A 53,882-nucleotide genomic window follows, 5' to 3' on the forward strand; every position below is an offset into this window, starting at 1 on the left:
GCAGGCAGGATGGCGTGACTCCCGGTTTCAATCTGTGAAGCACTTCACAGGGTCCCGGGAAAATTCGGCAGGAATTCTACGAGCAGGCGTCAGAACCGGGCGTCTCAGGATCGGTTGCGACGATGCCGATGGCCGCTGCGGCTGGCATGGGCGCGGTCGCGGATGCTGCGGTTGCGCGGAGCAGGCGCGGCCTGCTCCGAGCTCTGCGTGCTGGCGAAGGACTGGCGCAGGCCATCGATGGAGTCCTTCAGGGTCGAGACCTGATCCGACAGCCGCTTGGTGTCGGCCTGCTGGGCCGCGAGCAGGCGGCGCATGCTCTGCAGTTGCTCCTGCATCATCTGCAACTGATCGATCGATTCCTGCTGGGTGGCCTCCAGGCCCTTGGTCTTCTCCACCAATTGCTCGGATGCCTGCACCGTGCGCGCCTGCAACTGCCGCGTCACCGCGCCGCGCTCGGCCTCCGGCGCGCCGCCATAGGCACGCCACAACATGATGCCGCCGATGCCCGCGACCAGCACCACGAGCGTCGCGGCGGCGAGCGCGATCGGCTGGGCGCCCTTGACGGGGCTCGGGCTGAGCTTCTCGGGGTAGCGTCTGGTGTCGCGCGTCACCGGATTCATCACGAAACCACCCAAATTGAAAAAGCTTCGGATGCTCCTCCCGAAAACTGGGAGAGGCGAAAAACTCGAGCAGAGAACGCTGTCCGCCGAGCCCGCAAATCGTGCATCTGGCGAACGAACCAAGTCGTCAAGGTTTGATTAGGAAATCCGACAAAAGCGAGGCCTGCAAGCCCGAAATCGCGCGGTCGCAGCGGTTCCAGGTCGCGGTCGCGACCAGCCGAAAACTGCGGACGGACAAATGCTTACTGCGTTGCGCTGCAGTTCCGGCAGATCGTGAGCTTCTGCTTGAGGCGAGCCTCGTCGGCGAGGTCGGCCGCCTGTTCCTCCTCCCAGCTCATCCGGTCGCGATAACCAGAGCTCGATTGCGAGGACATCACGTCGACCCGCGAGTCGCCACGGCGCTTGCCGTTTTTGCGCGGCGTGCCGATGTCCGGCTCCGTCACCATCTCGGTGTCGGCGTCGGAGGTGGCGACACGGCCGTCCCAGTCGGCCGCAGCGCTCGTCGGCTGCGCGGTAATCACGGCGGGCGTAGCGACCATCGCCGGCGCGGCTGCAGGTGTGCCGGCCGAGGCCAGCGGTCCCGAGCAGCCGGTGCCGGACATGCAGCAGTTCGCCAGGGTCAGGGCCGCGGCCAGCAAGGTCGCGCTTCGCAGGATCATCATCATGCCGACAACCTAAACCCGACGGTCGAGGGAAAACAAGGTTGGCCGGCCGGTGCCGCGCCCCGCCGGCGACATATCGTCAAAGCAAGGCCAAAAAAAGTTGCGCATCGAGACGGCCTCACGCGAAGCGATGCCGTGCCTCTCACCGTCCGCGACCGGCGGCAAGACGTCTAACTTCAAACTCAGAATTCGATCTGAGGTCGATTTTATTGCGCGCGATGGCGAACGCATGTGGTATTCTATAACCGTTGTTCTGGTCGGCCCGGGGGGGCGCGTGCGTGCGTGATGAGGCACAAGCTTTGGTTGTTAATCTATATTGCCATGGTCATCTTATCGGGCTGCCTGGCAGCTCCGATCGCATATAGCGGCAGGGGTATCTCGATCGTCGGATGCAAGCCGGCGCCGGAGCGTGATCAGTTCATCAGCTCGTGCAGTGCGCGCCGGTTTGGAGACTTCGAGCATGCTGCGTTTTGGTTCGGGATCGAGCGCAGGGCGCTTGCCAACCTGAAGGCAGCCGACGTGGTCTTTACTGGATCGAGCCGCACGATGTTTGCTTTCAGCACGGCTGAAGTGCGGTCGTATTTTGCCGCACGCGGTCTGCGGCAGTTCAATCTCGGATTCAGCTATGAGGACCAGCAGGCGTTCTTCTCTGCGCTTGCAGTGAAGCACCATCTGCGCCCGCGTGTGCTGGTGATTGGCGTCGACCCCTATTTCAACGACCGTGTGAGCGAGCCCGCCCTGGCCGCGATGCATGATCGATGGGAGCTCGGGCGGGCTCTGGTCAAGAAGGGGGAGATGTGGGCCCAGCCAGCCCTATGCAAATTTCGGCTTATCGACTGCGAAATTGCGCCGACGGCCTTCAGATCGTCAGTGGATGGCTATTTTCTCTGGCGGGATTCGCTTATGGCGGATCGCCAGCGCCCGCGGGTTCGTCGGGATCGGTTGCGGGACTTTCAGGTCAATGTGCCGCTCGCGGCGATCGAGGCGAACACCTTCTTGAAGCGAATTGGCATGCCTGCCGACTGTGTCGTCCTGGTCCCGATGCCGACGACCGAAATCTGGCCAAAGCCGGATCCGACCAGCCAACTCGCCGAGACGATCGGAGCCATGTATATCGACGCGGACACCGGCGACGATCTCACCTTCGTCGACGAGGTGCATCTGTCATTTGACAGCGCGAAGCGGTTCTCGTCGGAATTTGTTCGCGCGTTCGACCGGCTGCCGCAGACCTGCTTGACCAATGGTCCATTGCCGGCCGAAGCCTCCGCGCTTCCTGGCAAGTGATGGAGCCGGGACGGTCGGGATCGCCGCGAGCCTCCAGACCGGGGCGCCTCCAGCGGAGCCGCCAACTCCTCGAAAATGCGAGCATAGCGATGGGCTTGCGCCTTGCGCGCGGATTCGAGCAATTGCGCGATCATATCGGTCGGGCCTGGCTCGAGCAGCCGAAGGGACGGATGGATCGGCGAACGAGACCGGGATGGTGCTGCCAAAGCGGTGGAGCTCAAGCGATCTTCGTGAATTCCGGCTGGCTCAAAAAGTTGCGGCCAGGCCTTGGGGGAGGCCTGGCCGCGCGCGAACCGGTCTGGGACGGGGAGGGGTGGGGATGTGACCGGGTCGCGTAACTCGAATTCCTGTTCGCCTCTGTTTCAGCGCTATCTGGCGCTGGCGGTGGCCACTGCCGGGCGACCGTCGCCGAGCGAGACCCACACGTTCGGGTCGCTCTGCGACTGCCGCTTGACGAAGCGGTAGCCGGTTTCGGTCCAGGCGACGACGCTCTCGTTCTGATTGTCGAGCACGTACTCGCCCTTGTCGGTCTTCACGGTGAGGACGGCATGTCCTTCACCCTTCTTGTCGCGCACCACCGTGATCAGCAGCGCCTCGCGGGGCCAGCCGGCATCGATCAGCAGCTTGCGCTTCAACAGCACGTAATCCTCGCAGTCGCCGTAGCCGTCCGTCGGCAGCGACCATTTCTCGACCACGCCCCAATGGTCCATGTCGGTGATCGGCTTGACGTTCTCGTTGACCCAGCGATTGACCTTTAGCAGATCGCGCCAGGCGGTCTGGGACAGCACGATGTCGCGGGGCTGCGACGCGCCGCCGCGGCATTCCTCGGGGGTCTCGGTGCAGAACTCGACCCAGCCGATCGGCGCCCGTGCGGTGTCGCCCAGGCTCGCATAGAGCACCCGGTCATCACCGGCATGCGCCACCCCGCCCATCGCCATCAGGAAGGCTGCGACCGCCCACCCTGTTGCCTGTCCCGTCCGCTTGACCATTTTGGCCCCCCGTTTTCGTTGGGACCATGTGTCTCACAAAGATTTTTCGCTGCCGCTAAATCGCCACGATGGATTTGACGCAAATCCAAGTAAAACAAAGGGCTTATTCGACTTTCACTTGAATCGAATCTAGCTAAAATTTGAATCATTCGCGGTTGAATCGAATGCGCTGCATTAAGCCGGGAACCGCTGCCGTTGCAGGGTCCCGTGCGCTTTTCCCGCCAACCATTAACTGCGCTGGACTGCCTGTGCGATGGCCGAACGCCACACGGCGCCCGTGGTGGCGGACGCCGTGTGCTCCGTGAAGTTGCGGGATTTCAGAGGCTTGCGGCTTTACCGCGCGGTAACGCTGTCTTCGAGCGTTTCGGCGAGCTGGGCGTGCATGAACTCGATCGCGAAGCCGCCTTCGAGATTTCGCACCACGCGCGCCTGGACGCGGCCGAGCATGACCTGCGATTTCAGCGGCGGCCTGGTCTCCGCCGCAATCGCCGCGCCCGACAGCGACATGTCGATGATGCGGCAGGTCATCTTGGTGCCGTCCTCGAGCGTCAGCACCGCGATCGGGTTGCGCGGAATGATACGGTCGTGGCGGCGATCCTCCGGCAGGTTGAGGATGTCGCGGTTGGCGAGCCAGGTCAGCTGCGCGGCGAGCTTGTCGCGCTTGCGCGCGGTGGCGCCGATCGTCATCGCGAAGCCGTTGTCGATGATGCGGGTGATCTTGCCCTCGACGCGGCCGATATGGTCGAGATAGGCGATCACGCGGTCGCCGACATTGCCGATGCCTGGTGCGAGCAGCGCCAGCCCGCCCGGCGACATGTTGATCACCTGGCAGGGAAACTCGCGCCGGTCGGGCAGCATGTAGCGGCCGAGCAGGTGGACCTTGACCCGCTGGAAACGGCGGCGCTCCTCGGCGGCCGGAAGAGAGAGTTTTTTGTTCGGCAACGCCATGTTTCGCCACTCAAAGCCGGCTCTTAGCGTGCCGGATGATCCAGTGTTGAAACTAAGTCCTGCACGGTTAATTCAGCGTTATCGCAGCACCGCAGGCGTTCATCTTGTTCGCGCAAGACGAGCATTGCCGCTGATGACGGCTCTCTCCGTCATTCCGGGCCTTGTCCGGATGATGCGCTCGCAATGACGGGGAGAGAGCTGGGACCCCGACGAGGCTTACGGGATACGGATCTGCAGGACGTCAGCGCAGGCCCTCATACACCATCAGGCCGCGGGCGAGCGCGAGCTTGCGCAGCGCGCGCGGCACGATCGGCTCGACCGGCGGATGGATGTAGCGCCATGACACCATCTCCAGCGGGCCGAGCGCGCCCCTTGGCGTCTCGAACGGGGCGAGCAGGCCGGTCAGGCTGATCGGTTCATGCGCGCGGGTCGCGAACGGCAGCAGCAGCAGCTCGAAATGCGCGGTCGTGCGATCCGGCGCCTGCGCCGTCACGCCGGCGATCGCCGGCAGCGTCTCTTCGCAGACCACCGCCGTGATCTCCTCGATCTCGCGGCGGCTGGCCGGCGCGAACTGCGCCGGAAAGCTCCTGTCCTTGACGTCGCCGCCGAGCAGGGCGCACAGCCGCGTGCCGGCCATGCGGAACGGAAAGCCGCTGTCGGCATCGCAGGACAGGACGAAGATGTCGCCCAGCAGCTCGCGCACGGCCGACGGCTCGAAGTCGCAGCGCTCCGGCGCCTTGGCATGGCCGCGCCTGTCGTTCCAATAGGCGAAGAGCTCGCGATTGGACGGATGTTTCATCTCGGTAACCCCTCGCGCCCTCGACGTCACGGGGGACATTGCTGTCCCGCTTTCGTCCAGGCGCCTCCCTGGTTGATTTTCGCAGGAGGGGTGGTGCAGCGTCCATGCCGATGGTGCGATCGTGCCGGCTTTACCCCGGCCTTCCGCGCGTTAAGGTTAAATTAACGATGAGCTTGGCGGCGTCCCGGCGATCGTTAACAATGCATTCATCAGATCGCGGCCGGACGGTGCAAGGTCCGCCGCGATACGGTGAGGTACACGCAGGCGGCGTCAAACAAGTCTGGTCGTCGCGACGGGGCGGGGGTGGGGACAACAACCCGGGCGCTCCGGACGCGGCAAAGGCCGGCAAGTCTCGGAGGGAGGGTCTTCTCAGGACCCTCCCTCGTTCTTTTGGCGGATCCGTCGCCCTTTCGCCTCCGCTGCCTCCGCCCCACACATCAACTCTGCCGCCGTGCGCTTGCGCAGGCCGGCCAAAGCCGCCTATCTGACGGATCTGTTCCTCTCGTCGAAGGCGTGCGTTCCGTTGGATTCCTCCTCGTCAGACCTCACGCAGGATCCGCCGCTCCAGCAGGCGCGGGAGCCGATCCTCAATCTGCCGGGCGCACTGACCGCCTACATCCTGCTGATCGCGGTGATCCATCTGCGCGTGCTGCTGCCGGACGAGTGGAACGCAGGGATCATCGACCTGTTCGCCTTTGTCCCGAAACGATACGACCAGACCCTGATGGACGGGGCGTTTCCCGGCGGCACGCCGGCAAAGATCTGGACCTTTTTCAGCTACTCGCTGCTGCACGCCAATCTGGCGCATATCGGCTTCAACGTGCTGTGGCTGCTGCCGTTCGGCAGCGCGCTCGCGCGCCGCTTCGGAGCGCTCAGGTTCTATCTGTTCCTGGCGGTGACGGCGGCGGCCGGTGCGCTGGCTCATCTGCTCACCCATGAGCACGCGCTGGCGCCGATGATCGGCGCCTCGGCCTCCGTGTCCGGCACCATGGCGGCGGCGATGCGCTTTGCCTTCGTGAGCGGCAGCTTCCTGTCGTTCACCCGCGGCGATGCCGATGCGGCGGCCAGGGTGCCTGCGCTGTCGCTGACGCGTGCGCTGCGCAATCCGCGGGTGCTCGGCTTCCTGGCGGTGTGGTTCGGCGTCAACATCGTGTTCGGCATCGGCGGCATCACGCCCGGCGCCGAGGGCGCCGATGTCGCATGGCAGGCTCATATCGGCGGATTCATCGCCGGACTGATCCTGTTTGCGCTGTTCGATCCCATCCCGCATGTGCGTGACGATGCTGCGCCTGCGTTGCCGTCCGACGCGGCCGACCATTAGTTGCCGCGATCCTGCGCTTGCGAGCGCGGGTGATTTCATTCATCATTTGCGTCCACCACAACCGGGACACGATTCCGGGCGAACGAAAGCAGGCCCTTTTGTGCCATGCGGCAGGCCTGCGAAGGGCGTTGCAACCACAACGCGATCCGCTGCGTTGGATCAGACGCGGTCGAGCCGGATGCGTTGGATCGGTTGCGCTGCCAGACTGTTGATTGAAGACTCGCTTGACTGACGATCGCTGGAAGCATCGGCCGCAACGACGCCTCGTTCAAGAAGGCGCACCGGCCTTTCAAGGAGACGAGCAATGACAGTACGTGCGATCCTCGACATCAAGGGCCACCAGGTCGAGAGCGTCGAGTCCCAGACCACACTCGCCGAGGCTGCCAAGCGGCTCGCCGAGCGCAAGATCGGCGCGGTGCTGGTGATGTCGGGCAGCCGGATGGAGGGCATCCTCTCGGAACGCGACATCGTCCGCGCGCTCGGCGAGCGCGGCGCCGCGGCGCTGACCGAGCCGGTGTCGAACGTGATGACGCGGCGGGTGGTGAGCTGCAAGCCGGCGGATACGGTCGCCTCGATCATGGAGATGATGACCAACGGCAAGTTCCGCCATCTGCCGGTGATCGAGGGGGGCGGCGTGGTCGGCCTGATCTCGATCGGCGACGTCGTGAAGTGGCGCGTCCAGGAATACGAGACCGAGCAGGAAGCGCTCCGCCAGTATATCAAGACGGCGTAGTCGCTCCGCCGCCGGTCGGCGTGACTGCGCCGATCGCCTCCTGGATTGAATCCAGCGCACGTTCGGCCGCCCTTGTGCCGAACGCGATGAGGTCGGCCGCGCGATGGAAGTCGAACCAGCCGATCTGGCCGACGCGCGGCGAGATCAGCAGGTCCGGCGGATCGCCGGCGAGGCGCGCACGGGTGATGCGGTCCTGCATGATGTTGAAGGCGTCGACCATCACCGACGAGATGCCCGGCCGGCCGCCTTCGCCGAAGAACTGCCGTTTCACCGCGCGCTCCGGCGAGAACAGCCTGCGGAAGCGCCGCTTCGGCGGTGTGCTTTCCATCACCGTCTCCGGCACCTGGACCGGCTGGCCATGCGCGTAGATCGTCGTCGAATGCGTGAACACGTCGCTCGACAGGTTGGCGGCGATCACGATCTCGGCGCCGAGCGCCCGCGCCGCCGACACCGGCACCGGATTGACCATCGCGCCGTCGACCAGCCAGCGGTCGCCGATCAGGACCGGCGCGAAGATGCCGGGCAGGGCATAGGAGGCGCGCATCGCATCGACCAGGCTGCCATGGGTCAGCCAGATCTCGTGCCCTGTGCGAATCTCGGTTGCCACCGTCGCGACCTTCATCGGCAGCTCCTCGATGGTGACGCGGCCGAGCGATGCTTCGAGCTGGGCGGCGAGCTTCTCGCCGCCGATCAGGCCGGAGCCATTGAGGCGGATGTCGAGATAGCCGAGGATGTTGCGCATCTGCAGGCTGCGCGCCCATTCCTCCAGGGTATCGAGCTGGCCGGCCGCATAGGCGCCGCCGACCACGGCGCCGATCGAGGTGCCGACCACGACGTCGGGCACGATGCCGTGGGCCATCAGGGTCCGGATGACGCCGATATGGGCAAAGCCGCGCGCCGCGCCGCCACCCAGCGCCAGCCCGATCACCGGCTTGCGGATCGTCCCGAGACCGACATCGGAACCTTCGGTTCCGCTCGCACGGCGTCCTTTCAGAATATCCAGCACCGAGATCTCCACGCCTACGCATACTGTGTGCAACGAGTCGGCAACGGACTCATGACGCATGACAGCCTAGCACCAGCCTACCAGAAGCATCCTTTATGCCGGGTCGACGGGAGTGCCGGATGCCGCTGATTTGAACGCTCCGCCGGGCAGACTGCGCGCCGCGGGCGCTCAGGCGCCGGAGAATGCGACCAAGTCGCGCGCCGTTCGCGCGGTTCCTCAGGGACGGTAGAGTAGAGGCTTGAATTTGCCGCGTTTTCGGTCAAAAGCAGGACGATGACGACAGGTCGCGGGTTCACCAGATTCCGGCGCAGCGGGCGGCTATGGCTTGTGCTCGCCTTGTCGTGCCCGCTGACCGGTTTCGTGATGTCGCCGGCCGCGGCGCAACTGTTCGGCGACCGGCCACCGCCGGTTCCGCCGGCCTCGGTGCCCGATCCCGGCGCGGCGGTCAGCCTGGCGCCCCCCTCCGGCCCCGCCGCCGGGCCCATTCCGCCGCCGGCCCCGCAGGCGCTGCCGGGACCCCCGGTCGCCGCGATCCCCCCCGGCGCGCCGGCCGCGATCCCGCCGGTGGCCGCTCCGCCTGCCGCGCTTCCCAATCAGGGCGTGCTGTCGCTGTCGGCGCGGTTCGGCAAGGACCTGCCGAACATCAATGGCGGTCTGGTCTGGCGCGTGTTCGCCGACCGGCCGGACGAATCTGGCGCCTTCAAGATGCTGCGCGAGGATCGCGGCCCGACGCCGAACATCGTGCTGCCGCCCGGCACCTATGTCGTGCATGTCGCGCTCGGCCTCGTCAGCGCGGTCAGGTCGGTGAACCTGAAGACGGAGACCGATCGCGAATCCTTCGTGCTGCCGGCCGGCGGCCTGCGCCTCGAGGGCAGGGTCGGCACCAGCAAGATCCCGCAGAACCAGATCTCGTTCGCCATCTACAAGGGCAGCCAGTTCGACGGCCGCGAGCGGGCGCCGCTGGTGCCGAACGTCGCCGCCGGCGACATGCTGATGCTGCCGGAGGGCACCTATTACATCGTCTCCAACTATGGCGACGCGAACTCGGTGGTGCGCTCCGACATCCGCGTCCAGGCCGGCAAGCTCACCGACGTCACGGTGACGCACCGTGCCGCGGTCATCACCTTGAAGCTCGTCTCCGACAAGGGCGGCGAGGCGCTCGCCAACACCGCCTGGTCGGTCATCAACCCCGGCGGCGACGTGATCAAGGAATCGATCGGCGCCTTCCCCAAGGTCGTGCTGTCCGAAGGCGACTACCGCGCCATCGCCAAGAACGAAGGCAAGGTGTTCGAGCGCTCCTTCAGCGTCGTCAACGGCGTCGACGGCGAGGTCGAGGTGCTGGCGCGGTAGGACGCGCGAAAGCCTGCAGGGGCAAACCGACTCTCCCCGCTATTGATGAGAACCCATCTCCGGGGAGAGCCGCATGCAGATATCCGACATCATCCGCCATGCCATCGCGATCGGTGAGCGTAAGGGATGGATCACGTTCGACGAGCTGAATGAGATCTGTCCAGGCAACACCGTCGCATCCGAGGACATCGAGCGGCTCATGGAGGCGCTCAGCGACGCAGGCATTCGTCTGGAGCAGGAGTGATGCGAGCGCAGAGTTTTTGCAGGATCGCGTTCCACCAACGGTGTCGTCCCGGCGAACGCCGGGACCCATACCGCGGATGCTATCGGGGGACGTAGCTGTCAGCGGCCCGCCTCGCCGCGGCCGGTGGCTATGGGTCCCCGCTCAAGGCCGGGACGACGGGGTGATCGTCGAAGCAGTGGTGCGCGACACGACTCGCTAAACTCGCGACGTCTGCCCGTCGAGTTACTTTGTCGCATGAGCCGTAGGGTGGGCAAAGCAGCCGCCGTAGGCGGCAGCGTGCCCACCGTCGATCCGCGCACGCAACAGGAAGATGGTGGGCACGGCGTCAACTGCGATCGTATGCGTGGAGAGGTCACGGCAGCGCCCTTTGCCCACCCTACGGCTTTCTGCCAACCGAACTCATTATTTTGCCCGTCGGGTTACTTTGTCGCAGTTATTAGTCCTTGCGCCGTCGGGCAAATCAGGTGGATCTTTCCGCGCATCCCGCCTCGAGATGAGGGGCGTATCGCGGTCGTCACGAGACGCGAGGCGGGGAGCGGTGGGCGTGGTGGATTGCAGCGCGGGGTTGCTCGCGCCGACGAACGATCCGCTGCGCACGGTCAAGTCGCGCGGTCCTGATATCCCGATGCTGATATCAACTCACGTCGAAGCTCTGGCTTCACGTGGGGATGGTGGCCAGAAAGCCCGGCGCACCAGGGAGAACGCGAAGCAGCCGTTAAAGCCATCGCGCAGGGAGGGCCGGGTTTCCGGCTGACCTGTGGTACCTGCCGCCTGCATTTTTTTCGCAGGCGGGCCACGGGCCTCAGTCGAGGTCCGGCTCTCCCTGCGCCCTCTGTTTGAAGAGGGCGGTTCGATCAGCAAAACTCGGGCAGATCGTGTCGCGAGATCGCGCAGTCACATCCGCATCCGTGCCGTATCTCCCTCTCGTTGGGACAGCGGCGATGAACGTGAAGCGACGCTGTCACAGTCGCTAATGCGCGATAACCATGGAACCACTTAAAACTGTCACAATCGCTGCGCGCCATGCGCGAAGCCAATGCATTTACAGCTCGTTAAAGCCGCGTCTGCTTCAGATACCGCCGGGACCGACAGGGTGGGCGATCGAGTGGGAATGATGAGTGCCGCGACGACCAAGGCGTTGACAACGATCAGCAGCGATCTCTTTGACGACATCCCGGTGCTCAGGCGCAAATGGCAGGCCGCGTTGAAGCCGGGGCAGCGCCTGCCGCGCTACGAGGACGTCATGCTGGGCAGCCTCGGCCGTCTCGCCGATCACATCGCGGTGCTCAACAACGAGGACGGCGGCCTGCAGATTTCGCGCAGCGGCCGCTACGTCCAGCAATGGCTGCAGGACGAACGCTGGGACGTCGCGGTCGAGGCCGTGTCGCCGGATTGCGCCACCGTGCTGGTGGAGGCCGCCAATTGCGCGCTCGCCAGCGGCCAGCCCTATCTCGCTTGTGCGCATTGCGTGCGCGACGGCATGGTCCGCAGCTATGATGTCCTGGCGTTGCCGACCAATTCGCGGTGGGGCAGCACGCTGGTCGGGACCTACGTCAACGAGCGTGCCACGCAGTACAATCTGCTCGACGCGATCTTCTCGACGACCGATGACGGCGTCGTCTCGCTCGCGACCATCCGCGACAGCGTCGGCATGCCCTGCGATTTCCAGGTTGTCCATCACAATCGCGCGGCCGCCGACCTGCTCAGGCTGCCGTCGGCGACGCTGCAATGGCATCGGCTGAAGCAGGGCGGCAACATGTTGTGTACGCCCGAGGTGATGGCGCGGCTGTTCGACGTGGTCACGCACGGGCGAAGCGACCAGTTCGAGCTCGACAGCGAAGCGCGCAGTCTCAGGCTCGGCGCCCACGCCTTCGGCGACATCATCTCATTGACCATTGCCGATGTGACCGCGCTGAAGCGGCGCGAGGCCTCGTTCCGGCTGCTGTTCGACGCCAATCCGGTGCCGATGTGCATCCTCGACGCCAAGACCGCGCAGATCCTCAACGTCAACGACGCGATGGTCGGGCACTATGGCTACGGCCGGGCCGATCTCCTGTGCATGAACGTCTGGGATCTCTGGCCGCCGGGCGAATGGGAAAGCCTCGATGACGCGCTGTTGCGGCTCGCCGACGGCGATCTGTTTCACCGCGACTGGCGCCATCGCAAGGCTGATGGCAGCGAGATCGAGGTGCTGACCTATGGCCGCGAGATCAGCTTCGATGGCCGCGACGGCGTGCTGGTCGCGATCGTCGACATCACCGAGCGCCGCCGCGCCGAGGCGCGCATCGCCTACATGGCGCACCATGACGGGCTGACCGGCCTGCCGAACCGCGAATTCTTCCAGCAGCGCCTCACGCAGGAGCTCGACGGCGCCTTGTCGGCGGACAGGCGCATCGCGGTGATGTGCATCGACCTCGACCTGTTCAAGACCGTCAACGATTCCTTCGGCCATCCGATGGGCGACCGGCTGCTGCAGGCGGTCGCGGGCCGCCTGACGCAGCAGATGCATGGCGGCAAGCTGGCGGCGCGGCTCGGCGGTGACGAGTTCGCGGTGATCATCCGTCAGGGCGGCGCCGATGACGCCAGCGAGAGCGCCGCGCGTCTGATCGCGGCGCTCAGCGCTCCCTATGACATCGACGGCAATGAGCTCGTGATCGGTGCCTCCATCGGCATCGCGCTGTCGCCGGGCGACGGCGCGAGCTGCGAGGAACTGATGAAGAACGCCGACATGGCGCTGTACCGCGCCAAGCAGGACGGCGGCCGCGTGCATCGGTTCTTCGAAAAGGAGATGGACCGCCAGGCGCAGAAGCGCCGCGACATGGAGCACGATCTGCGCCGCGCCTTCGCGCAGGGCGAATTCGAGCTGCACTACCAGCCGCTGGTCGACGTCGCGACCGGCGCGATCTCCGGCTTCGAATGCCTGCTGCGCTGGCGCCATCCCGACAAGGGCATGATCTCGCCGGCCGACTTCATCCCCGTGGCCGAAGACATTGGACTGATCGTGCCGCTCGGCGAATGGGTGCTGCGCGAGGCCTGTCACGAGGCGGCGCGATGGCCCGATGGCATCAAGGTGGCGGTGAACCTGTCGGCGGTGCAGTTCCGCAGCCGCAATCTGGTGCAGGTCGTGGTGCAGGCGCTGGCACAGTCGGCGCTGGCGCCGGAGCGGCTCGAGCTCGAGATCACCGAGTCGATCCTGCTGGCGGAGACCGAGGCCAATCTGGCGACGCTGCATCAGCTGCGCCAGCTCGGCATCCGCATCTCGATGGACGATTTCGGCACCGGCTATTCCAGCCTCAGCTATCTCCGCAGCTTCCCGTTCGATAAGATCAAGATCGACCGCTCCTTCGTGAAGGACCTCGCGCAGCGCTCCGACTGCCTCGCCATCGTCCGCGCCATCTCCGGCCTCGGCAGGAGTCTCAACATCATCACCACCGCCGAGGGCGTCGAGACATCGGATCAGCTCGACTGGCTGCGCGCCGAAGGCTGCAACCAGGTCCAGGGCTATCTGTTCAGCGCCGCCAAGCCGGCCTCGGAGATCGCGGGGCTATTGGCGCAGTTCGGTGGGCGATCGTCCAAGGCGGCGTGATGGGATGACGGCCGCCACACCCTCAACCGTCGTCCCGGACAAGCGCGCCGTAGGCGCGCGCCGATCCGGGATCCATAACCCCAGGAAGATGTGGTGACGGATGGTGTCGAACGAGCTTGTGTCGCGACTGCCGCCGGTGGTTATGGGTCCCTGCGTTCGCATGCGTTCGCAGGGACGACAGCGGAGATTGTCGCGCTCAGAACCGCGTCACGATGTCCGCCAGCGCCGGGCGCGGGCGGTCCTCGCTCGGCTTGGTCGGCTTGCCGATATGAATGAGACCTGCGAGCTTCTCCTCCGGCTTCAGGCCGAGCCCGTCCATCACGTCGCGGTCGAACATGAACCAGCCGGACAGCCAGCAGCCGCCATAGCCGAGCGCGGTGGCCGCGGTCAGGATGTTCATCGCGCTGGCGCCGGCCGACAGCTCCTGCTCATAGGCCGGCACCTTGGGATGCGGCCGGGTGAAGCTGACGAGACCGATCACCAGCGGCGCTTCCATGAAGCGGTTCTTCTCCACCTCCAGCTCGGCAGCGGTCGCCTGCGGGTTCTTCCTGGCGAAGGCGGATGCAATGACTTCGCCGGCGCGGCGGCGGCCGTCGCCCTCGAACACGATGAAGCGCCACGGCGCGAGCTTGCCATGGTCCGGCACGCGGGCGCCGATGGTCAGGATGGTGTCGAGCTCGGCGGGCGAGGGGCCGGGACCGCTCATCTCGCGCGGCTTTACGGAGCGGCGGGTCTTCAGGAGTTCAATCGCGTCGGTCACGTCGTCAGGTCTCGTTGGTTGCATCCGCGACAGATAGCATGCGCCCCCGCCCGCAACGAGATCACGGCACGGCGTTTTGATCGGTTCTACCGCGTGCTGCCGCGGCCGCAGGCGGACCCTTTGCTCGAGCCGGCGTGCAGCCGTGACGTGAAGCCGGCCATCTTTCGCCTGGTGCGGCGGCGTCGGTCGTACGGGCTGCGGCCATCGGTCCGCAGCCCGGCCTGGCGCCGGCAATTGTGGAAGTTGGGGTGGATCGGTAAAAAGATGACGCTGGCGACCGCAGCTCGCGGCCGGCCGGGCACCAGCCTTGCAGTGGGAATGACAGCGCTGACACCTTCACCTGATGCCGTACTGCGGCTGCGCGGCGCGCCCGGCTTCGCCGCGGCGATGCGAGCCTCGACCGCAGCCGCGGTCCGGCTCTACCGTGGCGACCGCATCCTCAATGCGTTGCTGAGCGATCGGGCGAGGGCGCTGTTTCCGCATGTCGCGCTGTACCTGCATTTCGCCGAGCAGCGCGACGGCGAGCTCGGCCTGACCGTCGGCGCCATGAAGGAGATGTGCGCCAGACTCGATCTGTGCAGTGGCGGCCGCTGCGAGGCGATGCTGGCGCTGATGCGCGCGGCCGGGCTGGTCGCGTCCGCCGCCAATCTCGACCGTCGCCGGCGTCCGCTGGTGCCGACCGACAAGCTGATCGCGCTGCATCGGGAGCGCTGGGGCGTGCAGTTCGACGCGATGAGCGCGGTACTTCCGGCCGCCGTGGTCTATCGGACGGCGCTGAACGATCCGGCCTTCGTGAAGACCTTCGTGCTCGAGCTCGGCCGCCGCTTCATCGCCGGCCTGCGCGTCCTCGACGGCGCGCCCGAGCTGGAGCCGTTTGCCGAGCGCACAGCCGGCATGGTGATCCTGTTCAGCCTGGCCCAGGGCGCAGGGCCCGAGCAGCCGTTCCCGCCGGATGAACCCGTGCCGCTCTCCATCAACGCCCTGGCGACGCGCTTCTCGGTGTCGCGCAAGCATGTGCTGACACTGCTGCGCGATGCGGAAGAGAAGGGCCTGCTCGCCCGCGGCACCGACGCCATCACCATCCTGCCGCGCGGCCGCGAGGCGATCGAGCGGATGCTCGCGACGATGTTTCTCTACATGGCCGAATGCGCCGAGGTAGCGCTGCAGGCGGCGGGCAAAGACGGAGATTCCGTTGATGTCGTTGCCACTCTGTCAGCGTAGCCGCTCGCGACAGCCGGCCCATGCGGGCGCAAGATCTATCCCCGCGTCATTGCAAGCGCAGCAAAGCAATCCAGACTGTCCCTGTGGAAAGACATTGGATTGCTTCGCTGCGCTCGCAATGACGGCGAGGGAACGTGTTGATCGGGTCAACGCAAGCGACATGCGGGAATACCGTTCCCGCGTGTCGGCCCGCTTATGCGGGGATAGGCTGACCTCAGGCCGCCTCGCGCTGGCGGCGCCGCACGTCGGGCGGCGTCGCCTCGTCGACCAGCGCCGCGATGGCGTCCGCCGTCGGCATCACGGTCTGGCCGTCGCGGCCGAGCCGGCGGACCGAGACCGAATGCGTCTCGGCCTCCTTCTTGCCGACGACGAGCAAAGCCGGGATCTTCTGCAGCGAATGCTCGCGGACCTTGTAGTTGATCTTCTCGTTGCGCAGATCGATCTCGGCCCGCAGTCCCGCCCGCCGCAGCGCCGCCAGCACCTGCTTGGCATATTCGTCGCCCTCCGAGGTGATGGTGGTGACGACGACCTGGGTCGGCGCCAGCCACAGCGGGAAGCTGCCGGCGTAGTGCTCGATCAGGATGCCGATGTAGCGCTCCATCGAGCCGCAGATCGCGCGGTGTACCATCACCGGCGCCTTCTTGGCGCCGTCGGCGTCGATGTAGAACGCGCCGAACCGCTCCGGCAGGTTGAAGTCGACCTGCGTGGTGCCGCACTGCCAGTCGCGGCCGATGGCGTCGCGCAGCACGTATTCGAACTTCGGCCCGTAGAACGCGCCTTCGCCCGGATTGATCTCGGTCTTGATGTGGTTGCTCTGCGCCTTGATCTCATTCAGCACGGTCGCCATCACGCGCTCGGCGTGATCCCACATCTCGTCGGTCCCGACGCGCTTGTCCGGCCGGGTCGACAGCTTCACCGTCAGCTCGCCCTCGAAGCCGAAATCCGAGTAGGTCGACAGGATGAGGTCGTTGATCTTCAGGCACTCCTCGGCGAGCTGATCTTCCGTGCAGAAGATGTGCGCGTCGTCCTGGGTGAAGCCGCGCACGCGCATCAGGCCGTGCATGGCGCCGGAAGCCTCGTAGCGATGCACGACGCCGAACTCCGCGAGCCGCAACGGCAGGTCGCGGTAGCTCTTCAGGCCATGCTTGAAGATCTGCACGTGACCCGGGCAGTTCATCGGCTTCAGCGCGAACCAGCGCTTGTCCTCGGCCTCGTCGCCGGCGGACTGCGCCGCGAACATGTTCTCGCGATACCAGTTCCAGTGGCCCGAGGTCTCCCACAGCGACTTGTCGAGGATCTGCGGCGCGTTCACCTCGTCATACTCGCCGGCGAGGCGCCGGCGCATGTAGGCGATCAGCGCCTGGAAGATGCTCCAGCCTTTCGGATGCCAGAACACGACGCCCGGGCCTTCCTCCTGGAAGTGGAACAGGTCGAGCTCGCGGCCGAGCTTGCGGTGGTCGCGCTTCTCGGCCTCCTCGATCTGCTTCAGATAGGCGTCGAGCTGCTCCTGCTTGGCGAAGGCGGTGCCGTAGATGCGGGTCAGCATGGGATTGTTGGAATCGCCGCGCCAATAGGCGCCCGCCACCTTCATCAGCTTGAAGGCGTTGCCGATCTTCCCGGTCGAGGTCATGTGCGGGCCGCGGCACAGGTCGAACCAGTCGCCCTGGTAGTAGATCTTGATCGGCTCGCTGCCGGGAATGGCATCGACCAGCTCGACCTTGAACGCCTCGCCCTTGTCGCGGAACACCTGCTTGGTCTTTTCGCGGTCCCACACCTCCTTGGTGAAGGGTTTGTCGCGGCCGATGATCTCGCGCATCTTCTTCTCGATCGCGGCGAAGTCCTCGGGGGTGAACGGCTCGTTGCGGAAGAAATCGTAATAGAAGCCGTTCTCGATCACGGGGCCGATCGTGACCTGGGTGCCGGGCCACAGCGCCTGCACGGCTTCCGCAAGCACGTGCGCGCAGTCGTGCCGGATCAGCTCCAGCGCGCGCGGGTCGTCGCGGTCGACGAGCTCGAGCTTGGCGTCCTCGGTGATGGGATCGATGAGGTCGACGAGGTCGCCATTCAGCGCCATCGCGACGGTGCGCTTGGCGAGCGAGGGCGAGATGCCCTTGGCGATGTCGAAGCCGGTGGTGCCTCTGGGATATTCGCGGCGGGCGCCGTCGGGGAAGCTGATGGTGATCTTCTCGACCGGGGCGGCGGGCTTCAGGTTGCTGAGGCTGTATTGGAAGCCGGGCTTGGACTGGTCGGCGGCGGATTTCGCGTCGGGCGATTTGGAATCAGGCATGGGTCTCTCCTTGAGCTCACTCCTGCGAACGAGCGCAGGTAAGCGGGAGCAAGGGGTATAGCAGGGGATTCGGAGGCTGCAACCCGGGGAGGGAGGGGAAAACCGGCCAATTGCGGCCGACGGGGCGATGCGGTGATTGCCGCCGCGGGCCGGTATGATACAACTTCAAGTGTTCGGGGCGTGGGGACGCGTTTGGCGATGGAGTCTGCAGGGGAGGCGCCGCTCTCTCTTTTTCGGCGGGGTGGCGCGCATGTCGGGGCCGCGCTGATCATGTGCGTGCTGTCGAGCCTGTCGCCGCTCGCGGCCGCTCCGACGATGACGAGGCCGGCGGCCCAGCCAAAGCCCGCGGCACAGGCGAGGCCGGCCACCCCGGTCAGGCCCGCCACGGAGTCCAAGCCGGCTGTGCGCCGGGCGTCGCCGCCGCGGATCGCAGACGGCTCCACGCCGATCGCATTCGCGCTCGTCAAGGGCTCCTCGGATGTCTGCGGACATGGCTGTGACAGCTGGATCGCCGCCGAAGGCAAGATCGACGGCAGCGCCGCCGCGCGGTTTCGCAAGTTCATGAAGCAGATCGGGGAGCGCCGATTGCCGATCTACTTCAATTCGCCAGGCGGCAATCTGCAGCAGGCGCTCGCCATCGGCGACATGCTGCGCGAGCGCAAGGCCGCCGTGCGGGTGGGACGCACCACCTTGCGCGAGTGCGGCTTCGAGCCCCAGGAGGGCGACGCTTGCACCAAGCTGAAGCTGTCCGGGCGCGAGCTGCACGGCGAGGTCTGGACCCGAGGGGCGATCTGTAATTCGGCCTGTCCCTACCTGCTGCTCGGCGCGCCCACGCGCGAGATCGCAGCGGATGCGACGCTCGCGGTGCATTCGCCGCGCGTCATCCTGAACTTCACCGGCGGCGTCCCGACCCGCGAGATGCGGGCGCAGGCAATGCAGCAGGCGATGGCGCGGGCCGACAAGATGGTGCTCGACTACATCACCAGGCTCGGCGCGGATCCCGCTCTGCTCACGGTGGCGCGGTCCGTCCCGTTCGAGAGCATGCGCATCCTGACGCGGGAGGAGATTGCGCGCTTCGCGCTCGACCGGCGGCAGCGGGTCGAAAGCCCCTGGATGTTCGAGACCGCCAGCCGTGGGATTGCCTACAAGACCATTCTCGCACGCAAGGAGGGTGAGAGCACGTTCCAGACCACGCGCTTGCAGATGGTCTGCTTCGATCAGGACCGCTTCGAGCTCGACGTCGAGCGCATCGCGCCGGCCGGCCCGCCGCCGGCTCCGCTGGCGATGACGAGCGGAGATCTGCGGCTCAATTTCCTTTCGCCGCCGCGGCGGTCCGGCGATCGCGAGACTTGGGGCGTGTTCCTGAATGCAAGCCAGGTGAAAACGCTGTCCTTGATGCCGTCTGCCGAGCTGAGCGATTCCCTGTTGAATGTTGCGCGTCGCAATGTCTCGACATTTCCGGTGAGCAGCGAAGGCCTGCAATCTGCTCTGAAGATGCTGACCGAGAGCTGCCCGCCGTCCAAGGCTATCGTCCGTCCGACGGGCACGCCGGTTCCCTGGAGGCAGATTCCCTCGCCGCAGGCCTCGGCGGCGCAGCCTGCCCCCGCGCGCTGACGAGAATAGCGGCCAGGACAAGGGAGGAGGACGAGAGAAAGTCATGGACGGCATGAGACATTTTCATGCAAATGCATGAAATTCTCTGCTATTGAGGCGCGATGACATCCGCTTCCGCTTCCGGGCGCCTTGCGCCGACCTCGCTCATGCTCGGCAATCTCGTCACTGGCTGCTCGGTGCTGGCGCCCGCTGGCCTGCTGCCGGAGCTCGCCTCGGATCTCGCCGTCGGAATTCAGACGGCGGGGCTGCTGATCACCTTCGGCGCGGTAGTGCTCTGCATCTGCTCGCCCTTGACCGCCTGGCTGACGAGCCGCTTCGACCGCCGCCGTCTGCTGGCGGCGACACTCCTGGTGCTCACGCTCGGCAATCTCGCCTCGGCGTTTGCACCGGACTATGCGAGCCTGCTGGCGCTGCGCCTGGTGATGCTCGCGGTCGGCGCTCTCTATACACCGCAGGCCGCCGGGACCGCGGCGCTGATCAGCCCGGTCGAGAAGCGCGGCAGCACCATCGCCTATGTCTTCCTCGGCTGGTCGCTGGCGGCCGCCGTGGGGCTGCCCATGATCACCTTCATCGGCAGTCATTCCGGTTGGCGGGCCGCCTATCTCGCGGTCGCTGCGGCCGGCGCGGTCAGCTTCGTGCTGCTGACATGGCGCCTGCCATCCGGCCTGAAGGGCGCGCCGGTCGCGTTGAAGACCTGGACCGAGCTCGGCCGCAACCGCCTGGTGGTGCTGCTGCTCCTGGTCACGACCCTGCAGATGTCGGGACAGTTCGTGATCTTCACCTTCATGGGACCGCTGCTGAAGCGCCTGACCGGCGCCGACTCCAACCAGATCGGGCTGGTGTTCGCGATCTACGGCGCCTGCGGCTTTCTCGGCGTCATCATCGCAACCCGGATCGTCGATGGCTGGGGGGCCTATCGGACGTCGCTGTTGTTCACCTGCCTGATGTTCGCCGGCGTATCGGCCTGGACGCTGGCGGCCGGCACCTACGTCCTGATGGCGGTGGCGGTCGCGATCTGGGGGTTGGGATTTGCGTCCACCAATTCGATGCAGCAGGTTCGGCTGGTGGCAGCCGCGCCGCCGCTCGCCTCGGCCTCGGTGTCGCTCAACACGTCCGTGCTCTATATCGGCCAGGCCATCGGCTCCGCGATCGGCGGCAGCCTGTTTGCACGCGACCTGCTCGGCGCCACCGGCTACGTCGCCCTGATGTTCCTGACCCTGGCATTGCTGGCGATCCTGGCCAGCCGCCAGCGCGCGCAGATCGCGGTTCCGGCCCGAGCAGCGGGTTGACGCTTGGCAAGACCGGTCCGACCGGATTAAAGGCCGATGTCGTTGGGGGGCTGCCGGGGGCGTGGATTCTGCCTCGGCCGGCGAGTAGCATCGGCGGACGTCCTCGCGTGCCCACGGGTCGGACAAGAGAGATATGGCATGAAGAAGATGATGTTGAGCTTGGCCGCAGTGCTGCTGTGCACCCCTGCGCTGGCCCAGAGCGCGCCGACGGTCGGTGACCGCCCGCTGGTGCAGGTCAAGCCGAAGGGAACGAAGACCGCCGCCGCCGCGCCGGCCAAGCCGCAATCGGCAGCCGTCAAGCTCCAGGCCTGCCTGGACATCGACGACGGAACCAAGGAGCGGCTGAACTGCTATGACGCCGTCATTCCTCCGGCAGCCAAGCCGAAAGCGATGAAGGCCAAGGTGGTCGGCGACTGCAAGTTCACCAAGGAAGAGGACGAGCGGCTCGCCTGCTTCAACGGCTTCGTCGAGAACATGCCGAAGCTGCCGAAATCCTGAAGCGCGGCGTCGGCCGCCGCTCAGCGGCTCGACACACGGTTCGAACTATCCTGGGCTCCGGCCGCAATCCGGATCGGCGGCTGGGCGGCCGCCATCTTCATCAGCACGTCCTTGATCGGTTGGCGGGTCCAGGCCTGCGTGACGTAGTCGCGATGGGTGATGCCCTCGTCGGTCTCGACGAAGACGACGCTGCCCGGCCGCAGCGGCCGGTCCATGCCCTCGGAGACCTCGATGCCGCGATTGCGCAGCATGGTCATCAGCTCCTGATCATGCCGCGCGGTATAGCGGGTGTAGGAGCTGATGAAGAAGCCGGAGCGGTTGCGCTCGATCCAGTTGGCGAATTTGTCGAGCTGGCCATAGACCGCATCGAGCAGCACCACGCCGCGCACGCGGTCGCTGATGCCGCCGACCTCGAGGCTCCAGGCCGTAGGGAGAAAGCCGCCGCTGTAGCCGACGATCACGATGGGCATGCCGGCGAAGGTCTTCGCGCTCGCGGGATCGCCGGTCAGGCGGGCGAGGCTGGCCGCAGCCTCGTCCATGAAGCGCTTGAAGCCGCCGGGCTGCCAAAACTTGCCGGCGCTCGAATCGGCGGCGTCGACGGCCATCTGCGGCGCGAGCAGCACCGCGTTGACGCCGGCCGCCGTGATCTGCTGCGGCACCAACTGGCGGTCGCGCACGTCGCGCTCCAGCGTGGCGCCGTTGCCGTGGAAGAACACGACGATCACGCCCGGCTTGCGCACATCGAACTGTTCGGGGACGTGCACCAGCACGCGGCTGTCGTTGTAGGTCTGGTCCTGCCAGTAGACGCGGCCGGAGAAGCTGCGGTGGCCGCGTCGCTCACCGTTGCTGACGTTCAGGAACGGCGCGTCGGAGGCTGGGTTGTTGCCGAAATAGGGAAAGGCCGACGACTTCATGCTGACGAGGGTCGTCAGATCCTCACGCTGCCGCCGTTCCGGCCGTTGCGGCTCCAGCGATGCGATCTGAGAGGGCGCGGGCTTCGAAGCGAAGTCGGAGGGCGTGTGAAGCCGGAAGCTCTCCTGCGCGGACGGGAAGCGGTCGCTGAATTCAGGTACCGGAAAACGGTCGTCGAAGGTCAGCCCCTGGGCCGTCGATGCGTTGGCGGCCAACGCCTCGGGATTCGGCGCCTTGCCGCAATGCGTGACGGAAAGACAGATTGCCAGCGCCGTTGCCGCGCGCCACCAGAGGCGCAAGCCCTGGCGCACAGACCTCATGACGTTCTGGTGTTCCCCGATCATCCGTCCCCAAAGACGCGTTCGAGCCCCAACGCGGCTCTTCAACCAGCGGATTTCGTTCAACCTGCGCCGCCGAAATTGAGGTCGCGTTAAGGATCGTGTCCGGTCAACCCCGGGCGCACCGGGACACACCACGCGAACGTGTCGCGATTGTGGGTCGTTTGGCCGCCCGATGCAATGCCGCAGCCTGGCCCGGCCGAAATCGGTTCAAAAATACCCTTGAGGAAGGTCATATTTAATGCCCGTTAACGATGTTTGAATGCTTCGGCGGGAACCTGGGCTGAGGCAGAGGAAGGGGCGCACGGCGTCCCTCGACGAAATGGCTGCATCCGAGGCGGACGATCCCAGCCTGGGCCGGGCGGACGGCGACCGGGTTCCATCCGTGTCCTTGCCGGTCGCGACCGCCATCGTCATCGCCGACATGATCGGGGTCGGCGTCTTCACCAGCCTCGGCTTCCAGGTCCGCGACATCCCATCCGGCTTCTCCATCCTGGCGCTGTGGGCGGTGGGCGGACTGGTGTCGATCTGCGGGGCGCTGGCCTACGCCGAACTCGGCACGATGTTTCCTCGCTCCAGCGGCGAGTACAATTTGCTCACGCGGGCGTTCCACCCGGCGATCGGCTTCATGGCCGGGTGGGTCTCGGCGACCGTGGGCTTCGCAGCGCCCGTGGCACTCGCGGCCATGGCGTTCGGAGAATATGGCCGTGCCGTCATCCCGGGCGCTCCGCCGATGCTGCTCGCCACGGGCGCAGTCTGGCTCGTGACGGCAGTGCAACTCGGCGGCATCAGGCAGTCGAGCCGCTTCCAGCTGTTGTCGACCGTGCTGAAGCTCGGGCTCATCACCGCCTTCCTGATCGCCGGCTATACCATTGCCGCCCCGCAACCGGTGACGTTCCTGCCGGCCGCGACCGATCTCGGCCACGTGACGAGCGCTGCGTTCGCGACTGGACTGGTTTTCGTCATGTACGCGTTCTCCGGCTGGAACGCGGCGACCTACATCATCGGCGAGTTGCATGCGCCTGAGCGAACCTTGCCGCGCGCGCTGCTGCTGGGCACCGTGATCGTTCTGGTGCTCTACATTGCGCTCAACGCGGTTTTCCTGCGGGCTGCACCGATGGACGCGCTCGCGGGCCAGCTCCAGGTCGCAAGCATCGCGGGCAGTCATATCTTCGGCGAAGCCGGCGGCCGCTTCGTGTCCGCGATGATCTGCATCGGACTGGTTCCTTCCATCGCCGCGATGATGTGGATCGGCCCGCGCGTGCTGATGACGATGGGCGAGGACATTCCGGCGCTGTCGGTGTTCGCACGGCGCTCGCGCAACGGCGCGCCGGCCTATGCCGTCCTGTTCCAGCTCACGGTGGCCACCCTGATGCTGTTCACGGAGAGCTTTGAGGCGGTGCTGGACCTGGTCCAGTTCTCGCTCTTGTCCTGCTCGTTTCTCGCTGTGCTTGGACTGTTCAAGCTGCGCATCGCGCAGCCGGACCTCCCGCGACCCTATCGCGCCTGGGGCTATCCGGTCACGCCGTTGATCTTCCTCAGCGTGACCTTCTTCATGATGTACTATCTCGTCATGACGCGGCCGTTGCAGGCAGGGCTCGGCGCAGGTGCAATGGCGTCGGGACTGGTGATCTATTGGTTCGCTCACGCGCGGTCGCGCCGTGTCGCCGCAACGCTCGCATCGGGTTCGGATTGAAATGCTGTGGGTCTCGAGAGTCTGGTTCGCCGTCGCATGTCTGATGCTTGCCCCGAGCTTCGAGGCTCGGGCTCAGTCCGTCACGCCGGACGATACGGCGCGGGTGCTGGCGGGGATGGCGCCGGCGGCGGGCTCGCCACTTGCGCCCTTCGTACAGGATCCGGCGTGGCGGCGGCACGCGGCTTTCTTCGACAACGCCTTCAATCAGCTCGAGCAGCGGCAGTTGTCGAAGATCAGGGCCTGGACGGATGCCAATCTGACGGCCCCGCAGCCGGCGATGTTCTATTTCTTCTCGGGGCCGGATTTTCTCTATGCCGACGCCTTTCACCCGAAGGCAACGACCTATGTCCTGGCGGCGCTCGAGCCAACCGGCCCGATCCCGGACCTGTCCAGATTGCCGCGCGGCGGCATTGGCCCGGCACTGTCCTATGTCGAACGCTCGTTGCAGTCGATCCTGAGCTTCTCCTTCTTCATCACCAAGGACATGAAGGTCGACCTGCGCGAAGGCGAGCTCGAAGGGACCTTGCCGATCCTCTACGTGTTCCTGGCACGCACCGGCAAGACGATCCGCGAGGCGAGCCTGATCTGGTTGGACGAGAACGGCGGATTGCACGGCAACTCCGAGCCGCCGGCGCGCAATGCGACAAAGGGCGCGCGCATTCTGTTCGCCGGCGCCGACGGGGTCGTGAAGACGCTCTATTACTTCTCCACCGATCTCTCCGATTCCGGCGTGAAGGCGAGTGGGCTGCTCAAGTTCTGCGAGCCGCTGGGGCCAGGCGACAGCCTGCTGAAGAGCGCGTCCTATCTGTTGCATGAGAACGGCTTCGGACGGGTCCGCAGCTGGCTGCTCAAGAACAGTGCGACCGTCGTCCAGGATGATTCCGGCATCCCGCTCGCGAGCTATGAGGCGCGGGCCTGGCGTTTCCTGCCGTTCGGACGCTACGCCGGGCCGATCGACAAGTTTCCGGACATGTACCAGAGGAGTTATGCGAAGCTGTTCGAGCGTGCGCAGCCGCTGGAGTTCGGGATCGGCTATCGCTGGCGAACGCGGGAATCGAATGTCCTGCTCGCGGTGAGATCGCCTCCTGCCGACGCGACGGTGTCGGCCGAAGCGAGCGCCCCTCCAGAGACGGATTATCAGCCGCCGCCGCGCGCCCGGCGCGTGCCGCGGACGCCGGAGCCCGTTCCTCTCTATCCGCCGCCGCGGCGCGACGATTTCATCTTTTGGCCGAGATGGTAGGGGTGAATCTCACCAGTGCACGCTCTGGCTGGGCACGATGTAGGACGTCGTCGGCGGGGGCAGGGCGGTGCTGTCGGCGAGATAGCGCCAGGCACCGACAATGACGATCAACAAGGCGATGATGCAGAGCAGGTCCACCTGACGGGCATCGTGGTGGTCGGCATGGTCGGGACCGATGCTCTTGCGCGATCGGTTGCTTCTGGGACTGATTGTCCAGCGCATCGTTGTCTCCTCCCGAAGGAAGCGTCACATCAATGCAGGCCGAGGCAGCGCGGTTCCTGCTGGGAGCGCCGGCTCTTGGCGTAAGAATAAGCCTGACTACAGATTTCGCCAGGCCCTTTTGCTGCAGATCAATCGACGGGCGAGGCGTCTGTTGCGCTGCACATCAGTCCGGGCCGTTGACGCCGCGCCATCGCGCGTAGCGCCACGGCAGGTACCAGCGGGCGCGCACAGGAGCCGTCGTTGGGACGTTGTCGATGCCCGAGGTGCCAAAGGGCTGGCAGCGCAGCAGCCGAGCGAGTGTCATCCACCCACCCGCCCAGAGCCCGAAGCGTTCGATGGCTTCATCGGCATAGACCGAGCAGGTCGGCAGATGCCGGCAATTGTAGCCGACCAGTGGCGACAATGTGTGGCGATACAGCCAGATCAGCGCATGAGCAGCGCGCCGCGGGAGTCGGGCCAGCAGCGACCCGATGTGCGCAGAATGGCAGCCGATGTCAGAGCATGAGTGCTTCATGAGCGCGATGCAAGATGGATGGGCGAGCTTCTGACCGGTTCCTCGGCAGGGAACCCGGCTCTCGGTCATTTGTGGTGATGTGATGCAACAATGGCCGGTTTTCAGCGGCGTCGCAGCACGCCACAGCTGGACGGTAGGTGATTGCCCGGATACGTTTCTCGGCAAGGATGTGACAGACTAATAACGGATTTGAGGCCAAGTTGTCAGGTCTTTCCGCAAGAAAACCGAGGAACTGCGTACCGAGCTTGACGAGGGGGACGGATTGCGCGTGAGATTGCTGCGGTCGCGTGAATTGCGCTGGATGCTACTCGGTGTTGCAGCGCTTGGGATGGTGGTCGGTGGCGCGATCACCATCATGTCAAACACGGCGCGCGCCGGCGGCGCGCTCGAAGAGCGCAAACTCCCGATGCGGTTTGGTTGGGTCGCCTGCGAGCCGAATTGCGGCTGGGTCAGCGCGGTCGGGATCGTCACCGGCGATACGCCGAAGGATTTCGAGGATTTCGCGAGGGATCGCGACCTGACTGGCACCACGCTGGTGCTCGATTCCAGCGGCGGCTCCGTCAATGACGCGATCACCTTGGGCCGCCGGTTCCGCGGCTTGAAGATGCGCACCACCGTCGGCATGACCCAACGCCCGAGCCGCGGGGGTGATCGGCCGCGGGTCATGCCCGAGGCCTATTGCGAGTCGATGTGCGTGTTCCTGCTGCTGGCCGGAACCACGCGTTATGTTCCGGATGCGGCCCATGTCCGCGTCCACCAGATCTGGATGGGAGACCGCGCCGACGACGCCAAGGCGGCGAGCTACACGGCGCAGGACCTGATGATCGTCGAGCGCGACATCGGGCGTCTCGCCAAATACACCTTCGACATGGGTGGAGCGGGCGATCTGCTGTCGCTGGCGCTGAACGTGCCGCCGTGGGAAGACCTGCATGAGCTGTCGCGCGCCGAACTGCGGCTCACCAATGTCGTGACCACGGATCTGATCGCCGAGGTGCTGCCGCCGAAGGGCACGACACCGGTCGCCGAGCTCGCGCCGAAGCCGCAGGCCAAGGACAAGCAGCAGGACCGCTTCCCCGTTGCGCTGGACAAGGCGCAACTGTCGCGTACCGCCGAGGCGTTGCCGCCCGCGACCGTCGCCGCGACGCCACAGCAATAGGCATCGACGTCGCCTGGGTGAGCCGGGCCTCGCGCCAAGAATCGGCGTGTCGAAATACTGCTCCCGCATGTCGCCGCGCTCATGCGGGCTACGGATCGGTCATTCTGCTCGCGCGGGGGCGGGAAGCGGCGTTGCCTCAGCCCTGGGCGGCGGCCGGCTCCGCGCCGTTGGCCTTCGCCTCGATCTGGCCGATGGCATCGACCACGGCATCGAAGGTCAGCATCGTCGAGGCGTGGCGGGCCTTGTAATCCCGGACGGGCTCGAGCAGGGCGATGTCGGCCCATTTGCCCTCCGGCGGCGCGCCGTTTTCCTTCAGCATCCTCCGGACCGTCTCCCGCAGCTCGCGCAGCTCCGCGGCGCTGGAACCGATAACGTGGCGGGCCATGATCGAGGAGGAGGCCTGGCCGAGGGCGCAGGCTTTCACGTCGTGGGCGAAGTCGGTCACCACGGGCCCATCCATCTTGAGGTCGACCTTGACGGTCGAGCCGCAGAGCTTGGAATGGGCGGTGGCGGTGGCGTCCGGGTGGTCCAGCCGTCCGAGCCGCGGAATGTTGCCGGCCAGCTCGATGATGCGCTTGTTGTAGATGTCGTTCAGCATGTGCCTGACGTCCCGGAATTACCGGCGTGGCGGCCTTGGCGGCCGGGTTTCATCGCCCTATATTGCGAGTATATGGAAACGATTGGCAGGAATTCCAGCCACATCCACAGGCGTCCGGCGCCAGAGGCGCAAAGCCTGCGTGTGGCGCCTCTGCAGGTGACGCCCTCAAGGTGATGCTGTGCCGGTGACACTCCGGTCGGACCGCCGACCGGTCGAACGGAGTTGAGATGGACACTTTGATCAAGACGCTGCGCACCACCAAGCCCGAGGGCAAGCCGTTAGACGCCAAGCTGACCGACCCCCGCGCTGCAGAGCTCGATCCTGCCGATTTTCTTGCTGCTGCCGTGCGGCCGGACCGGCCACGGCCGTCGCGCGCCGAAGCCGAGGCCGCGGTTTACACGCTCCTGAACTATATCGGCGAGGATCCGACCCGCGAAGGGCTGGTCGATACGCCGCGCCGGGTCGTCGAGGCCTATGACGAGCTGTACCAGGGCTATCACCAGTGCCCGGCCGAGGTGCTCGACCGTACCTTTGGCGAGACCGCCGGCTACGACGACTTCGTCCTGATTCGCGACATCGAGTTCACGTCGCAATGCGAGCATCACATGATGCCCTTCTACGGCCGCGCGCATATCGCCTATACGCCGGTCGAGCGTGTCGTCGGCCTGTCCAAGCTGGCGCGCCTGACCGACATCTTCGCCCGCCGCCTGCAGACCCAGGAGCATCTGACCGCCCAGATCGCGGCTGCGATCGACGAGGTGCTGAAGCCGCGCGGCGTCGCTGTTATGATCGAGGCCGAGCACACCTGCATGTCGGTGCGCGGCGTCGCCAAGCACGGCGCCATCACCTTCACCAGCCGCTTCACCGGCATGTTCAGGGACAATCCGGCCGAGCAGGGGCGCTTCCTGTCGATGGTGCGCTCGCCGCAACGGTAAGACCAGCAACATCTTAGCGAGAGTTTCGTGTCCTCATCCTCAGTCGAGCGCGAGGAGGGCTTGGCCTTCCTGCCCAAGTTCGACGCGGCCGGCCTCGTCACGTGCGTGACGACGGACGCCGTGAGCGGCGACGTGCTGATGGTTGCCCACATGAACGAGGAGGCGCTGCGCAAGACGGTGGCAACCGGCGAAGCCTGGTATTTCAGCCGCTCGCGCAATGCGTTGTGGCGCAAGGGTGAGAGCTCGGGCCAGACCCAGCGCGTGGTCGAGATGCGCACCGATTGCGACCAGGACGCGGTCTGGCTGCGCGTCGAGCAGACCGGCGCGGCCTGTCACACCGGCCGCCACTCCTGCTTCTATCGCAAGGTGGAGCGGGCTGAGGGCGAGGGCGCGCGGCTGGTGTTTGTCGAGGCCGACCGGCTGTTCGATCCGGCCGAGGTCTATCGCAAGTAGGCCAGCGACCTTCCTCCGGGTCTGTCCTGTCGTTCATTGGCCCGGCCGGGCCCAGCGAATTAACCCGCCATTAACCATACCCGCCGCATTTTGCCGGACGTTTCCGGCGCGTTCGTCTGCCAGCGAATCTGCAAACAGCGGGTCTTCCCATGTCGGTCGACGCATCCAACTCCTCGTCCACCGGTTTCCTCGATGGCGTCCGGGCGAAGGTCGCCGGCGCGATCAAGCAGGCCGCCGACAGCGTCGGCACCAGCTTCGAATATCTGCTGTCGACCGCCAAGATGGAGTCCGACTTCAATCCGACCGCCGGCGCCTCGACGTCGTCAGCGCGCGGGCTCTACCAGTTCATCGACCAGACCTGGCTGGGCACGGTGAAGGAAGCCGGCGCCGATCTCGGCTACGGCCAATATGCCGACGCGATCACCCGGACATCGTCGGGCGACTATACGGTCAGCGATCCCGCCATGCGGCAGGCGATCATGAAGCTGCGCGACGACCCGCAGGCGTCGTCCGCCATGGCCGCTGCGCTCACGCAATCGAACAGCTTCCAGCTCACCGGCAAGATCGGCCGCCGGCCGACCGATGCCGAGCTCTACATGGCGCATTTCATGGGCGTCGGCGGCGCCGCGAAGCTGATCACCAGCGCCCGGGAGACGCCGAACGCATCGGCTACGCAGATGTTTCCCGGTGCCGCCGCGGCCAACCGGCCGATCTTCTACGATCGCGACGGACAAGCCCGCAGCGTGTCCCAGGTCTATGCAGTCCTGAACACGCGCTATGCCGGCGCCGCCAATTCCTCGGCCACCCGGGGCGCGCTTGCGCTCTACGGTGGGACGAATGTCGCGGCCAATGCGGCCGGCGGCGGCGCGCTACCGACGACCGACACCGCAACCTTCCTGTCGATGTTTCCGGATGCGCGCGGCTCATCCCGGCCCGGCGCCTCGACGACGGCCGACGCATCGGCCGTCAACCGTCCGGCGGATCCGATGTTTCGTTCGCTATTCCAGGTCGACGGCCAGTCGAGCCAGGCGGTCTCGCCAACCGTGCGCGAGTTGTGGGGCCATTCATCGGTTGCCAGTGCGACCCCGCCGGAGGGCGGCAGCAACGATGCCAGCGGCAATGGTCAGCGCAGGCTCGACCTGTTCAGCGATCCGCACGGCACCTTCTCGGGCTGATGCGCCGGCGCAGGCGGTCGCACGCGTCGCTGAACCATTGATGAAAAAGAACTATTTTTGACGTCCCGCCGCGGCTCGCACCGTCGGCGGCGGCCGCATTTCCCCCGTCGGATTACGGCCAAATGAGGCGTTGAGTGGTATCATAGTATAGAAACAACCTGTCGCCTTAACAAAACATCAACAAAACCAGCTACTTATGGTGAACGCTTTGTTAAGCGTCGTGGTTTATTTTCGGTGCTGTTGAGGCCCTCGTGGCCTTTGTCTGCAAGTTGCGTAAGCCGGAAAGACCATGATCGTTCGGCAGTTTCTCAGTTGGGTCAGAACCGCACCCGCCGGTGAGCGGGCAGAGGCCACCAGGGCGCTCGCGCGGGCGTGGTTGTTGTCGGATCTCTGCGACGAGGATCGCGGCGCCGCGGAGGGCGCGCTCCTTATGCTGTTGGACGATCCGTCGCCGCTGGTGCGGCAGGCGATGGCGGAGGTGTTCGCCCGCTCGGAGGAGGCGCCGGCCGCCATCGTCCAGGCGCTCGCCACCGACCAGGCTTCTGTCGCCGCCATCATCCTCGAATATTCGCCGCTGCTGATCGATGCCGACCTCGTCGACATCGTCGCGACTGGTAACTCCGAAACCCAATGCGCGATCGCGCGCCGCGTCGGCCTGCCGGCGCCGGTGTGCGCAGCGATCGCCGAGGTCGGCAGCGCCGCTGCAGCGCTCGAGCTGATCGAGAATGCTTATGCCGAGCTGGCGCCGTTTTCCTGGGACCGCATCGTCGAGCGTCACGGCCATCTCGCCGCCATCCGCGAAGCGATGCTGGTGCTGGACGATCTGCCGGCCGCGACGCGCGCGGCGCTGGTCGACAAGCTGTCGGAGACACTGGCGCAGTTCGTGGTCGCCAGGAACTGGCTCAGCGCCGACAGGGCAGGGCGCATCACCAATGAGGCGCGCGACCGCTCGACCATCAGCATCGCGGCGCGCTCGCGCGGCGAGGAGCTGCGCGGGCTGGTCCAGCATCTGCGCGCGACCTCGCAACTCACCGCGGGTCTGATCCTGCGCGCGCTGCTCTCCGGCAATGTCGAATTGTTCGAGATCGCGCTGTCGGAGCTCGCCGACATGCCACGGGCGCGGGTGGCGGCGCTGCTCAACGATCGCGGCCGCGCCAGCCTGCAGGGGCTGCTGCGCAAGGCGGGCATTCCCGACACCACCTTCGACGCCTTCAGCATCGCGCTCGAGGTCTGCCGCGAGAACGGCTTTGCCGACACCTTGAGCGGGGCAGCGATCCTGCGCCGCAAGATGGTGGAGCGCGTGCTCACCCATTGCGCCACCGACCGCGACGCGGCGGCGCCGCTCTTGATCCTGCTGCGCCGCTTCGCCACCGAATCCGCGCGCGACGAGGCCCGTGAGTTCTGCGACGAGGTGATGGCCGAGGATTTCGTCGCCGGGCTGGAGTTCGGACTGATCGCGGCGTGAACCGTGTGCGCTGCCGTAGGGTAGGCAAAGGCGCGTCGCAGATATTGCCACGTTCGAGCGCGCGGGGGCGTCGTGCCCACCGACTTGCTGCAAAGACTGCCGATCCATGATGGGCACGCGACCGCCGCTTTGCGGCGGCGCTTTGCCCATCCTACGTGATCACCATCCGATTACGGCTGATCGCTCGGTACGAGGCTCGGCGCCAGGATCGCCTCGAGATGCTCAGGCCGGTTGCGGTTGACCTGGATCAGATAGTCGTCCGCCACGCGGCGCAGCCGGCGGCTCAGTTCGCCCGCGACCGTCGCGCTGTCGTACTTCGTATGATCATGCACGATCGCCTGGATGGCATTGACGTGATGCTCGAACAGCTCGGCGGGGACCTTTTCGAGGTCGGGCGCGTGCTCGATGATCCGGCAAAGGCTGTCGGCAACCTCGGCGGCGGCTGGATAGCCGAAGGTCGCGGCGTCGCCCTTGATGTCGTGTGCCGCGCGGAACATCTCCTCGCAGGCGTCGTCGTCGAAGCCGGTCTTGAGCACTGCTGCATAGGCTTTCGTCAGACGATCGGCCTCGGTGTCCATCCACGACTTGAACTCGCCGGACAGCCCTTCGAGCGCGGCTTCGGCGCGCGCGATCGGATCGTCGAGATCCTTCTCTTCGGCGCGACGCAGCACCTTCTTCAGCGGATTGGGCTGGGTGATGACGTGATGCGAGGCGTAGGTCTTGACCTGGATCGCCGGGGCCTTGTCTTTTGCCATCTCGATATCCCCTGATGATGCCGACCGACGCAGTTCGACGCATCGCCCCGATTCATAGCCGAGGACCTTGGCGCGCTGGGCGCCGATCCCCGGATTGCGTTAACACGGGCTCACTGCCGCGCCCCTAAACTGCGGAGCGCGCTTTATCCAGAAGTGACGGCTGCTGGAAGATCTCCGCCTCGCCGCCGATCCGGCGCTCGGGCCCGATATAGGCCGTGTTGGTGTTGCGGCGCCGGTCCGGGCCGAAATAGGTCTTGGTTTTGATGAAGGGCCGCGGATTGGCGACCACGTTGAGGATGCGCTGATACAGGCCCTTGGCCGAGATCGGCTTGGCGAGGAATTCCGTCACGCCGGCGTCGCGCGCGACGGTGACGCGGCGCTTCTCCGAATGCCCGGTCAGCATGATGATCGGCGCGTAGGGATTGCCCTTGGCCTCCGGCTGCCGGATCATCTGCGCGAGCTCGAGGCCGTCGAAGATCGGCATTGCCCAGTCGGTGATGACGATATCAGGCGAGAAATGGGTATACATCTCGAGAGCGGTCGCGCCGTCCTCGGCCTCGTTGACCTCACGGGCGCCGAACGAATGCAGCAATGTGCGCAGGATGCGGCGCATGTGCGGGTTGTCGTCGCAGACGAGAAAGCGCAGCTTGTTGAAGTCGATGCGATACATTTGGGCCGGCCCGGAGGGATCACCGGTGAAGGTGGTCAACGCGCATTAACCATACGGAGCCGCGGGTTAACAAAGCGTTGCGCGGGGCGGCTGAGGCGCAAAAAGGCGCGGACAACCGAGATGTCAGTAGCCGAACTGCTCGCTCAGGATCCGCTCTTCCAGGCTGTGGCCGGCGTCGAACAGCATCCGCATCGAGATCGTCTTGTCGGAAAGCACCTCGACCCGCTGGACGTTGCGGACCTCGTCATGGTCGGCCACCGCCGCGACCGGCCGCTTGTCGCCTTCGAGCACCTCGATGATCACATAGGCGGTGTTCGGCAGCAGGGCGCCGCGCCAGCGCCGCGGCCGGAACGCGCTGATCGGCGTCAGCGCCAGCAGCGCGGCGTTGATCGGCAGGATCGGGCCCTGCACGGAGAGATTATAGGCGGTGGAGCCCGCGGGCGTCGCGACGAGCACGCCGTCGGCGATCAGCTCCGGCATGCGCTCGCGCTCATCGATCAGGATGCGCAGCCGCGCGGTCTGTGCCGTCTGGCGGAACAGGTAGACCTCGTTGATGGCGTGGTGGATGTGAACGACGCCAGCGGCGTCGGTCGCTCGCATCAGCAGCGGATGGATCACCGATTCCTGTGCCGCTTCGAGCCGCCCGTGCAGATCGATCGTGCTGAATTCGTTCATCAGGAAGCCGACCGTGCCGCGATGCATGCCGTAGATCGGCTTTCCCGAGCGCATGTGGTCGTGCAGCGTCTGCAGCATCAGGCCGTCGCCGCCGAGCGCGACCACGACGTCCGCCAGGTCCGGATCGGAGTTGCCATAGAGCGCGGAGAGTTGCGTCAGCGCGGCCTGGGCCTCGGCACTCGGACTCGCAACGAAGGCGATCCGCTCATATCGCTTGGACGTGGTCATGCGTCGCAGGGCTCGCTGGTCGGTTGGCCGGTAACAGGCGCCGTGTCGTCTAGCCGACCTTGCCCGTGCTTGTCCATCGCGGCCGGTATCCTGGGGCAATGGGGCCGCGGTGAGGCTGATGTGGCCAGGACATACGCGCACGCGCCGAAGTCATCGGGGCGTCATTTTTCCTGCAGGCTCCGCACGGGATCCCAGGACGAGGAGCCGGTCCCCAGGGTTGCTTTCGCCCGCTCGGCGAAGAAGCGGCTCGGAGGATCGCTCGGTGCGCCCCGCGCGAAGCAGTCGGCCGCTTGCGGCAGTTCGCCGGCGCGCCAATGCGCGAGGCCTGTGGCATAGCCGGTCAGGAGGACCTGTTCCTCCGGCCTGAGCTCGGCTGCGCGGCCATGCAGCTCGTAGATCTTCAGCGACTGCTCGCGACCCTTGACCCGGATGGTGTCGAGCTCGCGCCAGGCGAACTCGGTGCCGGCGAGCGCGACCGTGCTCTCGGAGGCGATGATCGTGGTGCCATAGAACTTGTTGGCGCCCTCGAGCCGCGAGGCGACGTTCACGGCGTCGCTCATCACGGAATAGTTGAAGCGGCGCTGCGAGCCGAAATTGCCGACCAGCGCGGCGCCGCTGTTGATGCCGATGCGCTGTGCCACCTTGATGCCCTGGAACGCCGTCGACGTATTGTTGAGCTCGGCGAGCTTCGCCTTGCAGTCGAGCGCCGCGCGCGCCGCGCTGCGCGCATGATCGGGATCGTCGAGCGGAGCGCCGAACACGGCGACCACGGAGTCGCCGATGTATTTGTCGACATAGCCGTCGTGGCTTTCGATGACGTCGGTCATGGCCGAGAGATATTCGTTGGTGAGGGCCATGAGCTGCTCCGGCGTCATCTGCTCGGCGAGGCGCGAGAAGCCCTCGATGTCGGAGAAGAACACGGTGACCTCGCGGGTCTCGCCGCCGAGTTGCGGCAGCCGACGCGAAGCGAGCATGCGGTCGATCTCGTGCGGTGCGAGGTAATAGGCAAAGCTCTTCTGCAGCAGCCTGCGGTCCTTGTCGGTGACCATGAAGCGATAGCCGGTGGTCGCTGCCAGCGCGAGCACGCCCGCTGCGAGCGGCTCCGCCAGGGGCAGCGCGTAGGCATGGTCGAAGAGAGCGGTTGCGAGCACGGTGTAGAGCAGGGCGGCCACGGCCAGGATGGCCGCTGCGGAGGCGGGCCGCAGCAGTCGGGCGAGCAGCGCGGCAAGCAGCGCGATGGTTGCGGCGATGGCGTAGATCGCAGGGCGTCCGAGTTCGGTTGCCGCGTCCTGCCGCACCAGATTGTTCACCGCCGTGGCGTGGATGTAGACGCCGGCAATGGTGCTGCGGGCGAACGTCTCGGCGATCCTGCGCTCGTCCAGCACGCAGCGCGGCCGCCGCGCGCCCTCGGCGCGGGTTGCGAAGCGCTTCGAGGTGAGCCGCCGATCCTCGATCCCGACGGTGCCGAGCAGGACGACCTTGCCGGCGAACTCGCGGCGGAAATAGTCCTTGTCGCCTTTCAGCGCGCAGGCGCGCAAGTCGGCGAACGAGTAGGTCGGAATGTCCTGGGCGCCGCCGGCAAAATTCAGGGTCATGGTGCTCGGCACGCTGCCGGGCACCTTGTACGCACCGAGTGTGACGCCGTCAGCGGCAATGAGCGGCGCGGTGCCGGTTGCGCGCCCCGCCAGTTCCAGCGCCATGCTCGGGACTGCCTTGCCGTCGACCGACAGCGTCAGCGGATGGCGGCGGACGACATCGTCGCTGTCAGTATAGGTGTTGAGCGGACGAAGATTCTGCTGCTGGCGCACCGCGATGCGCTGGCCGGGCGCGGGCAGGATCGGCGGCTCGGCAAAGATCTCGCCCAGCACCACCTTGCCGCCGGCGGCCGCGGCAGCGAGCGCGCGCAGGAAGTCGCGATCGAAGCCGCGCGTCTTCTCGCCGAGGGTGCTGTCGCCGAGCGGAATCTCCGACTGCTCGATCGATGTCTGGAACACGATGTCGAAGCCGACCACCTTGGCGCCGCCACCGAGCACGGCCGTCATCACGCGGCCGATCTCGCCGGTCCATGTCAACAGCGGCGCACCCTTGAAGGGGGGCGCTTGGTAGCTCTCCTCGTCGACCGCGATCACCACCGCCGGACTCGCCGCCGCATCGTGACGGTTGCCGAAGGTCTCGAAGCGCAGCCATGTCAGCGCATCCAGCGACAGGCCACGGCCGCGCTCGAAGACTGGCGACACGAACAGGCCCGCGCACGCCAGCGCGATGGCGATGACGGCAATGGCGTCGCGCGTCCGGCGTCCGACCGCCACCGATAAAAGCCTTCGGTCTCAGTTGAACCGGATCAATCGCCCGACCGCGGGTCCAGGTCCCGCCTTGGCCTGTGCGTCGACCTTGAACACGATCCGCGCGTTGCTGAAGCTCGCAACATAGGTCCCGCCGGGCGTGAGCGGGTGGCTGGTGCCGGCGAAATCGTAGAATCGTCCCTTGTATTGCCGGCCCGAGAGCTCGACCTGCTGGCGCTCGCCGGGCTGGTCGAGGCGCTCGACGACCAGCGTGCCGCGGCCCTTGGCCTCGAAGATGGGCGACGCGCTGTAGATGATCGCCTGGGCCACCGGTGCGCTGTCCGGCCCGACGCTGCGCACGATCGTGGCCGCGACCTCGCTGGTCTCGCGCGAGGTGGCCTGTGCGTGGCTGGCGTCGCAATTGACGATGTCGCTCTTGAGCGTCGCGCCGTCGACCGTGCTTTCGCCGGGGCCGACGGTGACGCTGCCGGCGCCGTTGACCGTCTCGCGCCGGCACGATTTGAGGTAGCTCATCACCACGGCGCCATCCGGGCCAAGCTTGATCACCTGGCCGGGCGCCACATAGTCCATCAGCTCGGCGCCGGCCACATCCCCCTGGACGTCCTCGACCAGCGCCGCCGGCGGGCCGGCCCAGGCCGCCGGCGGTCCAATCACGACCGGTCCGGCGAGCCCGGTGAGGGCTGCGATGATGAGCGTCGGCAACTTCATGATGAACTCCGTGATCGCGATCGGCGGCGCGCCTCTTGTCCCAAACCTGGGTGTCCCGGTGATGGGACGTCGGAAGCGCTGGAGAGGTTCGAGCCCATAACACACCTGAGGGGACCAGGCACGGGTGCTGATGTGACCTGGATCACGGAAGAGTTGCTTGAGCTTGCTCCCAAGCCGCGGTTCATGCGCTTGCAGAAATGGCGAGTTACGCCAATCGCCTGGTCGAGGGAGTGAGCTGATGGCAGGTTTGAGATCGTCCGTCGCGTGGCCGGGACTGATGGCGTTGGCCTTGACGGCAGTGCTCGCCGGGCCGGCCTTGCACGCCGAGGACGCGCCACCGGCGGCGCAGGACGCCGCGGCGCCGGGGTCACATCGCACCGGCTCGGCTGGAAATCGCGCCGCGAGCCCGCCCGGCTCAGCATCGACCGCCGAGCAGCACAAGCTGCCGCCGGACTCCACCACGACGCAGAAGCTCGAACTGCCCGGCCGCACGCTGTCGTTCACGGCGACTGCCGGTTCGATCCGCCTGTTCGACGACAAGAGCGAGCCGCAGGCCGACATCGCCTACACCTCCTATCAGCTCGATGGCGCCGATCGCGCCAGCCGCCCGGTGACCTTCTTCTTCAACGGCGGCCCTGGTGCCTCATCCGCCTATCTGCAGCTCGGCAATGCCGGTCCGTGGCGGATCGGTATCGATGCGGCCAGCGTGACGCCCTCGTCGAAGCCGGAGCTGATGCCGAATGCAGACACCTGGCTCGACTTTACCGATCTCGTGTTCATCGATCCCGTCGGGACCGGCTACAGCCGTTTCGTCGCGACCGGCGACGAGGTGCGCAAACGGTTCTTCTCGGTCGATGGCGACGTGCGTTCGCTGTCGCTCGTGGTGCGTCGCTGGCTGGAGAAGCACGACCGTCTCGCATCGCCCAAGTTCATCACGGCTGAGAGCTATGGCGGCATTCGCGGTCCGAAGATCGTCAACAACCTGCAGCATGACCAGGGCATCGGCATCAGCGGCCTGATCCTGCTGTCGCCGCTGATGGATTTTCGCGACTATTCCGGCTCGAGCCTGATGCAATATGTCGCGAGCCTGCCGAGCTATGCCGCCGTCGCCAAGCAGTTGAAGGGGCCGGTGACCCGCGCCGATCTTGCCGACGTCGAGCGTTACGCCAGCGGCGAGTTCCTGCTCGACCTCGTCAAGGGCGAGGCCGATGTGGAAGCAACCAATCGGCTCGCCGACAAGGTCGCGAGCCTGACCGGCATCGACCAGGCGGTCAGCCGCAGGCTGGCCGGGCGCTTCGACGTCTCGGAGTTTCGCCGCGAGTTCGACCGCAAGAACGGCCGCATCACCGGCCGCTATGACGGCTCGGTGCTCGGCATCGATCCCTATCCGGATTCGAGTCGGTCGCGCAGCTCCGATCCATCGGGTGACGTACTCACTGCGCCGCTGACCAGTGCGGCGGTCGAGCTGACGACGCGCAAGCTGAACTGGCGCCCCGAGGGCTCCTATGAGCTGCTGAGCGGAGCCGTGAACCGGTCATGGGATTTCGGCCGCGGCACCAGCCCGCCGGAGTCCACCGCCGAGCTCCGGCAGATCCTCGCGCTCGATCCCAAGCTCAAACTGCTGGTCGGCCACGGCCTGTTCGATCTCGCCACGCCGTATTACGGCTCGAAGATCCTGCTCGACCAGCTGCCCGCCTTCGCGCGGCCGCCGCGAGTCAAGCTCGTGGTCTATCCCGGCGGGCACATGTTCTATTCCCGCGACGACGCGCGCAAAGCCTTCCGCGGCGAGGCCGAGGCGCTGATGAAGTAGGCCAAGCAAGTAGCCCGGATGAGCGCAGCAATATCCGGGTTCACACGAGCTGGGTGCGAGAACCCGCGTATACCCGGGCTACGCACCATGTTTGCGCCTACGCGTCCTTCTTCCGGCGCCCTTTCGGATATTTCCGCTCCATCTCGGCCTTCACCACGCGTTCGGGCCGCACCCGTGCGCCCGCGAGCCAGATCTCGCTGACGCCGGACTTGGTGCGGACTCGCCTGACCGCCTCGCCATGGCTGGCATAGCCGGCCGCGTGCACGATGCGCCCGGTATCGCGTCCGGTCACCTCGATGCGGGCGGCATCGAGGAACGGGTTGATGAACACCGGATTGGCGACCATGACCCTCTCGCCGAACGGGACGAGATCGACGGCGCCCCACAGCGTCCACCAGCGGCCGGTCCAATCGCGCGTCCTGCGCGACGGTGCGCCATGGGTGGCGAAGGCCTGCAGGATGAACTTGACGCCATTGGCCCAGCCGGGCGCCCAGCCGTCGACGGCATTGGTCAGCACGGTGATCGTGATGTCGCGCGCGGGAATGACCGAGGTGCGTGAGATGTAGCCCTGAAAGCCGCCGCCATGGCCGAACCAGTCGAAGCCGGCGGTCGTCCCGCTCATGAGCGCCAGGCCGTAATAGGCCTCTTCGACGTCTTGGGGCACGCGCCATTGCCGCCGGATCATCTCGCGCCGGCTCGCGACCGACAGCAGGCTCTTCTTCGCGTTCGGGGCGAGCTGGGCGAAGAAGCGGGCGGTGTCGGCTGCCGTCGCGACCACGCCGGCCGCGGCCATGATCGCGTTGGTCGGATTGTCGCCGGGAATCACGACGCGGCGGCCCACGGGGACGGTGCGCGAATGACCGCGCGCGAACGGGACACCCTTGCCGAGCAGCGTCATGTCCGGCGCGCTTTCACGCAAGGCAAGTGGCGTCATGATCTCGCGCTGGAGCCAGGTCGGGTAGGGCTCGCCGGTGATCGCCTCGATGACTAGGCCGAGCAGGCCGTAGCCGTGGTTGGAATATTTGAAGCGGCTGTTGGGATCGATCGCCGGCGGCAGCTTCAGCTCGGCCAGCAGCTCATCCTTGTCGAGATAGGAGCGGCCGTCGGTGAACTGGCCGGAATCCTTGCCGTCGCGGATCAGGCCCGCCGTGTGCGACAGCAGCTGGTTCAGCGTGGCCGCGGCGACGTCCGGATGCAGATCCTTGACGTATTGTCCGACGGTGTCGTCGAGCTTCAACCGCTTCTGCTCGCGCAGGCGCATGAGGGCTGCGGCGGTGAACGCCTTGGTGTGCGAGGCGATGCGGAAGCGGTGCCGCGGCGTCAGCTTCTCGCCGCTGTCGAGATTGGCGTGGCCGTAGGCCGCCTCCAGGACGATCTCACCGCGATGGGCGATCGCAAGGATGCAGCCGGGCTGCTCGGAGACCGCGACCTGAAAGGCCAGCCAATCCTTGATGTAATCGAGTGCTGTGCCAAGCCAGGGCTCCACGAGGCAATCTCCTGTCCAAAAGACGTGATGAAAATGAACTGCGAGACATCCTATCCATAGCGGACGAGGGACATGGGACAAACGAAAATGGCGCAACCCTTTCGGGTTGCGCCACTGTCGAGATCGGAGCTGCTCCGATCGCGCCGTCAGTAGACGAGGCCGGTGCCCGGCTGTTTCTCCAGCGCGTCGGCCAGCGAACGATATTCGGGGCTGTTGGTGCCGGCGAGCTGTGCGACCTTGTCGAGGTGGTACTTGGCCTGCTCGCGGTTGCCCTGTTCGAGCTGCCACAGGCCGTAATACTGCCAGGTGCGCACGTGGTTCGGATCATCCGCCAGGGCCTGCTCGTAGTACTGCTTGGAGGCCTGGTAGTTGCCGAGCTTGCGGTAGGAGTAGCCGATCAGGTTGGCGACGTCGGCGACGTCCTCGCGGTTCAGCGCCTTGAGCTGCTGGATCGCGGTGGTGTAGTCGCCGCGATCATAGATCGAGGTGTAGGCCGTGCGATAGGCCGCCAGGAACTTCGGATCTTCGATGCTCGAGCTCTTGTCCTTCTTCTTCTTGCCCGAATCCGACGCCGGCGGCGCAGACGGGGTATCGCTGCCCGCGGCATAGGCCTTCGACAGAAGCAGCGGCCCGGAGGCCACGGCCATCGAGAACAGAGCCAGCGTGGCAATCCTGATCGCAGACTTTTTCATTCGTATCTCCCGAGTTGTCGATCCAACAGGTGACTGCGTACGGAGAAGAACTCCCGCAGCTGCGAAATATTCCCGGCCATTTGCGCGGATTTTGCGCCGCGATCGGTGCATTATACGGACGACATGATGACAGACCAGTCACCTCGATGACTATCCCTTCATGTCCATGAACTGAAAACACCGCTTTACTTCAGGGTGGGTTCAGTGCCGGTTCCCTATCGTCGTCTCCATGATCACGAGCCTATCCGGACTGGATGGTGCCTCCAGATCTTCACATCACGGAGATGACCATGCTGAAGTCAATGTCTGTTGCGCTGCTCGCCGCGTCGATCCTGGCTGCGCCCGCGTTCGCCGCTGGTCCTGCAAAAACCGATACGTCCGCGAAGTCCAGCCAGACCACTGGCACCGCGAAGACCGATGTGAGCAAGACCGATGCGGCCAAGACCGACGCCACCAAGCCGGGCGCGATGCAGGCCGGCGACAAGGTCAACGAGATGAAGCCCACCGTCGGCAAGACGAAGACCAAGCCGCATGCCTCGCTTGTCCGCCACAAGCATCGCCACGTCGCGCATCTCAGCCATCACAACAAGGTGAGCCTCAAGCGCGTGACGCCGGCGACCCGCCGCGGCTGATCCGGCCACGGCCTGGCCAAGCCAGATCTGATCGTCGACCGCCGGAGCGCCAGAGCGCTCCGGCGGTCGCGGCTTGACGAAGGCGTGAGCCGGTACGGATTTCCCGGGTGTCGGCTTTGAGCTAGAACGACCGCGGGATTGGCTTGCAAGAGTTGGGCGCCGTGGGGATGGGGAGATCGAGCTGGTGGCCGGCGACCGTGCTGGCGCTGCTGTTGGCCGGCTGCGCGAGCGGCGGTCCGGCCGCGTTCATGAGCGAGGACAATCGCGGCATCGCCTATACAGGTGATCGTGGCGTCGGCAGCCAGCCGTTTCCGACCAACCACCGCAGCGAGATCCTGTCCTATCTGAGGACCTACCTGAACAATCCGGTTGGGGTGCGCGACGGCGTCATGGCGGAGCCGGTGCAACGGACGGTCGGTGGCCGGCTGCGTTATGTGAGCTGTCTCCGCTATGCGGCGCGCGAGTCCGACGGCAGCTACCGTCCGGCGCAGGAGCGGGCGGCGGTGTTCGTCGACGGCCGGTTCGACCGCCTGGTCGAGGATGCCGGTGAGCTCTGTGCCGGGTCGACCTACACGCCATTCCCGGAGCTGGCCGGCCTCACGCGTTAGGCCGCGGCGTTTTCGACGGCCTGCCACGTCGTCGCAGCGCCTTGCCAAGCGGTTCGTCCGATCACAAATCAGGGACGGGCCGAACGCTTTGTCGCCTTGCGGCGACCAAATGTCGGGCGAGGCGTCAGCTTCACGAAATATTCGGGAAGCCTATGGAACAAAAGGCCTTTGTTGCCCTCTGGTGACACCGCAGCAGCAATCACAGCTGCGTCACCGCCGCCGGGCAACCCAAATGCGGCCATGATGTTCGATAGATGTCGCAAACGAATAACGGGGACGTCCCATGAAGCGGTTTTTGATCAGTGCAGTGGCCTTGACCACCTTGGCTGCCCCGGCTTTCGCCGCCGACATGCCTCCGCGCACCTACACCAAGGCGCCGGTCTACACGCCCCCTCAGGCGATCTACAACTGGACCGGCTTCTATCTCGGTGGTCACCTCGGCGGCGCCTTCGCGGGCAACAATAGCCTGGAAGGCAACAACGGGCGCTTTCTCGGCGGCGTGCAGGGTGGCTTCGACTACCAGTTTGCCCCGAACTGGGTGCTCGGCATCGAGGCCCAGTACAGCTGGATGGACCGCAACACGACCAATTTCGGCTTCCCGGGGGCGACGGTTGTGACCTCGACCGGCGCCAACCAGCTCGGCTCGGTCACCGGCCGTCTCGGCTACACCTGGGGACCGGCGTTGCTCTACGCCAAGGGCGGTTACGCCTGGCGGGACGGCAACAATCTCGGGGTGAGCGTCGCCGGCGTGCCGACGGGCTTCACCACGTCCGGCAATACCAAGGACGGCTACACCGTCGGCGCCGGCCTCGAATACATGTTCGCGCCGAACTGGTCGGCCAAGGCCGAATACCAGTACTACAATTTCGGCAATACGACCTTCACGGGCGGACCGGCTCCGGTCGTGGGCAGCCGCTTCAACAGCGACGAGCATACGGTCAAGGTCGGCGTGAACTACCGCTTCGGCTGGGGCGGGCCGGCCGCCAGCAAGTACTAAGCGAGGTCGCGAGCCCCTGGCCGACGGCTTCCGGGTCGAGCGTATCGCGCCTCAATTCCAACACGCCCGCGCCGTCTGGTGCGGGCGTGTTGCTGTCCGGCGGGTGGCCGGCGATGGTTTCGAGGACGCTCACGCGGTGCGAAAAAATTTTCAAACCTTCGTGAAACTTTCGCCATCAGTTGATATTATCAGTCCGCCGGTTTGATGGATCATCCCACATGCGTATCTTGGTGTCCGTGCTGTTGTTGTCGGCGGCTGTTTTGCCGTGCTCCGCCCAGACCGTTCTGAAGTCCGAACCGTTGATGCTGGCCCCCTACGAGGTGGCGCTGGTGCAAACCGCGTCCTGCCCGTCGGGCAAGGTGCTGAAGGTGACCGGCGCGATCCGCGGCGTCAGCCGCAAGCGCGCCTGTGTCGCCCTTCCGGCCGAAACGGTATCGCTGGCGACGGCGACGCCCTGAGAACGGGCTTCATGGCGACCTTCCAGCGGGCAGCTCCGGCTGCCCGCTGATCGCGGGTCTGTCTGTCGAAAAATCCTTGATCAAGGCAAGTCGTCCGCGGGAGCGGACGGGCATGAATGCGTGAATGTCTTCTGCCGGCGGCTTCGGTCTGGGCACGCCGAGGCTCGGGGATCAGCCGTACACAGAGCCAATGGTATCATCCAAGGCGCGCTTCCCGCCGCAGCCGCTCAGGATGCGAACGGGATGTTGAACTCCTGCTCGGCTTCGGCACGGTTCTGCCAGGGATCTTCCTCGGGCTCGGCGGCGCAGGGCCGGATCTCGTAATCATTGTCGAGCTGCAGATGCGCGGTCGATCGCGCATTGATCATCACGTCCACCACCAGCCCACTCTGCCGCGCCAGCCTCCAGACGTCTCCCTCGGTCGGATAGGCCTTGCTCAACTTGGCGTCGTTGCAAAACAGCGCGTAGGGCATTCCAAACAGCTCCGGAGAAGCGAAGGATGAACCGAGAATGAACGGCACGTGCAGCGAGACACTGGCGCGCCTGAGGCAGGAAAGGGGCCTTTTCGGGCGGCCGAGTCGTAAACGAGTCCTAAATTTTTGAAAAAAGAATCCGTGGGACTCCGGGGCTAGAATCGCCAGATGGTTAAGCCCATGGGAACCGATCTCCACATCTTCTGCGGGCGGATCCAGCTGACGCTCGCCTTTGGGCTGCTGCTCGCCTTCGTCGCCAATGTGGCGCTGCTGTGCGCCTGGCTGTGAGCCGGCGTGTCGATTGCGGATACGTTTGTGCACCCTCGGCCATTTTAGATCCTTGGCGCGGTCGCCTTTAGTCCTCAGGGAGGGCGCTCCGTCCGGCCGATGCTTTCAGGCGCGCGAGTGTCGCGCTGAAATATTCCTGACGCTCCCGATTGAAGCGCTCCTGATGGGCCCGGAAGCGCGCGACGCGGGCGCGAATCTCCGCCTGCATGTCGCGCTGGAGATCGAGCTGCGAGGCGATGCTTGTGAAACGCTCCGCAGGGACCGGGCTCGCGGTGGCGAACGAAGCCTCGGACGCGACGGCGTCGGGCGCTCTCGGCCTTGCAGGCTCCCCCACAGCATCGGGGATCTCAACTTGCACGTTGCCGCCGCGACGTGTCTCGGTTTCGACGGTGTTGGCCATCACGTGCTCGACAGCGGCATGCGTCGGGCGACCGGCCACGGCCTGCTGCGGTGTGATGGGGGTGCCGACCGGAACGGTCGGCAGCTCGAACTGGGCGAAGTCGGCGGGCTTGCCGGTGACCGACTGCACGAAGGCCATGGTCTGCGCGATCAGCGCATCACGCTCTTCCTTCCACGTCATGACGCTTGTCCCCCGATGCCTCAATTGCAACAAAAGCGGCTGACGAAATCAAGTTGAAGACCAGTGACTTCTGGGGATAAGCAGGAGTTCTAGGTGAGATGTGACAACAATATTGCCACAGTCTGAACCCGTTTCGTCCCCACCCGCGAAAGGCGATACCGGAAATCCAGTCGCGTACAAATGGTTCCTAAGCGGCGGGTTTTTCCGGAGCTCTTCTTGACAGAGGAGGGCGGCTCGCCCCTATGACCGAGCCGCCCCGGACTTCGGGGATCATCTGCTCGCAACCTTCGTGCACCGTCCGGGCACTTCGCAGTCTTCGATGGACAACCCTTCACGCTCCGAGCGGTCGCGCAAGGCCGCGCTCACCGCCGCCCTCACCATCATCGCCCGCGATGGTCCGGGGCGGCTGACGCTCGACGCCATCGCCCGCGAGAGCGGGCTGAGCAAGGGCGGCCTGATGCACCAGTTTCCCAACAAGGAAGCGGTGCTCAAGGCTCTGCTGGAACAGCAATTCCTGCATTTCGACGAATTCGCCAGCAGGTACAGGGCTGAAGCCGGCAAAGCGGCTGATCAGCCCGAGCTCGCGACGCAGATCGCGATCTCGCGGGAGCTGATCGCACAGCAATATTCGGTGGCGCAGGCCATGCTCGGGGCGCTCGCCCAGGAGCCGGGATTGCTGGCCGATGCCCGTGCCAAGGATGCCGAGAGAGTTGCCGAGATCCGCGGCGAGGCCGATGACGCCGATCTCGCGGTCCTGCGATGGGCGGCGGCACGTGGGCTTGCCTTGATGACGATGCTGCGCGTCTCGCCGCTGGAGCAGCCGGACCTGGACCGTCTGTTTGCCCGCCTGCTCGACGACCAGCAATGGACTGCATTCCGGCAGGCCGGGACGACCGGGGAGCGGTGACACCCTCGAGCTCGGCGCCATCTCCAGCCTTGGACGGTTCGATCTGAGCGAAGTCGGGCTGGCTTGCGTCCGATGGCGCTCGATGCCGCCGGAAGTCCGTGTCGACCGCGCATTCCTTCTCATTCGATTTGCTATTTACAAACCGTCTAGTCGGTTTATAGAGATGATCATGTGAGGCGCTGGCAACGGCGCCGCAGTCGTGGAGAAGGGGATGAGGAGTCGATTTCGGATGTCCGGCTTCGCTGCGATCGCCGCAGCGGGCCTCTGCGGGGGGTGCAACACGGTGACGCCGGTGGCCTATTCCGGAGTGGCGTCGGCGCGCTATCTGGCGCCCAACACATCCGATCCATCGGGCCGGGTGCCTTACCGCTACGCGGCCGCCGCCGACTGGCGCAGCTACGACAAGGTGACACTCGATCCGGTCGTGATCTATCGCGGCGCGGATCACCAGTTCGGCGACATGTCCGATCGGGACAAGGCTGCGCTTGCCGCCTACATGCAGCAGCGCTTCCTGGAAAGTCTCTCGACACGCTTCCAGATCGTCCATCAGCGTGGGCCGAATACCCTGCGCGTGCGGCTGACCCTGACCGGCGCCGTCGCCAACACGCCGGTGCTCGGCATCGCCTCCCGCTTCGATCTCGCCGGAGCCGTCTACAACGGCGTGCAGAGTGCACGCGACGGAGAAGGACTACTGACCGGCTCGGTGTTCTATGCGGCGGAGATTTTCGATGCCGCGAGCGGACGACTGCTCAGCGTCTTCGTCAGCAAGCAATATCCCTCGCCCTACGACATCAAAGCCAGCGTTGGTGCGCTCGCGGCCGCCGAGGCCGGGATCGACAAGGGCGCCGAGGCCCTGGTCGCACAGCTCCAGTGAGCGGGCCGTGCGAACGATCGCGCCGCGCGGGCAGATGGCACCGCATCGGACGAGCGCGTGGCTCGAGGCCATGGAGACAATGAGGTCCCTGGACATGACATTGAGATTCGTTCTGCGCGTCGGGTTGCGCATCGTCGTCAGTCTGCTGCTGTCGATGGCGGAGGGCCGTGGTCACGCCGCTCCCGTCGGCGATCCGGTCGGCACATGGTTGACCGAGGACGGCCGCGCCCGCGTCCGCATCGAGCGCTGTGGCGCGATGGCCGACCGCGTCTGCGGCTACATCGTCTGGATGAAGGAGGTGGCGGATGCCAAGGGGCAGCCGTTCCGCGACCGGCTGAATCCCGATCCGGCCAGGCGCGGCCGTCTGCTGCTCGGCCACCAGATGCTGCTCGGCCTGAAGCTGAACGCCGACGGCCGCCACAGCGGCGAGGTCTACAACGCCGAGGACGGCAAGACCTATGCTGTCTCGATCTGGCGCGATGGCCCGAAGATTCTGGCGGTCAAGGGCTGTCTGCTCGGGCTGTTCTGCGCGACGCAAGGTTGGGCGTTGGTCACTGATCAGGTGCCCGGCCAACTCATCGGAGCGACCGGCGAGGGCGGCGGGCCGTTGCCGGATCCAGAGTGGACTGCGCCCAGGCCGCCGTCGGCGAGCGGCATCGCCAAGCCAGCCGCCAGGACGAGGGCGAATTGACGCCTAAAGCCGGTGACAGCCATTGCCGCAGCAAATCCCAACTGCACGGAAGCTGGTGCCGGCTGAGGGGATTGAACCCCCGACCTTCGGTTTACAAAACCCTCCGCCGCAGCGCTTTCCTATTTCAGTTTGTGCTATTAGTTCAACATGTTGCGGTTGATTTAGGCGCTCTCAACCGCTGTTTCGGTGCCTGAATTTGTGCCTGTGGTAACCGTGCCGAACATGACGCGGTGTTTCTCTTCGGCGGTCAGGTAGGCGAGATACATCTCGGTGGTCTTGACGCTGGTGTGGCCCAAGCGCTGCTGCAAAACATAGATGGATCGGCCGCTTTTCAGCCAGTTCACTGCATGAACGTGGCGCAGATCGTGGAAGCGGAAGGGCCTGAAATCCTGTGCCTGTTCTCGTGCCTGTTTGGCGGTTGCGGACACGATCCGGCGGAAGTTGCTCGACACCTGGCTGTAGGGCCGGGCAGCCGGCTCTCCGTCCTGGCGTTTGCCCGGCGGCGGCCGGTGCCAGAACAGGGCCTTCGTTTCCAGGCTCACCGGCAGATTCGAGAGAAGGCGGAAACCGAGATCCTGGCCGGCGTCCTCCAGGTCGATCACGCGCAGCTTGTTGCGCTTGCCGATGACGGTGAGCTGCCGGCGGTCGCGGTCGAAATGCCGGCGCTGTCCCTTGGCGAGTTCGTCGAGCCTGGCGCCGGTGTTGAGCGCGGTACGGATCATCTGGGCGAACAGGCCGGGCGCCTTGGCAATCACCATCTCGATATGCGCGGGGTCCGGCAACACGATCGGGTCGCGCCGCTCCTGAAGTCGCGACTTCTTCCGGTGGCCCGGCTTCAGCCAGTCCATTGCCGGGTTGGCCTGGATCCACTCCTCGTCGACACAGAAGTCAAACACCGAGGACAGGGCGGTGAGGTCGCGCTTGATGGTTGCGACCTTGACCCGGATCGGGTGCTTTTTCCCGCGCGGGACATAGGGGGTGTTCTTCCGGGCCTCGACAATGCCGCCGATTAGCTTCTTGTCGATCTCGTCCAGATACATCCCCTCCAAGTGGGGCTGCAGGACTGCCAGCGAGGACAGATAGCGCGTCAACGTCTTGGGGCTGACCTTGTCGGCGACGAATCGGCCCCACGCTTCCAGCGCGTCCGCAAACGTGCGCCGGTGGTCGCCGTAGCGCTGCGACGCTACGACGCGCGCGCGCTCGATCTTCCGACGCTCTGCCGCAACTTTCGGATTGTCTGTGCGTAGTGACCATCGGTAGTCGCGGCCGCCGGTTTGTATCCGGCCCCAGAGGACATCTTCGCGCCAGTAACAGCCCTTTGGGGCCTTCGGCTGTTTTGACACGTCTCACGCTCCTTCTCAGAAACAAATGCATCCAACAGGGCGAGGTCGAATGTCCAGGTGCCCCGGAATTTCGCGGCGCCGGGAATCTGCCCGGCCGCCGCCATGTCGCGCACGGTCCGGGCCTCGACGCCCAAGCGTGCGACGGCGCCGGCGATCTTGCAACGGTTCCTCTGCATCATCGTGCCTTCGTCTCGCCGCTCATGTGCTTCGCCTCCGCATTTCCTGCCTGATGACGCGCGCCGTCAAATCCTGCAGCACGGCGGTGAGCTGGTTGCGGCGGAATACACCTTTCTCCCGCTGCATGGCCTCGATCAGCGCCTGCCGGCGCTTTGCAAGCGGCAATTGGCTTATCCTGTTTACGACCTGCGCAATGGGCTCTTTGGTCGGCCTCAAAAACCCCTCCATTTGTTGACCGGCGCGCGGCCTTTCCGCCGCGGTTGGTCTCGTGCTACGGTGCCGACATGAGCAAGGATGTCGTCACGGTCTGGTGGTACGAGCGAGACAACGGAGCCCTCCGTTGCCAGAGCTTTCCATTGAATTGGCCTCATAAGGGGTCGACGTATCAGCACGAAGTTGAGGTGAAGTACTCCCGTGACGCCGTCCGTATGGTCATGGTGCACCCCAAAATTGGCGGGGGTTCGGAAGCCCTTCAGGATTTGAGGACCGAAGCACTGGCCTACGAAAAATCCCTCAAGAGCTCCCGTTGAATCCGTTAAGCCTGGCTGACATGTTGTTGGCCGCTTACGCGGGGCGGATCGTTTGTTCACTAAAACCCCTTCCATTTATCGACCGGTGAAGATGCCTTGCGCTGTGGCGGCGCCTTTTCGAAACCGCGGCTCTTGATCTTGGTGCGCGGCTTCGGGAACAGCCCGACATGCCGCGCTCGCTTTTGGTAGACCCGCGACTTTTCGGCCACGTCCTGGGCCGTTTTCTCCTTATGCGGCTTGCCGCGCAGGATCGGCGCCATGTTGCTTTCGCGGTTTTCGCCGCTGTTGATCAGCGCAATGACGTGGTCCACGTCCCACTCATCGCCCGGCCGGATGATCCGGCCTGACCAATGGCAGCGGCCCTTGTTGCGCTCGAAGATGCGCAACCGGACGTGCGGCGGCGGCCGGCTGTCGGGCGTCTTGCCGATCCATTCCTTGACGCTGCGTGCGGTCTCGCTCACTGCTTCGCCCTTGCAATCATCTGCTCCAGGGGCGTCAGCGGAAACCGCTTGCTGTTGGCCGGCGGCTCGAACTGGGCGAGGTAGCGGCGCTGCTCCCTGCACCACGCCTTGTAGGCCCGGCCGTTGCGGCGCGCGAAAGGGTAGCTCTCGCGCAGGCGCTTTGCCCGTTCCTTGAACGGCATGTCCTTCGGCAGGTCCGCGGTGATGGCGCGGATCTCCTCCCGCGCCCGATCGGTCCAGGTCATGCCGCGCTCTCCTGCGGATCGCTCCAAACCACGTTGTTCTCGGCTCCCCACGCGAACATGAATTCGATGAGGTCGGACATCTCCGCGACGGTCAGATCAGATGATGACTGCCCGTAAGGGATGAAGCCGGTCCCATCGAGCGACGGGACGAACTGCGCCTCCTGGCCGCAAGCCTTGAGGAACATGACCTTCCATTGGTCGGTCGAGTAGCGCCGGCCGTTGATGCGCTTCTGTCGGGCGACGTCTGTCAACATTGCCCAGAGCCGGCTGTTCTGCTCCAAGGTGCGCTGTGGCCCCTTGAACACGATGCGCGATCCCGGCGGCGCGTGCTCGATCCAATGGGTTGCCGTCTGCCGATCGGCCGGCGTGTTGAGGACGATTTCGGCTCGCCGGTTCATGGTTCGATCCCTTGACGTCGCAGCTCTGCATCGATCGCATCGTGTGCGATCTCGAACGGGATGACGGCGACCTGAACCCAAAGGATGATCGCGGAGCGGGTGGCGATCAGCCAGCCCGCGAGGGCAGGGGCGCTCATGCCGCGACCGGCTCCCCTCGGCTGCGGATCTTCGCCACCGTGGCGTCGAGCTCGGCGTTGAAGCGGTCCACTTCGGTTGCGAGGGTCTGGATGTAGCGCTCGTCCCGGCGAGCCCGCTTGGCGAACAGCGGCACGCCGCGGTAGTAGATCACGACATCCCACCAATCCCGCTTGGCGATCCACATCGATCCCTGCACCTGGGCGACGTGCTCGCTCGGAATTTCGTCCTTCAGGATCGCGTCAATGAGGAGGTGGGGCAGCTTGGTCTTGATCTCCAAGCCGCCATCCTCGCCGATCAGGCTGTCAGGCGAGCAGCCGGCGCGGCCGTTGCGGATGAAGCCGACGCGGCGCAACTCGGCGCCGGTCTGGAAAACGTAGAGGTCGCGCGCCTCGGGCTCCATCTCATGGCCGCGCTCGGTGTGCTCGTTGGAAAATCCCTCCATGGGCTGGCCGGTGATGATCTCGCCGGCCAGCTTCAGCATGTAGCTGCGGCGGGTCTTGCCTTCGCCTTTCGCCAGCACCTGGGAGAAGCAAGAGGCGGTTGGGATGCCCATGCGGGCGCGCAACCATTCTTCGGAATTCTGCTCGCAATCGAAAATCTGCATTGCCCTGGCCCTTAGTAGTTGATCGAGACGTGGGGGATGGTGCCGGCGGCGATGGCGTCGACGATCGCCTCGGCCGCCTGCGTGGCAGCGGGGCCGGCGGCCTCGCTGTGCTCTCCGACGATGACGGCCAGCGTTTCCTTGACCGCCGCGTGAACCTTCTCGCGGCGTCGCTTGTTCTCGGCGCGCCTGCGCTCTGCCAGTTCCGCGCGGGCCTTCTCCTCCGCGACGCGCAAGCGCTCCTGCTCCACAGCGCGGGCGGCGGCCTGCTCTGCGGCGATGCGGGCTCGCTCCTCGGCCTCCCGCTTCCACTGCTCTGCCTGCTCGGCGCGTTGACGCTCCAGCTCGGCGGCAGCCTGGCACTCGCGCTCGGCGCGCTCCTGCGCCTCCCGTTGGGCCTTCTCGGCGATGTCGTGGGCCTCGCGCTCGGCCTTCTCGCGGCGAAGCGCCTCAAGCTCGGCCGCGTCGCGCTCGCGCTGCTCGGCCGCGGCAAGTTCGTCGGAGAGCTTTGCAGTCGCGTCGGCAACTGCCGTCGTGGCGCGTTCGGAAAACTCCTCCCAATCGCGGGTCGCGAGACAGCGGACGGCATCGAGGCGTGCTCTGACGGCGGCAGACCCCGCGCCGGGCGTCGGCGCACTTCCCGTGATGATGGCGACGAGGGTGTTTTCGTGCCCGCTGATGCGGGCCTGCTCGGCGGCTTCCCAATCCGTCACCGGCTTGCGGACCTCGTCCTTGAGCGCGTCCAGCCGGTCGCGGATCGTGCGGCGCTCGGCATCGATGCTGGCTGCCTGCTTCTTGATCTCGGCGACGTGCTCCTTGCCCATGTCGTCAAGAATCGTCTTCGAGCGGGCGATCTTGTAGGCGAGCGACTTCACCGCATCGCGGCCGGCGCCGGTGGAAATGTCGATGACGTCGGCGCGCGCCTGGGTCTCGATCGCGCCAAGGACGGTTTCAACCTGTCCGGTGCCGAACAGCGTTTCCGCGGTGATGACCGGCACGGCTGCCGGCTCCAAGATGGTTTCGAGCGTGATGATCGCGTTCATGGGTCAGGCCTTCTTGAAGCCGGCAATGGTATTGATGCAGAAGCCGTATTTCTCGGCGGGGATCTCGGTGATGGTCTGCTTGCGGCCATCGGAGAAGATCCCCTTGCTGGCCGCGAACTGCAGGAATGCGCATTCGCTCGCGTTCTTCTCCTTGAGAGCGGTGCGAATGAACGCGGCCTGCTCCTCGGTGATCGAACCGGGAGGAGCGGCATAGGTGAAGCTTGCCGGCGCGTTGGTGCCGCGGCCGTCGTCGTCGCCCCCCTTCGATGCAAGGCCAAGCGATGCCATGAGGGTGATGCGCTCAAGATAGGACACCGCCGACTTGATGCCCTGGATGCTGTTCTTTCCGCCGGTCTGGTCCGCGTTGGCGGAGATCTCGTTCTCCTCTTGATGGCCATCCCGGTGCGAAATAACGCATGTCACCGACACCGGCTCGCCGGGTCTGCCCGACAGCTTCCAACGGTGGGAAAGACCGTGGGCGCTGAGGATCGGCACGACGGCTTCAACCACCTCGGCCAAGTCCTCATAGGAGTAGGTGGCGCGATCAGAGCCGCGTGTTTCGTCAACCATCCTATTGCGGCGGATAGTCGGAAGCTGTGTCTTCGCGTCCGCGAGCGCATTGTTGAACGCCTTTCGCGCCGCGATGGCGTCCAGCTCCTTCGCGAGCTGCGCCGCCTCGCGCAGCATGTCGACGTCGCCGGTTGCCATGGCGGCGCGGACGATGTCGAGCGTCCCGGCAGGCTGCGCCGGAGCAGGGGAGGGATGCGTCTGGGCGGCGACCATGCGCCGGCTGCGGATCGGCTTGACGTTCTCGGGGGGCAGGCGTTCGGCGTCCATCAGTCGTTCTCCTCGGCTTCTTCGGCTTCCATCGGCACCTCGCAGGTGCCGCACATGATCCGCGCGTCGGGCTTGGCCCACGCGTTGAGTTCACAATCCGGGCAGGTGAACTTGGTCTTGCTGGCCTTCTTCTTCTCGCGGGCCGTCTTGGCCGCGTCGCTTTCGCTGATCTTCAGGCGATCGCCGAAAAGCTCGTTCATCCCGAGCTTTTCGAACTCGTCGAACGCGCGCGCGAACGGGCCGTCATCAAGGATGAAGTGCGAGACGTGCTGCCCGGTCTGCTTGCCGCCGGGGGCGCCCGTCGACGACGGGTGCAAGCCCACCTCGTGCATCTTCTTCGCCCACTGCTTGTCGTGATA

At 65.7% G+C, this 53,882-nt stretch carries 57 protein-coding genes (1 of these 57 only partly in view); 26 read left to right on the forward strand and 31 right to left on the reverse strand.

The window, feature by feature from the left end; all coding sequences use genetic code 11:
* Nucleotides 1-104: 104 nt before the first annotated feature.
* Nucleotides 105-620 (reverse strand): hypothetical protein, encoded by a 516-nt coding sequence (locus tag ACQR1H_RS02780; RefSeq protein ID WP_434880668.1) that lies wholly within the window; start codon nucleotides 618-620, stop codon nucleotides 105-107.
* A 242-nt stretch (nucleotides 621-862) separates the two neighbouring features.
* Nucleotides 863-1,285: a hypothetical protein gene (locus ACQR1H_RS02785; protein ID WP_434907077.1), complete on the reverse strand. Its 423-nt coding sequence runs from the start codon at nucleotides 1,283-1,285 to the stop codon at nucleotides 863-865.
* Between the two features lie 282 nt (nucleotides 1,286-1,567).
* Here ACQR1H_RS02785 and ACQR1H_RS02790 point away from each other — a divergent pair, with 282 nt between their 5' ends.
* Nucleotides 1,568-2,566 (forward strand): hypothetical protein, encoded by a 999-nt coding sequence (locus ACQR1H_RS02790; RefSeq protein WP_434907078.1) that lies wholly within the window; start codon nucleotides 1,568-1,570, stop codon nucleotides 2,564-2,566.
* A gap of 368 nt (nucleotides 2,567-2,934) precedes the next feature.
* Here ACQR1H_RS02790 and ACQR1H_RS02795 read toward each other — a convergent pair whose 3' ends face one another.
* The 3 genes from ACQR1H_RS02795 to ACQR1H_RS02805 form a co-directional block, all read right to left on the reverse strand.
* A complete protein-coding gene (locus tag ACQR1H_RS02795) occupies nucleotides 2,935-3,555 on the reverse strand; it encodes a transglutaminase-like cysteine peptidase (protein WP_434895355.1) in 621 nt (206 codons plus the stop codon).
* 333 nt (nucleotides 3,556-3,888) lie between these two features.
* Nucleotides 3,889-4,503, reverse strand: a complete 615-nt coding sequence (locus tag ACQR1H_RS02800) for a PilZ domain-containing protein (protein ID WP_315801062.1) — start codon at nucleotides 4,501-4,503, stop codon at nucleotides 3,889-3,891.
* A 241-nt stretch (nucleotides 4,504-4,744) separates the two neighbouring features.
* Complete coding sequence (locus tag ACQR1H_RS02805; protein ID WP_316176996.1) at nucleotides 4,745-5,302, reverse strand: PAS domain-containing protein; 558 nt, start codon at nucleotides 5,300-5,302, stop codon at nucleotides 4,745-4,747.
* A gap of 523 nt (nucleotides 5,303-5,825) precedes the next feature.
* Between ACQR1H_RS02805 and ACQR1H_RS02810 the strand changes: the two genes are divergently transcribed.
* Both ACQR1H_RS02810 and ACQR1H_RS02815 read left to right on the forward strand, forming a co-directional pair.
* A complete protein-coding gene (locus tag ACQR1H_RS02810) occupies nucleotides 5,826-6,623 on the forward strand; it encodes a rhomboid family intramembrane serine protease (protein WP_434890699.1) in 798 nt (265 codons plus the stop codon).
* 304 nt (nucleotides 6,624-6,927) lie between these two features.
* Nucleotides 6,928-7,356 carry a CBS domain-containing protein gene (locus ACQR1H_RS02815; protein ID WP_315801059.1) on the forward strand — a complete coding sequence of 143 codons (429 nt, stop codon included), beginning with the start codon at nucleotides 6,928-6,930 and terminating at the stop codon, nucleotides 7,354-7,356.
* Here the strand turns inward: ACQR1H_RS02815 and ACQR1H_RS02820 are convergent.
* A complete protein-coding gene (locus tag ACQR1H_RS02820) occupies nucleotides 7,343-8,362 on the reverse strand; it encodes a patatin-like phospholipase family protein (RefSeq protein WP_434838383.1) in 1,020 nt (339 codons plus the stop codon). The two genes, ACQR1H_RS02815 and ACQR1H_RS02820, sit on opposite strands and share 14 nt — an antisense overlap.
* Nucleotides 8,363-8,635: 273 nt before the next feature.
* Here ACQR1H_RS02820 and ACQR1H_RS02825 point away from each other — a divergent pair, with 273 nt between their 5' ends.
* From ACQR1H_RS02825 to ACQR1H_RS02835, 3 genes are all read left to right on the forward strand, one after another.
* Entirely contained in the window at nucleotides 8,636-9,712 is a 1,077-nt protein-coding gene (locus ACQR1H_RS02825; RefSeq protein ID WP_315801057.1) for a hypothetical protein, read from the forward strand.
* Nucleotides 9,713-9,785: 73 nt separating this feature from the next.
* Complete coding sequence (locus ACQR1H_RS02830) at nucleotides 9,786-9,956, forward strand: RNA polymerase sigma factor region1.1 domain-containing protein (protein WP_315801056.1); 171 nt, start codon at nucleotides 9,786-9,788, stop codon at nucleotides 9,954-9,956.
* Between the two features lie 1,114 nt (nucleotides 9,957-11,070).
* On the forward strand, nucleotides 11,071-13,542 hold the full coding sequence (locus ACQR1H_RS02835; protein ID WP_316177001.1) for a putative bifunctional diguanylate cyclase/phosphodiesterase: 2,472 nt from the start codon (nucleotides 11,071-11,073) through the stop codon (nucleotides 13,540-13,542).
* Between the two features lie 196 nt (nucleotides 13,543-13,738).
* On the opposite strand, the gene ACQR1H_RS02840 is transcribed toward ACQR1H_RS02835, so the two are convergent.
* Nucleotides 13,739-14,302, reverse strand: a complete 564-nt coding sequence (locus tag ACQR1H_RS02840; RefSeq protein ID WP_315801054.1) for a nitroreductase family protein — start codon at nucleotides 14,300-14,302, stop codon at nucleotides 13,739-13,741.
* A 312-nt stretch (nucleotides 14,303-14,614) separates the two neighbouring features.
* Here ACQR1H_RS02840 and ACQR1H_RS02845 point away from each other — a divergent pair, with 312 nt between their 5' ends.
* Complete coding sequence (locus ACQR1H_RS02845) at nucleotides 14,615-15,523, forward strand: hypothetical protein (protein ID WP_434907180.1); 909 nt, start codon at nucleotides 14,615-14,617, stop codon at nucleotides 15,521-15,523.
* 214 nt (nucleotides 15,524-15,737) lie between these two features.
* Here the strand turns inward: ACQR1H_RS02845 and thrS are convergent, their stop codons facing one another.
* Nucleotides 15,738-17,810 carry a threonine--tRNA ligase gene (gene thrS, locus ACQR1H_RS02850; RefSeq protein ID WP_409997880.1) on the reverse strand — a complete coding sequence of 691 codons (2,073 nt, stop codon included), beginning with the start codon at nucleotides 17,808-17,810 and terminating at the stop codon, nucleotides 15,738-15,740.
* A gap of 198 nt (nucleotides 17,811-18,008) precedes the next feature.
* Here thrS and ACQR1H_RS02855 point away from each other — a divergent pair, with 198 nt between their 5' ends.
* From ACQR1H_RS02855 to ACQR1H_RS02865, 3 genes are all read left to right on the forward strand, one after another.
* Nucleotides 18,009-19,424 carry a hypothetical protein gene (locus ACQR1H_RS02855; RefSeq protein ID WP_409997879.1) on the forward strand — a complete coding sequence of 472 codons (1,416 nt, stop codon included), beginning with the start codon at nucleotides 18,009-18,011 and terminating at the stop codon, nucleotides 19,422-19,424.
* Between the two features lie 101 nt (nucleotides 19,425-19,525).
* Entirely contained in the window at nucleotides 19,526-20,713 is a 1,188-nt protein-coding gene (locus ACQR1H_RS02860; protein ID WP_434907079.1) for an MFS transporter, read from the forward strand.
* Nucleotides 20,714-20,851: 138 nt separating this feature from the next.
* The gene (locus tag ACQR1H_RS02865) at nucleotides 20,852-21,211 is read left to right on the forward strand and encodes a hypothetical protein (protein ID WP_434907080.1); all 360 of its coding nucleotides are present in this window, start codon (nucleotides 20,852-20,854) and stop codon (nucleotides 21,209-21,211) included.
* A gap of 20 nt (nucleotides 21,212-21,231) precedes the next feature.
* On the opposite strand, the gene ACQR1H_RS02870 is transcribed toward ACQR1H_RS02865, so the two are convergent.
* Nucleotides 21,232-22,443 carry an alpha/beta hydrolase gene (locus tag ACQR1H_RS02870; protein ID WP_434907081.1) on the reverse strand — a complete coding sequence of 404 codons (1,212 nt, stop codon included), beginning with the start codon at nucleotides 22,441-22,443 and terminating at the stop codon, nucleotides 21,232-21,234.
* Nucleotides 22,444-22,783: 340 nt separating this feature from the next.
* Here ACQR1H_RS02870 and ACQR1H_RS02875 point away from each other — a divergent pair, with 340 nt between their 5' ends.
* Nucleotides 22,784-24,157, forward strand: a complete 1,374-nt coding sequence (locus tag ACQR1H_RS02875; RefSeq protein ID WP_434907082.1) for an APC family permease — start codon at nucleotides 22,784-22,786, stop codon at nucleotides 24,155-24,157.
* A 1-nt stretch (nucleotide 24,158) separates the two neighbouring features.
* A complete protein-coding gene (locus ACQR1H_RS02880; RefSeq protein ID WP_410051407.1) occupies nucleotides 24,159-25,397 on the forward strand; it encodes a hypothetical protein in 1,239 nt (412 codons plus the stop codon).
* Nucleotides 25,398-25,406: 9 nt separating this feature from the next.
* Here ACQR1H_RS02880 and ACQR1H_RS02885 read toward each other — a convergent pair whose 3' ends face one another.
* On the reverse strand, nucleotides 25,407-25,619 hold the full coding sequence (locus ACQR1H_RS02885; protein WP_315801048.1) for a hypothetical protein: 213 nt from the start codon (nucleotides 25,617-25,619) through the stop codon (nucleotides 25,407-25,409).
* A gap of 163 nt (nucleotides 25,620-25,782) precedes the next feature.
* Nucleotides 25,783-26,133, reverse strand: coding sequence for a membrane protein insertion efficiency factor YidD (yidD, locus tag ACQR1H_RS02890; protein WP_315801047.1), 351 nt, complete (start codon nucleotides 26,131-26,133; stop codon nucleotides 25,783-25,785).
* 262 nt (nucleotides 26,134-26,395) lie between these two features.
* Between yidD and ACQR1H_RS02895 the strand changes: the two genes are divergently transcribed.
* Nucleotides 26,396-27,289: a hypothetical protein gene (locus ACQR1H_RS02895; protein ID WP_315801046.1), complete on the forward strand. Its 894-nt coding sequence runs from the start codon at nucleotides 26,396-26,398 to the stop codon at nucleotides 27,287-27,289.
* Between the two features lie 136 nt (nucleotides 27,290-27,425).
* Here ACQR1H_RS02895 and ACQR1H_RS02900 read toward each other — a convergent pair whose 3' ends face one another.
* Complete coding sequence (locus ACQR1H_RS02900) at nucleotides 27,426-27,887, reverse strand: iron-sulfur cluster assembly scaffold protein (protein WP_315801045.1); 462 nt, start codon at nucleotides 27,885-27,887, stop codon at nucleotides 27,426-27,428.
* A 227-nt stretch (nucleotides 27,888-28,114) separates the two neighbouring features.
* Here ACQR1H_RS02900 and folE point away from each other — a divergent pair, with 227 nt between their 5' ends.
* The 4 genes from folE (at nucleotide 28,115) to ACQR1H_RS02920 (ending at nucleotide 31,915) form a co-directional block, all read left to right on the forward strand.
* The gene (folE, locus tag ACQR1H_RS02905; RefSeq protein WP_315801044.1) at nucleotides 28,115-28,822 is read left to right on the forward strand and encodes a GTP cyclohydrolase I FolE; all 708 of its coding nucleotides are present in this window, start codon (nucleotides 28,115-28,117) and stop codon (nucleotides 28,820-28,822) included.
* 27 nt (nucleotides 28,823-28,849) lie between these two features.
* Nucleotides 28,850-29,275 carry a phosphoribosyl-AMP cyclohydrolase gene (gene hisI / locus ACQR1H_RS02910; RefSeq protein ID WP_315801043.1) on the forward strand — a complete coding sequence of 142 codons (426 nt, stop codon included), beginning with the start codon at nucleotides 28,850-28,852 and terminating at the stop codon, nucleotides 29,273-29,275.
* 149 nt (nucleotides 29,276-29,424) lie between these two features.
* Nucleotides 29,425-30,450, forward strand: coding sequence for a lytic transglycosylase domain-containing protein (locus tag ACQR1H_RS02915; protein WP_316237691.1), 1,026 nt, complete (start codon nucleotides 29,425-29,427; stop codon nucleotides 30,448-30,450).
* A gap of 289 nt (nucleotides 30,451-30,739) precedes the next feature.
* The gene (locus ACQR1H_RS02920) at nucleotides 30,740-31,915 is read left to right on the forward strand and encodes a DUF2336 domain-containing protein (protein ID WP_316237692.1); all 1,176 of its coding nucleotides are present in this window, start codon (nucleotides 30,740-30,742) and stop codon (nucleotides 31,913-31,915) included.
* A gap of 170 nt (nucleotides 31,916-32,085) precedes the next feature.
* On the opposite strand, the gene ACQR1H_RS02925 is transcribed toward ACQR1H_RS02920, so the two are convergent.
* The 5 genes from ACQR1H_RS02925 to ACQR1H_RS02945 form a co-directional block, all read right to left on the reverse strand.
* Nucleotides 32,086-32,670: an Hpt domain-containing protein gene (locus tag ACQR1H_RS02925; protein WP_316216002.1), complete on the reverse strand. Its 585-nt coding sequence runs from the start codon at nucleotides 32,668-32,670 to the stop codon at nucleotides 32,086-32,088.
* Nucleotides 32,671-32,794: 124 nt separating this feature from the next.
* Nucleotides 32,795-33,340, reverse strand: coding sequence for a response regulator (locus tag ACQR1H_RS02930; protein ID WP_172107934.1), 546 nt, complete (start codon nucleotides 33,338-33,340; stop codon nucleotides 32,795-32,797).
* A gap of 123 nt (nucleotides 33,341-33,463) precedes the next feature.
* A complete protein-coding gene (locus ACQR1H_RS02935) occupies nucleotides 33,464-34,243 on the reverse strand; it encodes an NAD kinase (RefSeq protein WP_315714654.1) in 780 nt (259 codons plus the stop codon).
* A 161-nt stretch (nucleotides 34,244-34,404) separates the two neighbouring features.
* Nucleotides 34,405-36,552, reverse strand: a complete 2,148-nt coding sequence (locus ACQR1H_RS02940; protein ID WP_434907083.1) for a CHASE2 domain-containing protein — start codon at nucleotides 36,550-36,552, stop codon at nucleotides 34,405-34,407.
* A gap of 18 nt (nucleotides 36,553-36,570) precedes the next feature.
* Nucleotides 36,571-37,254 (reverse strand): hypothetical protein, encoded by a 684-nt coding sequence (locus ACQR1H_RS02945; protein ID WP_315801038.1) that lies wholly within the window; start codon nucleotides 37,252-37,254, stop codon nucleotides 36,571-36,573.
* A gap of 238 nt (nucleotides 37,255-37,492) precedes the next feature.
* Here ACQR1H_RS02945 and ACQR1H_RS02950 point away from each other — a divergent pair, with 238 nt between their 5' ends.
* Nucleotides 37,493-39,064, forward strand: a complete 1,572-nt coding sequence (locus ACQR1H_RS02950; RefSeq protein WP_316216004.1) for a S10 family peptidase — start codon at nucleotides 37,493-37,495, stop codon at nucleotides 39,062-39,064.
* 97 nt (nucleotides 39,065-39,161) lie between these two features.
* Here the strand turns inward: ACQR1H_RS02950 and ACQR1H_RS02955 are convergent, their stop codons facing one another.
* Both ACQR1H_RS02955 and ACQR1H_RS02960 read right to left on the reverse strand, forming a co-directional pair.
* Nucleotides 39,162-40,550: a serine hydrolase domain-containing protein gene (locus ACQR1H_RS02955; protein ID WP_434907084.1), complete on the reverse strand. Its 1,389-nt coding sequence runs from the start codon at nucleotides 40,548-40,550 to the stop codon at nucleotides 39,162-39,164.
* 146 nt (nucleotides 40,551-40,696) lie between these two features.
* Nucleotides 40,697-41,242, reverse strand: coding sequence for a tetratricopeptide repeat protein (locus tag ACQR1H_RS02960; RefSeq protein ID WP_315801035.1), 546 nt, complete (start codon nucleotides 41,240-41,242; stop codon nucleotides 40,697-40,699).
* Nucleotides 41,243-41,532: 290 nt separating this feature from the next.
* On the opposite strand from ACQR1H_RS02960, the gene ACQR1H_RS02965 reads away from it, so the two are divergent.
* The 4 genes from ACQR1H_RS02965 to ACQR1H_RS02980 all read left to right on the forward strand — a co-directional run bounded on the left by ACQR1H_RS02965 (nucleotide 41,533) and on the right by ACQR1H_RS02980 (nucleotide 43,937).
* Nucleotides 41,533-41,874, forward strand: a complete 342-nt coding sequence (locus tag ACQR1H_RS02965; protein WP_316237695.1) for a hypothetical protein — start codon at nucleotides 41,533-41,535, stop codon at nucleotides 41,872-41,874.
* 161 nt (nucleotides 41,875-42,035) lie between these two features.
* Nucleotides 42,036-42,482 carry a hypothetical protein gene (locus ACQR1H_RS02970; protein ID WP_315801033.1) on the forward strand — a complete coding sequence of 149 codons (447 nt, stop codon included), beginning with the start codon at nucleotides 42,036-42,038 and terminating at the stop codon, nucleotides 42,480-42,482.
* 283 nt (nucleotides 42,483-42,765) lie between these two features.
* A complete protein-coding gene (locus ACQR1H_RS02975; protein ID WP_315801032.1) occupies nucleotides 42,766-43,479 on the forward strand; it encodes an outer membrane protein in 714 nt (237 codons plus the stop codon).
* 218 nt (nucleotides 43,480-43,697) lie between these two features.
* Nucleotides 43,698-43,937, forward strand: a complete 240-nt coding sequence (locus ACQR1H_RS02980) for a DUF6719 family protein (RefSeq protein WP_315737532.1) — start codon at nucleotides 43,698-43,700, stop codon at nucleotides 43,935-43,937.
* A 227-nt stretch (nucleotides 43,938-44,164) separates the two neighbouring features.
* On the opposite strand, the gene ACQR1H_RS02985 is transcribed toward ACQR1H_RS02980, so the two are convergent.
* Nucleotides 44,165-44,410, reverse strand: coding sequence for a hypothetical protein (locus ACQR1H_RS02985; protein ID WP_315714645.1), 246 nt, complete (start codon nucleotides 44,408-44,410; stop codon nucleotides 44,165-44,167).
* A gap of 180 nt (nucleotides 44,411-44,590) precedes the next feature.
* Between ACQR1H_RS02985 and ACQR1H_RS02990 the strand changes: the two genes are divergently transcribed.
* Nucleotides 44,591-44,698 (forward strand): hypothetical protein, encoded by a 108-nt coding sequence (locus tag ACQR1H_RS02990; protein ID WP_041750859.1) that lies wholly within the window; start codon nucleotides 44,591-44,593, stop codon nucleotides 44,696-44,698.
* Nucleotides 44,699-44,765: 67 nt separating this feature from the next.
* Here the strand turns inward: ACQR1H_RS02990 and ACQR1H_RS02995 are convergent, their stop codons facing one another.
* Complete coding sequence (locus ACQR1H_RS02995) at nucleotides 44,766-45,278, reverse strand: hypothetical protein (protein WP_316237696.1); 513 nt, start codon at nucleotides 45,276-45,278, stop codon at nucleotides 44,766-44,768.
* A 319-nt stretch (nucleotides 45,279-45,597) separates the two neighbouring features.
* On the opposite strand from ACQR1H_RS02995, the gene ACQR1H_RS03000 reads away from it, so the two are divergent.
* The 3 genes from ACQR1H_RS03000 (at nucleotide 45,598) to ACQR1H_RS03010 (ending at nucleotide 47,750) form a co-directional block, all read left to right on the forward strand.
* Entirely contained in the window at nucleotides 45,598-46,185 is a 588-nt protein-coding gene (locus ACQR1H_RS03000) for a TetR/AcrR family transcriptional regulator (RefSeq protein WP_316177033.1), read from the forward strand.
* 229 nt (nucleotides 46,186-46,414) lie between these two features.
* Nucleotides 46,415-47,059, forward strand: coding sequence for a DUF3313 domain-containing protein (locus ACQR1H_RS03005; protein WP_434907085.1), 645 nt, complete (start codon nucleotides 46,415-46,417; stop codon nucleotides 47,057-47,059).
* A gap of 94 nt (nucleotides 47,060-47,153) precedes the next feature.
* A complete protein-coding gene (locus ACQR1H_RS03010) occupies nucleotides 47,154-47,750 on the forward strand; it encodes a DUF2147 domain-containing protein (protein WP_434892408.1) in 597 nt (198 codons plus the stop codon).
* 161 nt (nucleotides 47,751-47,911) lie between these two features.
* Here the strand turns inward: ACQR1H_RS03010 and ACQR1H_RS03015 are convergent, their stop codons facing one another.
* From ACQR1H_RS03015 to ACQR1H_RS03060, 10 genes are all read right to left on the reverse strand, one after another.
* Entirely contained in the window at nucleotides 47,912-49,093 is a 1,182-nt protein-coding gene (locus ACQR1H_RS03015) for a tyrosine-type recombinase/integrase (protein ID WP_434907086.1), read from the reverse strand.
* Nucleotides 49,094-49,291: 198 nt separating this feature from the next.
* On the reverse strand, nucleotides 49,292-49,486 hold the full coding sequence (locus ACQR1H_RS03020; protein ID WP_434907087.1) for a hypothetical protein: 195 nt from the start codon (nucleotides 49,484-49,486) through the stop codon (nucleotides 49,292-49,294).
* 373 nt (nucleotides 49,487-49,859) lie between these two features.
* Nucleotides 49,860-50,186, reverse strand: a complete 327-nt coding sequence (locus ACQR1H_RS03025; RefSeq protein WP_434907088.1) for an HNH endonuclease — start codon at nucleotides 50,184-50,186, stop codon at nucleotides 49,860-49,862.
* 71 nt (nucleotides 50,187-50,257) lie between these two features.
* Complete coding sequence (locus tag ACQR1H_RS03030) at nucleotides 50,258-50,506, reverse strand: hypothetical protein (RefSeq protein WP_434907089.1); 249 nt, start codon at nucleotides 50,504-50,506, stop codon at nucleotides 50,258-50,260.
* The gene (locus tag ACQR1H_RS03035; protein ID WP_434907090.1) at nucleotides 50,503-50,904 is read right to left on the reverse strand and encodes a recombination protein NinB; all 402 of its coding nucleotides are present in this window, start codon (nucleotides 50,902-50,904) and stop codon (nucleotides 50,503-50,505) included. The genes ACQR1H_RS03030 and ACQR1H_RS03035 overlap by 4 nt, the downstream gene beginning before the upstream one ends.
* Entirely contained in the window at nucleotides 50,901-51,041 is a 141-nt protein-coding gene (locus tag ACQR1H_RS03040) for a hypothetical protein (protein WP_434907091.1), read from the reverse strand. The genes ACQR1H_RS03035 and ACQR1H_RS03040 overlap by 4 nt, the downstream gene beginning before the upstream one ends.
* On the reverse strand, nucleotides 51,038-51,646 hold the full coding sequence (locus tag ACQR1H_RS03045) for a lambda exonuclease family protein (RefSeq protein WP_434907092.1): 609 nt from the start codon (nucleotides 51,644-51,646) through the stop codon (nucleotides 51,038-51,040). Before ACQR1H_RS03045 ends, ACQR1H_RS03040 begins: the two co-directional genes overlap by 4 nt.
* An 11-nt stretch (nucleotides 51,647-51,657) precedes the next feature.
* On the reverse strand, nucleotides 51,658-52,686 hold the full coding sequence (locus ACQR1H_RS03050) for a hypothetical protein (protein ID WP_434907093.1): 1,029 nt from the start codon (nucleotides 52,684-52,686) through the stop codon (nucleotides 51,658-51,660).
* A 3-nt stretch (nucleotides 52,687-52,689) separates the two neighbouring features.
* On the reverse strand, nucleotides 52,690-53,469 hold the full coding sequence (locus ACQR1H_RS03055; protein WP_434907094.1) for an ERF family protein: 780 nt from the start codon (nucleotides 53,467-53,469) through the stop codon (nucleotides 52,690-52,692).
* Nucleotides 53,470-53,522: 53 nt separating this feature from the next.
* Nucleotides 53,523-53,882 carry the 3' portion of a SprT-like domain-containing protein gene (locus tag ACQR1H_RS03060; protein ID WP_434907095.1) on the reverse strand. The gene runs 342 nt beyond the window's last position, so 360 of the gene's 702 nt are visible here — the last part of the coding sequence; its start codon lies beyond the right edge, outside the window — the gene reads right to left on this strand; its stop codon occupies nucleotides 53,523-53,525.

The organism is Bradyrhizobium sp. HKCCYLRH2015 (assembly GCF_051168215.1).
Lineage (GTDB): Bacteria > Pseudomonadota > Alphaproteobacteria > Rhizobiales > Xanthobacteraceae > Bradyrhizobium.

Excerpts from the sequence above, each read along its gene's own strand:
- ACQR1H_RS02780 (WP_434880668.1), bottom strand. The coding sequence starts at position 620 with ATGAATCCGGTGACGCGCGACACCAGACGCTACCCCGAGAAGCTCAGC.
- ACQR1H_RS02785 (WP_434907077.1), bottom strand. The coding sequence starts at position 1,285 with ATGATGATGATCCTGCGAAGCGCGACCTTGCTGGCCGCGGCCCTGACC.
- ACQR1H_RS02790 (WP_434907078.1), top strand. The coding sequence starts at position 1,568 with ATGAGGCACAAGCTTTGGTTGTTAATCTATATTGCCATGGTCATCTTA.
- ACQR1H_RS02795 (WP_434895355.1), bottom strand. The coding sequence starts at position 3,555 with ATGGTCAAGCGGACGGGACAGGCAACAGGGTGGGCGGTCGCAGCCTTC.
- ACQR1H_RS02800 (WP_315801062.1), bottom strand. The coding sequence starts at position 4,503 with ATGGCGTTGCCGAACAAAAAACTCTCTCTTCCGGCCGCCGAGGAGCGC.
- ACQR1H_RS02805 (WP_316176996.1), bottom strand. The coding sequence starts at position 5,302 with ATGAAACATCCGTCCAATCGCGAGCTCTTCGCCTATTGGAACGACAGG.
- ACQR1H_RS02815 (WP_315801059.1), top strand. The coding sequence starts at position 6,928 with ATGACAGTACGTGCGATCCTCGACATCAAGGGCCACCAGGTCGAGAGC.
- ACQR1H_RS02825 (WP_315801057.1), top strand. The coding sequence starts at position 8,636 with ATGACGACAGGTCGCGGGTTCACCAGATTCCGGCGCAGCGGGCGGCTA.
- ACQR1H_RS02830 (WP_315801056.1), top strand. The coding sequence starts at position 9,786 with ATGCAGATATCCGACATCATCCGCCATGCCATCGCGATCGGTGAGCGT.
- ACQR1H_RS02835 (WP_316177001.1), top strand. The coding sequence starts at position 11,071 with ATGAGTGCCGCGACGACCAAGGCGTTGACAACGATCAGCAGCGATCTC.
- thrS (WP_409997880.1), bottom strand. The coding sequence starts at position 17,810 with ATGCCTGATTCCAAATCGCCCGACGCGAAATCCGCCGCCGACCAGTCC.
- ACQR1H_RS02855 (WP_409997879.1), top strand. The coding sequence starts at position 18,009 with ATGGAGTCTGCAGGGGAGGCGCCGCTCTCTCTTTTTCGGCGGGGTGGC.
- ACQR1H_RS02860 (WP_434907079.1), top strand. The coding sequence starts at position 19,526 with ATGACATCCGCTTCCGCTTCCGGGCGCCTTGCGCCGACCTCGCTCATG.
- ACQR1H_RS02865 (WP_434907080.1), top strand. The coding sequence starts at position 20,852 with ATGAAGAAGATGATGTTGAGCTTGGCCGCAGTGCTGCTGTGCACCCCT.
- ACQR1H_RS02870 (WP_434907081.1), bottom strand. The coding sequence starts at position 22,443 with ATGAGGTCTGTGCGCCAGGGCTTGCGCCTCTGGTGGCGCGCGGCAACG.
- ACQR1H_RS02875 (WP_434907082.1), top strand. The coding sequence starts at position 22,784 with ATGGCTGCATCCGAGGCGGACGATCCCAGCCTGGGCCGGGCGGACGGC.
- ACQR1H_RS02880 (WP_410051407.1), top strand. The coding sequence starts at position 24,159 with ATGCTGTGGGTCTCGAGAGTCTGGTTCGCCGTCGCATGTCTGATGCTT.
- ACQR1H_RS02885 (WP_315801048.1), bottom strand. The coding sequence starts at position 25,619 with ATGCGCTGGACAATCAGTCCCAGAAGCAACCGATCGCGCAAGAGCATC.
- yidD (WP_315801047.1), bottom strand. The coding sequence starts at position 26,133 with ATGAAGCACTCATGCTCTGACATCGGCTGCCATTCTGCGCACATCGGG.
- ACQR1H_RS02900 (WP_315801045.1), bottom strand. The coding sequence starts at position 27,887 with ATGCTGAACGACATCTACAACAAGCGCATCATCGAGCTGGCCGGCAAC.
- folE (WP_315801044.1), top strand. The coding sequence starts at position 28,115 with ATGGACACTTTGATCAAGACGCTGCGCACCACCAAGCCCGAGGGCAAG.
- ACQR1H_RS02915 (WP_316237691.1), top strand. The coding sequence starts at position 29,425 with ATGTCGGTCGACGCATCCAACTCCTCGTCCACCGGTTTCCTCGATGGC.
- ACQR1H_RS02920 (WP_316237692.1), top strand. The coding sequence starts at position 30,740 with ATGATCGTTCGGCAGTTTCTCAGTTGGGTCAGAACCGCACCCGCCGGT.
- ACQR1H_RS02925 (WP_316216002.1), bottom strand. The coding sequence starts at position 32,670 with ATGGCAAAAGACAAGGCCCCGGCGATCCAGGTCAAGACCTACGCCTCG.
- ACQR1H_RS02930 (WP_172107934.1), bottom strand. The coding sequence starts at position 33,340 with ATGTATCGCATCGACTTCAACAAGCTGCGCTTTCTCGTCTGCGACGAC.
- ACQR1H_RS02935 (WP_315714654.1), bottom strand. The coding sequence starts at position 34,243 with ATGACCACGTCCAAGCGATATGAGCGGATCGCCTTCGTTGCGAGTCCG.
- ACQR1H_RS02945 (WP_315801038.1), bottom strand. The coding sequence starts at position 37,254 with ATGAAGTTGCCGACGCTCATCATCGCAGCCCTCACCGGGCTCGCCGGA.
- ACQR1H_RS02950 (WP_316216004.1), top strand. The coding sequence starts at position 37,493 with ATGGCAGGTTTGAGATCGTCCGTCGCGTGGCCGGGACTGATGGCGTTG.
- ACQR1H_RS02960 (WP_315801035.1), bottom strand. The coding sequence starts at position 41,242 with ATGAAAAAGTCTGCGATCAGGATTGCCACGCTGGCTCTGTTCTCGATG.
- ACQR1H_RS02965 (WP_316237695.1), top strand. The coding sequence starts at position 41,533 with ATGCTGAAGTCAATGTCTGTTGCGCTGCTCGCCGCGTCGATCCTGGCT.
- ACQR1H_RS02975 (WP_315801032.1), top strand. The coding sequence starts at position 42,766 with ATGAAGCGGTTTTTGATCAGTGCAGTGGCCTTGACCACCTTGGCTGCC.
- ACQR1H_RS02980 (WP_315737532.1), top strand. The coding sequence starts at position 43,698 with ATGCGTATCTTGGTGTCCGTGCTGTTGTTGTCGGCGGCTGTTTTGCCG.
- ACQR1H_RS02985 (WP_315714645.1), bottom strand. The coding sequence starts at position 44,410 with ATGCCCTACGCGCTGTTTTGCAACGACGCCAAGTTGAGCAAGGCCTAT.
- ACQR1H_RS02990 (WP_041750859.1), top strand. The coding sequence starts at position 44,591 with ATGGGAACCGATCTCCACATCTTCTGCGGGCGGATCCAGCTGACGCTC.
- ACQR1H_RS02995 (WP_316237696.1), bottom strand. The coding sequence starts at position 45,278 with ATGACGTGGAAGGAAGAGCGTGATGCGCTGATCGCGCAGACCATGGCC.
- ACQR1H_RS03000 (WP_316177033.1), top strand. The coding sequence starts at position 45,598 with ATGGACAACCCTTCACGCTCCGAGCGGTCGCGCAAGGCCGCGCTCACC.
- ACQR1H_RS03005 (WP_434907085.1), top strand. The coding sequence starts at position 46,415 with ATGTCCGGCTTCGCTGCGATCGCCGCAGCGGGCCTCTGCGGGGGGTGC.
- ACQR1H_RS03010 (WP_434892408.1), top strand. The coding sequence starts at position 47,154 with ATGACATTGAGATTCGTTCTGCGCGTCGGGTTGCGCATCGTCGTCAGT.
- ACQR1H_RS03030 (WP_434907089.1), bottom strand. The coding sequence starts at position 50,506 with ATGACCTGGACCGATCGGGCGCGGGAGGAGATCCGCGCCATCACCGCG.
- ACQR1H_RS03035 (WP_434907090.1), bottom strand. The coding sequence starts at position 50,904 with ATGAACCGGCGAGCCGAAATCGTCCTCAACACGCCGGCCGATCGGCAG.
- ACQR1H_RS03040 (WP_434907091.1), bottom strand. The coding sequence starts at position 51,041 with ATGAGCGCCCCTGCCCTCGCGGGCTGGCTGATCGCCACCCGCTCCGCG.
- ACQR1H_RS03045 (WP_434907092.1), bottom strand. The coding sequence starts at position 51,646 with ATGCAGATTTTCGATTGCGAGCAGAATTCCGAAGAATGGTTGCGCGCC.
- ACQR1H_RS03050 (WP_434907093.1), bottom strand. The coding sequence starts at position 52,686 with ATGAACGCGATCATCACGCTCGAAACCATCTTGGAGCCGGCAGCCGTG.
- ACQR1H_RS03055 (WP_434907094.1), bottom strand. The coding sequence starts at position 53,469 with ATGGTCGCCGCCCAGACGCATCCCTCCCCTGCTCCGGCGCAGCCTGCC.